A 55,274-nucleotide genomic window follows, 5' to 3' on the forward strand; every position below is an offset into this window, starting at 1 on the left:
AGGCGGCGCTTCATGCCGCCGGAGTAGGTGGAGGCGGGCTTCCCGGCGGCGTCGGCCAGGCCGAAACGCTCCAGCAACTCGGCGGCCACGCGCCGTCCTTCCCGCTTGGGCAGGTGGTGCAGGTCCGCCATCAGGAGCATGTTCTCCTCCCCGGTGATCAGCCCGTCGACCGCCGAGAACTGACCGGTGACTCCGATCGCCGCCCGCACGGCCTGCGGCCGGGCGGCCAGGTCGTGGCCCGCGACCTGTGCCTGTCCGCCGTCGGCGGTGACGAGGGTGGACAGGATCTTCACGGTGGTGGTCTTGCCGGCCCCGTTCGGACCGAGCAACGCGAACACGGACCCGGCCGGGATGCGCAGATCGATGCCGTCGAGGACGGTCTTGTCGCCGTAGGACTTGCGCAGCCCGAGGGCGGAGATGGCCGGTTCGGTCATGAGAGGGACTCCTTCGTTACAGGCTGCGGGCGGTGACGTCGCCGTAGGCGGTGGTCGCGTGGATGGTCAGGCCGGCGTCGGCGCCGGCGCTGTTCTTGAGCGCGTTGCTGATCCGGCCGTAGCCGGTGCCGGCGTCCAGGGAGGCCGAGACGCCCTGGGCCGCGCCGACCGAGATGTCGCCGTGCTCGGTGCGCAGCGTGAGGGTGCCGCGCACCGCCTCGGTGACGCTGATGGCGCCCTTCTGGGTGCTGATCTCGCCGGGGCCGCCCAGGTGGCCGACCGCGATGTCGCCGGCCTGGAGCGTGAGGCGGGCGCTTGCCGCCTCGTCGAGCTTGACCGTGCCCTGGGCGCCCTCGAAGGTGACCTCGCCGAGCCGTCCGACGCCCCGGAGTTCGGCGGCGGCGGCCTTCGCCTCGACGCGGGAGCCGGCGGGCAGCTGGACCGTCACCTCGACGGACCCGGAGGGGCCGAGGATCCGGTTCGTCGCGGCCGGCGCCTCGATCCGCAGGACACCGTCGGCGTACGCCACTTCGATCTCCTCCGCCGCCTTCACGTCGCGGCTCTTGGCGGCGTTCGCGGGGAGGACCTCGACCGCGGTGTCGGCCCGGTCGGCGGCGATGAACCGGATGTGCCCGGCGGGGATGTCGAGGACGGCCGAGACGGGGGCGGGGGTGTCGAACTTCTGCATGGTGTTCTCCTTCATCCGCGGCGCGGACATCGTTCCCGCCCGCTGTTTCCGATGACGTGAACGCTACGTTGCGTTCATAAAATCGGCAACGCATTCGTTGCATAGAAAACCCATAAGCGCAGCTCACACGCACAATTTCATTGCAATGACCCTGAATCAAATGCAACAGCGCTCACCTGCTCCGTTGCAATGGAATGAGTGTGAACGCTACGCTGGGGGCTCACGCACAACGAAGGAGGCCGGGATGCCGGGAGGCAGACTCACCCAGCAGGAACGTCAGCAGATCGCGCTCGGACTGGCCGACGGCCTCGCCTACGCGGAGATCGCCAGACGCCTCGACCGGCCCACCTCGACGATCACACGCGAGGTGATGCGCAACGGCGGCCCCACCGGCTACCGCGCCGACCTCGCCCACCGCGCCACCGAACGCCGCACCCAGCGCCGCAGGCAGGCCGCACCCCGGGGCACGCAGGCGCCCCCGCAGCCCCACGGGCGCGACGCCGGGGCCGTGCGTGCGTACGAGGAGCTGCTCACCTCCGTGTTCACGCAGTCGGGCATGCCCGGGATGATGTCCCGGGTCATGGCCTGTCTGACGATCACCGACGAGGGCAGCCTCACCGCGTCGGAACTCGTCCAGCGCCTCCAGGTCAGCCCGGCCTCCGTGTCGAAGGCGGTCGCGTTCCTCGACGGGCAGGGCCTCATCCGCCGGGAACGCGACGAGCGCCGCCGCGAGCGTTACGTCGTCGACTCCGACGTCTGGTACGAGTCGATGATGGCCAGTGCCCGGGCCATCAGCCAGGTCGTCGAGACCGCACGGCAAGGCACCGGCGTCCTCGGCCCCGGCACCCCCGCCGCCGTCCGCCTGGAGAACATCGCCCGCTTCCTGGACTTCGTCTCGGAGAGCACCGCCCGCGCGGCGGAACAGGCCCGCGACATCCTCCACGCGACGCCGCAGCCGGGCCCGGCGGGCAGCGCGGACCCGGAAGCGAACACCTGACGGAGGTCCCCCGGACGGCGCTACGACGAGGGGGTTCGCCCCTGGCCGTCCGGTTCGGGACACCGAGGCGGGCCCGCGCCGGCGGGTTTGCGGCGCAGTTGGTTCCAGTGCTCGCCCAGTCGCCGGCCTCGGTCGCAGCGGCTGTCGTCGGTCCTGCAGACGCGGCACTTCGTTCCGTGGATCGCCCAGCGACGGAAGGCAAGTTGGTCGGCCGCCGGCGCTGATGCGTGACCGGCCCGCTGTTCAGGGCGGCGTGGTGGCGGCGGAGTTGGTCGACCGACCGGGCCAGCCGCCGGACGTGCGCGATGGCGGCCTGGGGGGCGAGGTGAGAGATCCTCACCGCCATGAGGCGTCGTGCCTCACGGATACCTGCGTGCGCCGCGATCCGCACCGGGGGCGTCCTCGGGGGCGGCCGGGGCCGCGGCCTCCACCTCGCCGAGGAGGAGGGTGAGTTGCCCGCCTAGGTGAACTGCGAGGGCCGTCGGCTCCCGTGAGCCGGGCGGTTCGGCGTCTCTGCTGGACGGTTGGTGCGCGGTGGTGCGCGAGGTCATGGCAGCTCACCCCTGGAGCGGGCGTTGGCGGCCGCGACGGCGGCGCCGAGACCCTCGCTTGTCCTTACCGGCTTGAGGTTCTCGGGCCGCGCGTCCCACTCCACGCCACCCCCTACGGGGCGCAGTTGGACGTACGGCCCCTCGAAGCCCATCACCTTGCCGATCCGCCGGCTGCCGGCGTCCTCGACCAGCTCGTGCAGCTTCGGCCTGTAGGTTGCCCTCGTCACCGTGCCTCCTGGGAACCAGGGGCGAGGGCCGCCCGGCACTGTCGTCTGCGCATCGCCCTGCGCCGGCGCGCCCCGATGAGGATCGCCGCCCACATCTCGGGCGAAGGGCAGCTCGGCGCGTCACTGGCTGCTGCGGGAACTGGCATGCCTTCAATGGTCGTTCCGGAGGCCGATCGAGCGGATAAGCGCCCTCTCGGCTTTGCGAAAGCGCGTGATACACAGAACATGTCGACGCTCCTTGTAAGCGTTGGCCACGCCCCGGGACCGTTGCGAGCGGTCGCCGGGGTTCCTTCGTGGCCGCGGGCGTGCATGACGGCAGTGGCCGACGGCCCGCACGGCACTACAAGGAGACTGGACCGGTGGACCGGTCCAGTCAAGGGAAGTGTCAGATTTCCTACCCCATCGGGTAGTTGTCGACCTGCTCGAACACTTGTGACGCGGTAACGCCCTCTTCGCACACGAGCGCCCGGTGTTCCTGGTCGAACGCCGTGTGCAGCACCACGGCCACCGCTACGGGCCGGTCCACCCGCAGCAATCGCGCCTCATCCTCAGTGGCCAGCCGAACGGTCGTCACGTCGACGCCCTCCACGGGCGAGCGGCCGGTCACGCGCCTGACGTAGTGCGTGGTGCCCTCGGTGATCGGCCCCTTCGCCGCCAGCCGCGGAGCCCCGTCCGCAACCGACGGCGGGAACCAAGCCGTCACCAGGCTGTGCGGCGTTCCGTCATCGAGGAGCACCAGCCGGATACGTCGAAGCGTCTCCTCGCCCGGCTCCAGTCCCAGGGCATCCGCCACACGCGCCGGAGGCACCGTACGGTCCGGTACACCCAAGCGCCGGTACGGAGCGCCGCCCGTGATACGGCTGGAGCCCACGCGGCGTCCGCCCGCCGGTCGGGCGACCGGTGTCTCGGCGACGGTGAATCCGGCTCCTTGCCGGGCGGCCACCAGGCCGTCGTTGCGCAGCACGTCGTAGGCCTTGACGACGGTGGCCCTCGACACGCCCCACTGCTCGGCCAGATCGCGGCCGGACGGCAGCAGGTCGCCGGGTCCGAACTCGCCGTCGGCGATCCGTGTGCGCAGATCGTCGGCGATCTGCTCGTACTTCAGCAGCGGCATGGAGCCCTTCCGATCACTGGACTGGTCCACCGGTGAGCCCTCAGAATTCCCGCATGACGAGTCCTGAGGTGGCGCCGGAGATCGTGAGGTACTACAGCGAGACCATCGACGAAGCGGACCGGCTGACCACAACAGCCGACGGCTGCCTGGAGATGGTACGCACCCGGGAACTGCTCCGAAGGTACCTGCCCCCACCCCCGGCCCGGATCCTCGACGTCGGTGGCGGCCCCGGTGCCCACGCCCGATGGCTCGTCCAGGACGGCTATGCGGTGCACCTCGTCGACCCGATCCCCCGGCACATCGAGCAGGCCGAACCCACCGGCGCCACCGTGGAACTCGGAGACGCGCGCAGCCTCACGGCCGAGGACGCCTCGTACGACGTCGTGCTCCTGCTGGGCCCTCTCTACCACCTGATCGAACGCGCCGACCGGGACCAGGCCCTCGCCGAGGCGCACCGCGTACTCAAGCCGGGCGGCCTGCTGGCGGCGGCCGCGATCAACAGGTATGCGTCGCTGTTCGAGCACACCGCTTTCGCGCACCTGCACAAGGAGCCGATGCGGAGGAGTATCGGCGGCATCCTGGCGGGTCAGATCCACGACGGGAAGAAGGCCTTCACCGCCGCGTACTTCCACAGCGGCGAGCAGCTGCGCGACGAGGTGGCCACGGCGGGATTCGCCCAGGCCGCCGTCTTCGGTGTCGAGGGCCCGGCCTGGTCGCTGCTCGCCGCGACCGAGCGGCACACCGGCGAGTCGTTGATCGGATCGCCCTTGTTCGAGTCGGCGCTGACCGCAGCACGCATGGCCGAGCCCTACGCGGAACTGCTGGCGGCGAGTTCCCATCTGCTGGCGATCGGGCAGCGCCCGGTGTGATCCCCGAGAGCGCCTGCCTGACCGCAAGCCGACCCGTTTCCGCCGACGGGGACACAGCGCTTCGCCAGATCCGCGGTGTCGAGCGCGAGTTCAGCCGGAGGGGGTGACCGGGGACCGGATGCCGAGCCACTGCTCGGCGTCCCAGGCCCGGAAGCGCTCTACTTCGGTGAACCCCAGATTTGCCGCGAGGCGCATCGAGCGGACGTTGGCGGTCTGGGTGGTGAGCACCACCGGCTCGCCGGGAAGGACGCCTTCGAACCAGTCGAGTGCCGCAGCGCACGCCTCGGCGGCATACCCGTGTCCCCACGCCCGCGGCAGGAACAGGTAGCCGAGATCGGCCAACCCCGCGGCAGCCGGGCGACGGTGCTCGGGTGCTCTCCTGAGCAGGATCTGGCCGATCATCGCCCCGTCGAGATCGACGACGAAACTCCCGGGCCACCGCTCGGGCGCCCCCGGCATCTCGCGCTCGAGCTCGTCACGGGGGCGGGGGCCGCCGAGGTAGGTGTGCACCTCTGGTGACGCCAGCAGTTCGATGAACGCCGCACGGTCCCGGGCCTCGGGCTCACGCAGCACGAGCCTCTCGGTCCGGATCGGTGCGGGCGGCCAGGCGACGGGTCCGAGCTCAGTCATGCCGGCCAGCCAATCAGCGGGCCCTCAAGTGATCAAGGCTTCCGGGAGGATCGCCGGTCGCCGGCACAACGGCGACGGCGTCGGGCCCGGCGTCAACGTCCAGCCGCCCCGACCGGCCCCTCCGCTGTCTGGTCGGGGGAGGCCGAGGGAGAGGGCTGGGCCGGGATCGCGGCCCGTTGCTGTGGTCCGTGTTTCGGGTGCCGGGGCTGGGACGGGGCGGCGGGTCGGCCGCCGCGGCTGCGCCACCCCGCCGGCGTCTCCGCCATCACCACCCCCGACGCCAGCCAGAAGAGCATGTCGATGCGGTCCAGGTTGGCCGGGTGGTCCATCATGCCGATCAGGAAGAAGCCGGTCAGTGAGGCCAGACCGACCGTGCCGATGGCTGACTTCGCGCGGGCGGCGCGGGCTGCCGAGGCCCAGGCGACGACGGTGATGCCGGCGACGGCGAGCAGGCCCAGGGGGCCGGTCTCCACCAGCCAGTTCAGCCACATGTTGTGGGCGTGCACGAAGGTGCGCTCACCGGGCGCCGTCGCGGATATGACGGCGCCGGAACGGCCGAGCCCGACGCCGAGCGGATGGTGCACGGCGATGTCGAGCGCCGCGTTCCAGGCCTGCCCGCGCACGCCGAGCGAGTTCCCGGCCCGCGACACGGCCCAGATCACGGCCGCCGCGCAGCCGAGGGCGAGGAGCCCGACGGCCGCGGTGAGCCGGCGCTGGGCGCGGTCGGCTAGGCGGGGCGCGAGCCAGTAGGCGCCGCCGAGGACGAGGAGGCCGGCGGCTCCGGCGACGTACCCGGCGCGGGAGAAGGTGGTCAGCAGGGCGCCGTATCCGGCGACGGCGGCGAGGACGATCACCGTACGGGCGGTGCGCTCGTCCACCGACACGGCGGCGAGCAGCACGAACGGCAGCAGCAGGACGAGGAACGCGGCGAGCAGGTTGGGGTTGGCGAAGGTGCCGGTCGCGCGGATGAGGATTCCGGCGCCCCCGGAGTCGCAGGACACGTCGGTCAGCAGACCGGTGCGGCAGAAGCCGGTCGGGGTCTCGTTGGTGACCTGCGAGAAGGCGGCGGCACCGGCGGCGGTGACGCCGGCCAGGGCGAGCAGGCCGACCGCGCGCCAGGAACCGGGCTGGGTACGGCGCAGGCCCACGACGAGGTAGTAGCAGGCGATGACGGTGACCAGGCCACGCAGGGGCGCGGTCGGGTGCCCGCCCCGGAACGTCGTCACCGTGGCCGCGCCGAGCAGCAGGGCGACGGGCAGGTCGAGCCGTGTGCGGAAGTCCCGCAGCCGTGTCCGGGGCCGCCCCCGCACCGGTACGGCCACGGCGAGCAGCCCCACCAGCAGCGCGAGCCGCGTCGGGGTGACGACGCCCACGAGCGGGTCGTCGGGGAAGAAGTCGGTGGCCGTGTCCAGCAGCACGACGAACAGCGCCGCGAGCGGGACCATCTGCATCAACGCGTACGCCGGTCCGGGGTCCGCCGGCGTGCTCCGGTCGGTTGCCATGGAACGGAGCCTGGCGGCACGGGGCGAAGCGGGGATGGCCGGGGGGATAACGGCCGCGTGCGGCTGGAGGGACGGCGATTCTCCCCCCTCGTGTCCCCGTGCGCCGAGCCGCACGAGCGGCCCTGGGGGAGACGGCCGGGCGGCGGGTCGCCGCCCGGCCGGCGTGATCCCCGGGGCGGAGCGGCACGTGCGCGCGGCGCTCCGCCCCGGGGCGCGGCCGGGGTCAGCCGAAGGCGCGGACGGCCTGGTAGTAGGTCCAGGCGGTGCTGTTGCAGGCGGTCTTGGTGCCGCCGCTGTAGGCGTTGCAGACCCGCTTCAGGTCCTCGTAGAAGGCGCTGTCGAGACGGTCCTTGTGGGCGCTGAAGGAGCCCGCGGCCTTGTAGTTGCGGTAGCCGAAGTCGTGGCGCGCGCAGGACATGGAGAAGGGGAAGCCGAAGGGGTTGTCCGGCGAGGAGGAGCAGTAGTCGGTCGACCAGTCGAAGCCGTACGCCGCCCAGGCACCCTGGTTGGCGCGGGCCGCGGCCCAGGCGTTGTAGCTGGACGCGCTGGTCTGGGTCCAGCTGGACAGGACCTGCGGCTTGTCGGCCGGCGCGGCCCCGGCGGCCGTCGCGGTGGCGACGACGGTGGCCAGGGACAGGGTCGTGGTGGCGAGAGCGGTCGCGAGTCTGCGGTGCATTCCCACACCTCCATGAGGCTGTGCCCGCTTGTCGGGCTACAGGTTCATGACAAGATGATTGACACCGCAACAGTTTCTTCACACCGCGCCGGCCCGAAGGATCTCTGAATTCTCGGCGCGGTCCGGGGATCGGAACGTGAACCTCCGGGGCTGATGTGACGGAACGTCAAATATGCGCCGTGCGGGACCCGCTGGACATGACTCGGCCGCGGCGGCTCCCCTCCGCGCCGCCGCGGCCGTACCCCGTCGGGGTGGCTCAGCTGGCCGGCTCGCTCGTGGCGTGCTGGTCCTGCGTCGTGAGCGTCTCGTCGGTGGCGTGCTGGACCTGCGGGTCGGCCTGACCACCCGTCGCGTGCTGGTCCAGCAACTTGGCCTCACCGCCCGTGGCGTGCTGGTCCTGCGTCGTCAGGTCCCCACCGGTCGCATGCTGGTCCAGCGGCTTGACCACGGGCTCGCTCTGCTTGTCGCTCATGACGGTCAACTCCCAGTTCATTTCTCAGGCCAGAGGTCCGGCGCCCGGCCCGGCGACTCCCCCGCGGGTCGCCGTCCGGGCGTCGATCGGCCGATCAGACTAACCTCACGGCCCCCGTCGTCGGCCCGCATCCCCCGCTTGCGGACCACGACATGAGCGAGCATGCCGGACGGCGATAAACGTTCGCTGAACGTCCCCGGCCCCCCGGGCCCCCCGCCCCCGGGCCCCCCGCCCCCGGTCGCCCCGTCCCCCGTGGCACCCTTCGTCCCGCCCGCCGCTTCCGCGCCCCCGCTATGCCACCGCCGCCGGTGACAGCAACTCCCGTACCTCGTCCGCCTCCGGCGCGTCCAGCTCCTCGTAGATGCCGAGCGCCTCCCGCCAGCAGACCTGGGCGCGGCCCGTCTGGCCGATGCCGTTCAAGGCTCGGCCGAGGACGGTGAGGACCAGGCCGCGGCGCCACTCGCCGCCGATGCCGCGCAACACGGTCAGCGCCATCTCCGCGCCGGACGCGGCCTTGGCCGGACGCCGGGCCGCGAGGTCCACCTCGGCGAGGCGGAAGAGGGTCATGCCCTCCCAGAGGCGCTGGCGGCTGTCCCGGAAGGTCTCCAGGGCCTCCCTCAGGCTCTCCGCCGCAAGCCTCAGTTCGCCGCTGCTCGTGAGGGCCAGCCCGAGCGCGTACCGCCCGTTCGCGCCCCGCAGGGCGTTGCCCATCGCGTCGTAGATGTCGATGCCCTGCTGGGCGAGGGCGATGGCGCTGTCGACCCGTCCGGTGGCCAGATGGATCCGGGACAGGTTGCACAGGGCGCTGGCCTCGCCGGGCCGGTTGCCGTTGCCGCGGAAGTTGTCGATCGCCGCGTTGAGGTGCCGCTCGCCCTCGGCGTGGCGGTTCTGGTAGATCGCGATGATGCCGCGGGTGTTGGGGGCCCAGCAGCTTGCCACCGGGTCGGCCGCGTCGCGTGCCATGCGCAGGGCCTCGACGGCCGCCGCGTCGGCCTGGTCGAAGCGCCCGGCGACCATGTGGACGTCGGTGAGCGTGGTCAGCGCGCGCCCGGCCGCCCACGCGTCCCGCTCGGCGTGGGCGCGCTCCAGCGCCGCGTTGGCGGCGATCTCGTACTCACGGGCGTTGGCCCCGGACTCGGCCAGGTCCTTGGCGGCCCACAGCAGGTCGACCGCCCGGCGCAGCCGTCCGTCGGCCACGGACCGGCGCACGCAGGACAGCAGGGCGTCGGCCTCGGCGTAGAGCCAGTCCTGGGCGGCGTGCCGGTCGGCGAAGGCCAGCCCCGGGTACTTGGTCACTTCCAGGTGGTCCACCAGCCGGTCGCCGGGCCGCTCCATCGCGTAGACCCCGGCGGCGGTGGCGAGGTAGAAGTCGAGCAGCCGCGACATCGCCGCCTCCCGCTCGCTCGGCGGATGCTCGTCCCGCTCGGCGCAGGCACGCGCGTAGAGCCGTACGAGATCGTGGTAGCGGTAGCGGCCGGGTGCCGCCGACTCGAGCAGTGACATGTCGACGAGGGACTCCAGCAGGTCCTCTGCGTCCTCCACCGCCAGATCGAGCACCGCCGCCGCACCGGCCAGCGAGATGTCCGGTCCGTCGGCGAGGCCGAGCAGCCGGAACGCCCGTGCCTGGGCGGGCTCCAGCTGTCCGTACCCCAGCTCGAAGGTCGCCTTCACCGCCAGGTCGCCGGCCTGGAGCTCGTCCAGCCGGCGTCGCTCGTCGGCGAGTTTGGCCGCCAGGACCGACACCGTCCAGGTGCGCCGGGCGGCGAGGCGGGACGCGGCGATGCGGATCGCCAGCGGCAGGAAGCCGCACGCCGCGACCACGTCCAGCGCGGCTTCCCGCTCGGCGGCGACCCTCTCCTCGCCCACGATCTTCGTGAACAGTGACAGCGCCTCGTCGGGGGACATCACGTCCAGGTCGACCAGGTGCGCCCCGGCCAGGTCCACCATCCGCACCCGGGAGGTCACCAGCGCCGCGCACCCGTCCGCCCCGGGCAGCAGCGGCCGTACCTGGGCGGCGTCGCGGGCGTTGTCCAGGAGCACCAGGACCCGGCGGCCGTCCAGCACCGACCGGTACAGCGCCGCGCGCTCCTGAAGCGAGTCCGGGATCGCCGAGTCGGGCGTGCCGAGGGCGCGCAGGAACGAGCCCAGCACCGTCTCCGGCTCCGCGGCCCGGGAACCGGCGCCCTGGAGGTCCACGTACAGCTGCCCGTCCGGGAAGGCCGGCCGCGCCTGGTGCGCCACGTGCACCGCCAGCGTGGTCTTGCCGACGCCGCCGATCCCGGCGAGCGCCGAGACGGCCATCACCCGGCCGTCCGCCGAGGCCAGCACCTCGCTCAGCTCGGACACGAACGACGCGCGTCCCGTGAAGTCGGGCACGGTGGCCGGAAGTTGTGCCGGGCGGACCGGGGCCACGGGCGGCTCGGCGACCGGCGCCGACGGCTCCGCGAGCCCGGGGTCGGCCGTCAGGATCCGCTGTTGCAGCTCCCGCAGCGCCGGCCGGGGGTCGACGCCCAGCTCGTCCGCCAGCAGACGCCGCGTGTCGGCGTACACCGCCAGCGCCTCCGCCTGCCGGCCCGATCTGTACAGCGCCAGCATCAGCAGTTCCCGCGGCCGCTCGCGCAGCGGGTGCGCCGCCGTCAGGGCGGTCAGCTCCGAGACGGCCTCCGCGTGGCGGCCCTGCTCCAGGTCCATGTCCAGCCGGGCTTCGAGGAGTTGCAGCCGCCACTCCTCCAGCCGTACCCGCTGCGCTTCGGCGTACGGCCCCGGCACGCCTGCCAGCGCCTCACCGTCCCACTGGTCCAGCGCCCGGTTCAGCGACTCCCGCGCCCGGCCCAGGTCACCGGCGGCCCGTGCCTGCTCCGCGTCGGCGGCCAGGCCCTGCGCCACCGTCAGGTCCAGCGCGCCCTCACCCACCGACCGGATCGCGTAGCCGCCGGACTCGCTCACCAGCACCTCGGGATCGAGCACCTTGCGCAGCCGGGAGGCGTACGTCCGTACCGCCGCCAGCGCCTGCGACGGCGGCTCCTCGCCCCACAGCGCGTCGATCAGCTGCGCCGCCGTCGCCGTACGGCCCTCACGCAGCAGCAGCGCGGCCAGCAGGGCGCGTTGCTGCGGGGAACCCGTGGTCAGCGGCTCACCACCGCGCCAGGCACGCACCGGTCCGAGCACCCCGAAGCGCAGCGCGGCGGGCTGTGCCGCTCCGCCCGGACGCCCCTGTGCCGGCACCCCGTCCATAGCCGTCCCCCTAGACAACATGAGCAATGCTGTCAGTTTGCCTTGCTCCGGCGGATGAGTCAGCCGCCCGAGACCGCAGTCACAGCTGGGCGCACGGGATCCCACAAGCCCCACACACCCTCTTCGCACACTTCCGCACTGACCTGAGCGCGAAGGGCCGTCCGAGATACACCCCGGTCGACGCGCGAGGAGCTGACGGTCCGTCAGTTCAGCGCTACCGTGCCCCCATGGACACTGGATTCCCGCAGATCATCTCCGTCGACGACCACACCGTCGAACCCCCGGACGTCTGGCAGGACCGCCTTCCGAAGAAGTACGCCGGCACCGGCCCCCGCATAGTCCGCGCCCCGCTGAAGGAGATGAGCTTCCTCGGCGGCCGCTTCAAGCCCGTCATGGGCCGGCCCGGCGACGACGGCCCCATCGGCGACTGGTGGATCTACGAGGACCTGCACCGGCCCCTCACCCGCCTCGACACCGCCGTGGGCTACGACAGGGACGAGATCAAGCTGGAGATCATCACGTACGAGCAGATGCGCCCGGGCTCGTACGACGTCCCCGCCCGCCTCGCCGACATGGACGTCAACCACGTCCAGTCCGCCCTCTGCTTCCCGACCTTCCCGCGCTTCTGCGGCCAGACCTTCATCGAGGCGAAGGACCACGAGCTCGGCCTGCTGTGCGTCAAGGCCTACAACGACTGGATGGTCGAGGAGTGGTGCGGGCCGCAGGCCCGGGGACGGCTCGTCCCGCTCATCATCGTCCCGCTCTGGGACGCCGAACTGGCCGCGGCGGAGGTCCGCCGCAACGCCGCCCGGGGCGTGCGCGCCGTGGCCTTCTCCGAGATACCCCCGCATCTCGGCCTGCCCTCCGTGCACACCGACGACTGGGACCCGTTCCTCGCCGCCTGTGACGAGACCGGCACGGTCGTCGCGATGCACATCGGCTCCAGCAGCCGGATGCCCTCCACCTCCGCCGACGCGCCGCCCGCCGTCGGCTCCACCATCACCTTCGCCAACTGCTGCTTCTCGATGGTCGACTGGCTGATGAGCGGCAAGTTCGAGCGCTTTTCGAACCTGAAGGTGATGTACGCGGAGGGCCAGATCGGCTGGATCCCGTACATCCTGGAGCGCGCCGACGTCGTCTGGGAGGAGAACCGCGGCTGGGGCGGCGTCGCCGACAAGGTCCACCGGCCGCCGTCGGAACTGTTCGCCGAGCATGTCCACGGCTGCTTCTTCGACGACGCCTTCGGGCTGCGCAACCTCGACTCCATCGGCGTCGGCAACGTGCTCTACGAGACGGACTACCCCCACTCCGACTCGACCTGGCCCAAGTCCAGGGAGGTCGGCGAGGCCCAGATGGGCCACCTGGACGCCGCGGTGGTCGAGCGGATCGTGCGCGGCAACGCGATCGAGCTGCTGGGGCTGACGGAGGACGGGCTGTGGCCCGGGGGGAGCCGGTGACCGGCGCCGGCGGGTCCGGCCTGGAGTACGGCATCCAGCTCCCCGTCCAGTCCCAGAGCACCCTCTACGCCGAACCCTGGGAGGCCGGCGCCGGACCGGACGACCTCGTGGCCGTCGCCCGCGCCGCCGACCTGGCCGGGTTCGGCTATGTCGCCTGCTGCGACCACGTCGGCGTCCCACGCCGTCTCGCCTCCGCGATGAGCACCGTCTGGTACGACCCCGTGGCCACCCTCGCCCATCTGGCCGCCGTCACGGAACGCGTGCGGCTGCTGTCCCATGTCGCCGTGGTCGGCCTGCGCCACCCCCTGCTCACCGCCAAGCAGTACGCCACCCTCGACCACCTCAGCGGGGGCCGGCTGATCCTCGGCGTCGGCGCCGGTCACGTACGGGAGGAGTTCGAGGCGCTCGGGGTGGACTTCCGCCAGCGCGGGGCCGTGCTGGACGAGACGGTCGACGCGCTGCGGGCCGCCCTCGGGCCGGAGGAGTTCCCCGCCCACCACGGGAAGCTGTACGACTTCGAGGGGCTCGGTCAGCTGCCCCGGCCGGCCCAGCAGGTGATCCCCCTCTGGGTCGGCGGATCGTCCCCGGCGGCGGTGCGCCGGGCGGCGCTCAAGGGCGACGGCTGGCTGCCCCAGGGCGACCCCCGTGACCGGCTGCCCGGGCAGATCGCCACGTTGCGGCGGCTGCGCGCGGAGGCGGGCATCGCCACGCCGCTCACCGTCGGCGCGATCGCCGAGCCCCTGTACGTCGGCCGGCCCGCCTGGGACGTCGGGCGGCGCACGATCAGCGGCCCGCCCGAGGCCCTCGCCGAGTCGCTGCGGGCGTACCGGGCGATGGGCGTGCACCAGATCCAGGTGCGGTTCCGCAGCCGGAGCCGCACCGAACTCATCGACCAGATGGAGGCGTTCGGCGCGGGTGTCGCTCCGGCGCTGTGAGTGCGGCCGGCCGCCGTCAGGGCAGGCGCGCGTCGCCGGACGGCGGCCTGACGAGGTAGGTCGTGCCGGGATCAAGGTGCGGCGCGTGGAAGAGGGTGGGGAGGTCGTGGTCGGTGAGTCCTTCGAGTTCGATCGCTGCCTTCCCGACGGCGTTGGCCCCTCGGAGCGACTGCCCCTCGCACAGGGCGGCGTAGAAGCCTGCCGCGTAGGTGATGGCGTCCATGTCCTCGATGGAGTCGGACATACCGATGGCGAACGGGACCGTGTCGATCAGCTTCGCTGCCTGCGGCGCGGACGCGCAAGAGTTCAGCACGACCAGTCGGGGTGGCTCGTCGACGGCGGCGAGGGTGCGGGCGAAGGCTTTGGCCGTGACGGCGGCACCGTAGTGCCGTTCGTCGATGTCCCTTTCGAAGAAGAGCAGTTCCTTGCTGCCGTGACCGGAGAAGTGGACCACGTGCGGGCGGAAGCGCATGAGGCCGGTGAGCAGGTGCTCGGTCGTCGCGGCCGGATGCGGGTCGATCTCCACCCAGTCCCGGTGCGTGGCGGCGCGTACGGCCGCGCGGATCCGGGCCTGCTCCCGGCCGACCCGTAGCTCGCCCTCGGGTCCTGCCCCGAGCATGAGCACGCGCAACTTCTCCGTCTTGGCCGTGCCCCCGCTCTTGTCGTCCCCGTGGCGCTCGGCCAGGACGAGCAGAGCCTCGATCACCGCCATCTCTCCGCGCAGTTCGGTGGCTCTGCGGCGCCACAGGTCGGCCTCCCTGGCGGCCGTGACGGCCTGGCTCTCGTGGTGCTCGACGACGATCGAGTCCGTCGGCACGCCCGCGGGTGCCCCACTTGACGCGATCGCGCGGGCTTTGGACGCGTACGCGCGTTCGCGGGCCTCCTGGCGCGCGAATTCGGTGGCCGACAGCTCCGCCTCATGGTGCTCCCTGCGCTTTTGATCCAGCCGTTCACGAAGATGGCCAGCGTTCATCTTCTGCCTCCTTTACGGAATGATCTCCACCGGATCGTTGGGGGCGGTAGTGCAGGCGGTAGTGCCGCATGGTTCGAGTGCCCGTTGGGAATCGACCCTTCACCTGCTCTACGTGGATCGGGGGGTAATGGACGCCGATGACTACTTGCGTCAGATGGTGAGCGAAGCCGACCCGCACGTTGTCGACTTGCTCAACAGGTATGCCGCCGCCCAGGATTCCGGGGAGGCCGACGGAAATGCGGACGGTGACGGCGGCGGGCACGACTTCGGTGACGGGCTGGCGGCTGCCGGAGGTCTCGCGGCGATTCTGTCAACGGGGAATAATGCGGTGAAGTTCCTCCGCAGAACCTGGCGGGGCCGTGCCGACACGCCGAAACGCCTGCCGGAGCGTCGGAGTGAACCCGTGGCCGACCTGCCGGCGGGCCGGGGGGCGTCCGCGCAGCTTTCCCAGGACCACCTGGTGAATCTCGCGAAGCGTCACCTCGTCGGAAAGGAGGGAATTTCCGAAGGTGACCTGAGTCTGCGCTGGGTGAATGAGGACCTGCAGGATTCGTGGTGTCTGGTCTCCTTCGACCTCGCCAAGGGAGGCGTGTGGCATGTGCTCATCAAAATGAAGGACGGCTACGCGGCGGTCGGCAAGGCAAAGTTCCTGAAAGCAGAATGAGGGGGAGCGCAGAATGAGTACAGGCAGGCCCGGACATGTGACGGCACACGATCGGTTCCAGGTCGAGGTCAGGATGGCGACGGGAGGAAGGGCCAGGCTCCTCGTCGAGGACGTCCAATTCCAGTTGACGCCCCACGAGCAGCTGCACAAGCTGCTCCGCAGCCGGAATCCGGTGGTGCGCCACTTCGTGGCACTTCAGGACGGCGGCCCGGTGGACATCACGTACAACCCGGGACTCGCGTCGAATGCGAGGCACGCGGCGGAGGAGGTCGCCCTGAGCCTGTTCCACGGGATAGCGCTCGCCGAGATGCTGAAGAAGACGGGCCGGAAGCACCGGGACAGCCGGACGGAGATCGCCTCCGGGCGGACCGGAGGGTACGCGCCGGGATACTCGTACCACACCCCCGCGAAGGTCATGGACGGCGTGGGGATCGTCTACGGCGTCGAGAGGACGGGAAGGCATGCCGCCGGCGGTTTCAAGAACGCCCAGGCGGTGCTGGACGATCTCGTGAAGTGGGCCATGAGGCTTCCCTCGCAGGGGTACTACGTCGTCGTGGACGGCAAACCCCAGGCGCTGCCCGTGATCGAGCACGAGATCCGGTTCCAGGACCTGGTCCCTGTGGACGGTCGGCGCTGACGGCTCCTCCGCCCCGGAGAGAGGGTGCCCATGCCCACCACCGGCAGTGGCCTGCTTCTGCTGGTCGTGCTGTTGCTGCCCGGACTGACGTTCGTAGCTCTGCGGGAGCGTCGGAGCAGTGAGCGACGGCCCACCGCTTTCCGGGAGAGCGGTGCGGTCGTCTTCTGGAGTGTCACGACCGAGTTCGTGACGCTCGCGCTGTTCGCGGTGGTGAGAAGTCTCCTGCCGGAGCTGACCCCGGATGTCGGCCGGCTCGTCCGGGAGGGCGGCGCGTATGTGCGGGAGCACTACGTGTCGCTCGGCTGGTGGGGCGCGGGCCTGCTGGCGTTCTCGTGCGGTCTGGCCGCGGCCGCGGCGATGCGTGCCGCCGCCGGACGTCACCCGTCCGGCATGTCCGCCTGGTGGATGCTGTTCGACGGGTGGTACCCCGGCGAGAACCCCATGGTCGGGTGCCTTTTGGAGGACGGCTCCTACCTGGAAGGCCGGCAGGCGTCGTTCAACGTGAGCGCCGACGACTCGCCGGACCGGGACCTCGTCCTGGTGCAGCCGCTGAAGTACCGGCCGCCCGGCGGCACCGAGGCGCGGCCGCTGCCCTGGAGCGCGGCGTGCGTATCGGCACGCCGGATCGTCACCGTCTTCGTCAGCTACCCGCTCGCTGAGCGGGCGGTGGGGGCGGGGGAGGAGGGGGCGGCGGGGGCGGGGTCCGGGCCGGCCGCAGGGTAGCTTTCTGGCCGCGTTTCCCTGATGCCATAGGAGACTCTCCTCAAGCGGAGGTGCCGCCCCTCGCGCCGCAGGACGACCTCGGCGGCCCGTCATCACGAGGGTAGCGCCCCGGGTCCACACCGGCATCCTGTCGGGTGCCCTTCTGATGTGACGGCTCGTCAGCTACCGTGCCGGGCGCCGTGTTCTGAAGGAGGAACGATGGGCAAACTCGACGGACGTGTCGTGATCGTCACCGGGGCGGCGCGTGGCCAGGGGGAGCAGGAGGCCCGGCTGTTCCGGGAGGAGGGCGCGGAGGTCGTCGTCACCGATGTCCTCGACGACCAGGGCGAGGCCCTCGCCAAGGAGATCGGGGCGCGTTACGTCCATCTCGACGTGGGCCGTGAGGACCAGTGGCGGGCCGCCGTCACCGCCGCCAAGGAGACGTACGGCCATGTCGACGGGCTGGTCAACAACGCCGGCATCCTGCGCTTCAACGCCCTGGTGGACACGCCGCTGGCCGAGTTCATGCAGGTCGTGCAGGTCAACCAGGTCGGCTGCTTCCTCGGTATCAGGGCCGTCGCCCCGGAGATGGCGGACGGCGGCACGATCGTCAACACCGCGTCGTACACGGGGATGACCGGCATGGCCGCCGTCGGCACGTACGCGGCGACCAAGCACGCCGTCCTCGGTCTCACCCGCGTCGCCGCGCTGGAGCTGGCGCACCGCCGGATCCGCGTGAACGCCGTGTGCCCCGGAGCGGTCGACACGGCGATGTCCAACCCGGCCGCCCTCGACCCGGACGCGGACCCCGAGGAGACGCGCCGGGCCCTCGACGGGCTGTACCGCAGGCTGGTGCCGCTCGGCCGGGTCGGGCGGCCGGAGGAGGTGGCCCGGCTGGCCCTCTTCCTCAGCTGCGACGACTCCTCCTACATCACCGGCCAGCCGTTCGTGATCGACGGCGGGTGGCTGGCCGGGGTCACCATTGTCTGATGGTTCGTCAGCTATTGACGGTCCACATAGGTGGTGCCAGAGTCGGCCGCACAGCTATCTGACGAAGTGTCAGAAACAGAGGACGGTGAACCTCCGTGGAATTCGGGCTCTTTGTACAGGGATACGTGGGCAAGCGCGCCGAGACCGACCCGCTCGCCGAGCACAAGGCGCTGATGGAGGAGACCGAGTACGTCATCGAGGCGGACCGGTCCGGCTTCAAGTACGCCTGGGCGTCCGAGCACCACTTCCTGGAGGAGTACTCGCACCTCTCCGCCAACGACGTGTTCCTCGGCTACCTCGCGCACGCGACCGAGCGCATCCACCTCGGCTCGGGCATCTTCAACCCGCTGGCCCAGGTCAACCACCCGGTGAAGGTCGCCGAGAAGGTCGCGATGCTCGACCACCTCAGCGGCAACCGCTTCGAGTTCGGCAGCGGCCGGGGCGCGGGCTCGCACGAGATCCTCGGCTTCCTCCCCGGCATCACCGACATGAACCACACGAAGGAGATCTGGGAGGAGACGATCGCCGAGTTCCCCAAGATGTGGCTCCAGGACGAGTACGAGGGCTTCCAGGGCAAGCACTGGTCGCTGCCGCCCCGCAAGGTGCTGCCGAAGCCGTACGGGAAGTCCCACCCGGCGATGTGGTACGCGGCCGGGTCTCCGCCGTCGTACGCCATGGCGGCGCGCAAGGGGCTCGGGGTGCTGGGATTCAGCGTGCAGAAGGTGTCCGACATGGAGTGGGTGCTGGAGCAGTACAAGACGGCGGTCGTGGACGCGGAACCGATCGGGGACTTCGTCAACGACAACGTGATGGTGACGACGACCGCGATCTGCGCGCCGACGCACGACGAGGCGATACGCATCGCCGTGAACGGCGGGCTCCACTATCTGCCGTCGCTGGTCTTCCGCTACCACGACACCTTCCCGCGGCCCGAGGGATTCCCCCTGTGGCCGGAGACGCTGCCCGAGTACACGGCGGAGTTCGTGGAGGTGCTCATCGAGGAGGAGCTGCTGATCTGCGGTGATCCGGACGAGGTGCTGCGGCAGTGCAAGCGGTGGGAGCAGGCGGGGGCGGATCAGCTGAGCTTCGGGCTGCCGGTGGGGGTGCCGAAGGAGGAGACGCTGCAGACGATCCGGCTGATCGGGGAGCACGTGATTCCGAAGATCGACACGGATCCGGTGCATCGGACCTCGCGGTTCCGGGCCGCTGTGTGATCGCTGTCGCGGGGTGCGGGTCCGTCGTGAGTGCTCGCGCAGTTCCCCGCGCCCCTGTCTGCATGGTCGCAGCGCCGACCAGGAGGTGAGCTCATGCTCGATCACGTGATCAAGGGCGCGTCCGTCGTGGACGGCACCGGCGCGCCCGCTCGCACGGCGGACGTCGGCATCAAGGACGGCCGGATCGTCGCCGTCGGTCATGTCACCGAAAAGGCCCGCGGCACCGAGGACGCCGCCGGGCTCGTCCTCGCCCCCGGGTTCGTCGATCCGCACACCCACTACGACGCCCAGCTGTTCTGGGACCCGTACGCGACCCCCTCGCTCCATCACGGGGTCACCACCGTCGCCGGGGGCAACTGCGGGTTCACGCTCGCCCCGCTGCACCCCGACCGGCCCGAGGACGCCGACTACACGCGCCGGATGATGTCCAAGGTCGAGGGGATGTCGCTGGTCGCGCTGGAGGAGGGGGCGCCCTGGAACTGGCACGGGTTCGGAGAGTACCTGGATGCCCTGGAGGGGCGGATCGCGGTCAACGCCGGCTTCATGGTGGGCCACTGCGCGCTGCGCCGGTACGTGATGGGACCGGACGCGGTGGGCGGGCAGCCGACCGAGGAGCAGCTCGCCGCCATGGTGCGGCTGCTGCACGAGGCCATGGACGCCGGGGCCTGGGGGCTGTCCACCACGCAGTCGTCCACCCACTCGGACGGCGACGGTCAGCCGGTCGCGTCACGGCACGCCGGGCCCGCCGAACTGCTCGCCCTCTCCCGCGCGGTCGGCGAGCACGAGGGGACGCAGCTCGAGGCGATCGTCGCGGGCTGCCTGGACCGGTTCAGCGACGCCGAGATCGACCTGTTCGTGGAGATGAGCGCGGCGGCCGGACGCCCGCTGAACTGGAACGTCCTGACGATCGACGCGTCGGTCCCGCAGCGCGTGCCCCGGCAGTTGCTGGCGAGTGAACGGGCCCGCAAGGCGGGCGGCCGGGTCGTGGCGCTGACGATGCCGATCCTCACGCCGATGAACATGTCGCTCGGCACCTTCTGCGCGCTCAACCTCATCCCGGGCTGGGGCGAGATCCTGGGCCTGCCCGTACCCGAGCGGATCGGGAAGCTGAAGGACCCTGCCGTGCGGGACGCGATGCTCCAGCGGGCGGCGTCGAGGGAGGCGGGCGTCTTCCGGCGGCTGACGGACTTCGGGCGCTACGTCATCGGCGACACCTACAGCGCCGAGAACGCCGGGGTCTCCGGCCGGGTCGTGCGCGACATCGCCGCCGAACGCGGCCAGGACCCCTTCGCCTGCCTGGTCGACATCTGCGCGGCCGACGACCTGCGGACGGTCCTGTGGCCCATGCCCACCGACAACGACCCGGCGTCCTGGGCGCTGCGCGCCGAGACCTGGCAGCACGAGGACGTGCTGCTCGGCGGCTCCGACGCGGGGGCGCACCTGGACCGCATGTGCGGGGCGCCGTACACCACCCGTTTCCTCGGGGACTGTCTGCGCGGGCGGAAGCTGGTGGGCCTGGAGCAGGCGGTGAGGATGCTCACCGGCGATCCGGCGCGGCTCTTCGGGCTCCGGGAGCGGGGCCGGATCCAGGAGGGTTTCCATGCCGACCTCGTCCTGTTCGACCCGGAACGCGTCGACGCCGCTACGGCCACCCTGGTGCACGACCTGCCGGGCGACAGCCCCCGGCTCGACTCCCGGGCGATCGGCGTGCGGGCGGTCTGGGTGAACGGCGTCGAGGCGATCCGGGACGACGTGGTGAGCGGCGCGGTGCCCGGGCGGGTGCTGCGGTCGGGTCGGGACACCCGCACGGTGAGCACCCGGTGAGCCGGCGGCTGTTCGTCGACGGGGCGTGGGTCGAGCCCGGCGGCGGCTCCTACGAGGTGATCGACCCGGCGACGGAGGAGACCGTCGGCTGGGCTCCGGAGGCCTCGCGGGAGCAGGTGCGCGCGGCCTGCGCCGCCGCCCGCGAGGCCTTCGGGCCGTGGTCGCGCACGGCGCCCGAGGAGCGGGCGGCGATCCTCGCGCGGGCGGCGGAGATCATCGCGGGCCGTCTGGAGCCGTACGCGGAGCTCGCCCGCGCGGAGACCGGGGCGACCACGGTCACGGCGCGGCGCATGCAGGTCGGGGTCGCGGCCGCCCGGTTCCGCCGGTACGCGCGGACCGAGCCGGCCGAGTGGCCGATCGCCCCGCAGATCAACGAGGCCGGGCCGATGGGCAAGGCGGGTGTGATGGGCGCCCTGGCCGTGCGTCAGCCGGTCGGGGTCGTGACCTGCATCACCTCCTACAACAACCCGTGGGCCAACACCGCCGGGAAGGTGGCCCCGGCCCTCGCGATGGGCAACACGGTGGTGGTGAAGCCGGCCCCGCAGGACCCGCTGTCCGTGTACCGGATGGCGGAGGCGCTGGAGACCGCCGGTGTGCCGAGGGGCGTCGTCAACGTCGTGTCCGGCCGGTCGGCCGGGGTCGGCGAGGAGGCCGTGGCGTCCGCCGACGTCGACATGGTGAGCTTCACCGGCTCCACGGCGGTCGGGCAGCGCATCGCCGAGGTGTGCGGGCGTTCCATGAAACGCCAGTTGATGGAGCTGGGCGGCAAGGGCGCGGCGCTGGTGTTCGACGACGCGGACCTCGCCTCGGCGGTGGCCGGCATCGGCACGACGTTCTCCTTCTACAGCGGCCAGATCTGCACGGCACCGACCCGGGTGCTCGCCCAGCGCGGGATCTACGACCGCCTGGTGGAGCGGCTGGCCGGCTATGCGGGCCGTCTGAAGGTCGGCGACCCCCGCGAGCGGGACACGGTCGTCGGGCCGGTGATCTCGGCGGCACACCGGGACCGCGTGGAGTCCTATGTCGAACTCGGCCGCAAGGAGGGCGCGGTGGTCGTCGCGGGAGGCGAACGGCCGCCTCTGGACACCGGCTTCTACGTCGCGCCGACCCTGCTCGCCGACTGCACCAACGACATGCGGGTGGCCCGCGAGGAGATCTTCGGCCCGGTGGTGGTGGTCGTCCCCTTCGACGACGAGGACGAGGGCGTCGCCCTGGCCGACGACAGCGACTACGGCCTCATCGACTACGTCTGGTCCCAGGACGTGGCCCGCGCCTTCCGGGTGGCCCGCCGCCTGCGGGCCGGCGGTGTCGGCGTCAACACCGTCGGCCGCAACATGGAGGCGCCGTTCGGCGGCTTCAAACGCAGCGGCGTGGGCCGCGACGTCGGTTCGTACGCCCTGCACGCCTACAGCGAGGTGCAGGCGATCGTCTGGCCGGGGTGACGTGCCGGGTGGCGGTCAGGTGCCCGGCAGCGTCTCGTTCAGCCAGTCGAAGACGACCTCGCAGTGCTGCTGCGGGGCCATCGGGGAACAGTGCAGCTGCGCGCCGGTGGCGGCGGTGAGCTTGACGTAGTCCTTGGGCGCGGTGAGCTTGTCGAACATCTGGCGGGCCTGGCCGGGGTAGAACTGCTCGTCCTGGTAGTCCAGGACCAGCGTGGGCATCTTGATGCGGCCCACGACGTTCGTGATGTCCAGGGCCTCGATGCGCTTGGCCGGCGTGTAGAAGTCGGTGAACATCTTGCCCTGCCGGGCGTCGAGCATCGCCGGCACGGAGAACGGCTCCATGCGCTTCTTCAGCGTCGCTGCGTCGGCGGCGGGCAGCTCGGGGACGACCTCCTTGTTCCAGATGTTGTTGGTCTCCTCCTTGCTGGGCTGGAGGATCTCCCGGACCTCCGGGGGAAAGCCCAGCCACGGCGTCAGGCAGCCGGGCATGGCCACCACGGCGGCGAGCCGGCTCTCGAAGGCCGCTGCCCGGGGTGCCAGGTCGCCCGCCATGCTCAGCCCGGTCAGGGCGATCGCGTCCGGGTCGACGTCCGACCGGGCGGTCAGCCAGTCGACGAGCGGGCCGACGACCTTCTCCCAGGTGGGTGTGAAGATCACCTGGTTCACGAAGAGCAGCTGTCCCTGGCCGGGCCCGTCGTAGACGAGGGCGTTCCAGCCACGGTCCAGCGCGGCCTGGACGCCGTACGTCCACATGTCGACGTTCTGCCCGTCGCTGCCGTTGGTGAGGATGACGGTGGGGCGGCGCCGCGCAGCCGTGTCGGGCCGGAAGAGCCACACCGGCAGTGGAGTGCTGCCGTACGGGACGTTCGCGGTCACCGGCGCCGGGTCGCACAGGCCGCAGAACTTGTCCCAGGCCCCGCGTCCGGCCTTGTACAGCTGCTCCTCGTCGCCCGGGGTGTCGGAGCCGAGGACGAAGAACAGCGCCTGGCCGTAGTACTGCGCGGCCCGCAGCGCCCGCCACCGGGTGGTCCGGTCGTCGGGTCTGCTGCCCTGGGGCGCCCCCATGAGCTGGTCGCCGAGCTTCTTGAAGGTCTGGACGTAGGTCTGCGAGGACAGCCCCGCCTTGTTGATGGTGTTGACGGCGGTGAGCACTTCACCCGCCTCGCCCGCCCGCTGGCCGGAACCGCCGAGCGCCATCAGCCCGTTGAAGTTGAATCCGGGGTCGTCGAACAGTGTCATCACGCCGGGGGTGGGGCCGCCCCCCGCGGGGGAGGTGGTCGCCGTGGCGCGGGCCCCGGGGGTCGCGCCCGTCGGGGTGCACCCGGCGGCCAGTACGGCCCCGGCCCCGCCGACCAGCCCGGCGAGTGCGGTGCGACGGGTGGGCGGGTACGCGCGGTCTCCGGAAACATCCTTCATACGACGTGAAAATACGACTTCGACGACCGGGCCTCCGCCCGCCACGCGCCGCCCTCCCCCGAACGGCCGTCAGGCGCGGCCCTCACCCTGCTCCAGGTCCACCCGCACCGTCAGCAGGTTCGTGCCGATCGCCCGCACCGCCGAGCTGTTCATCCGCGGCAGTGCGCGCAGCCGGGCCTGCGGGTCGTCGTCCGGCACGAGGTGGGCGGTCCCCTCGTACCACCGTCCCCCGAGCCGCACCCGCACCTTCGGGTCGACGCGGATGTTGCGGACGTACTGGGAGCGGTCGCCGAATTCCGAGACCAGCCAGAAGGAGTCGCCGACGCGACGGCCGCCGACCGGCGTGCGGCGCGGCAGGCCGGAGACACGGCCGGTGGTCTCCAGCAGGGTCTGGAGCGGGACCCGGCGCAGGACGGGGTTGAGGACGTGGCGCTGGAAGGTCGTGGCCACGCGGAATCTGAGGTCGTCGATGCGGCTCATCGGGGTGTCGTCTCCTGTGTCGTGACGGGGTAGTTGTTGCCTCGACGGCTTATGTACGTGGTGCGGCGAGGACGGTGGGCATGCGGGTCGTGACCTGGAACCTGTGGTGGCGGTTCGGGCCCTGGGCGGAGCGGCAGAAGGCCATCCTCGGCACACTGCGCGAGCTGCGCCCCGACGTGGTGGGCCTTCAGGAGGTCTGGCAGGCCGGCGGCGAGAACCTCGCCGCATGGCTGGCGGACGAACTGGGCCTGCACTGGGCATGGGCACCCTCGCACGCCCCGGAGCGCTGGCAGCGCCGCATAGGCGACCCCACCGTGGGCATCGGCAACGCCGTCCTCAGTCGCTGGCCGGTCACCGAACAGGCTGTCCTCCCTCTCCCGGCGCCCGCGGACGTCGACGACGGCCGCCTGGCCCTCTACGCCCGCCTGGCCACACCTTCGTACACCGTGCCCTTCTTCACCACCCACCTCACCTCGCAGCTGCACGCGTCGGCCACCCGCTGCCGTCAGGTCACCGCGCTCGCCGAGTTCGTCGCCGAGCACCGGGGCGGCACCCCGTTCCCGCCGGTCGTCACCGGCGACTTCAACGCCTGGCCCGACTCGGACGAGATCCGTCTCTTCGGCGGCTACCGCACGGCTCCGGCCGTCCCCCGCCAGGTCCTGCTCGACGCCTGGGAGTACGCCGACCCCGCCGCGCCCTGCCACACCTGGGACCCGGCGAACCCGTACGTCGCCACCGGCCGGCTGCCCGCCGCCCGCGTCGACTACATTCACGTCGGACCACCCGGCCCGGACGGCCTCGGCCATGTCCGGTCGGTCCGGCGGGCGGGCGACGGCCCGGTGGCCGGCGTCTGGCCCTCCGACCACCTGGCGGTGGTCGCGGACCTGGCGTTGTAGAGAGGGGACGGTCATGGCGGCACGGGCGGGACACCGGCATCGAGGCGGCCGTCGGTGAAACGCTTCACCCTCACCGAGATCGTGCTGACGCACTGCACGTCCACCAGCACCTGCGACACGGGTGACGGCAGCCCCGCTCCGGCCCCGGCCGACGGCACGACGCCGACCGAGCCGGAGCGGGTTGTCCACCGGGTCACGGTCGGGTGAGTCCCGCGACGCGCCGGCCCGAGGACGAGCCGGCCGTTCCCGGCGTCACTCGTCCTCGCCCGGCACCACTCATCCCCGCCCCAGGAAGATCGGGTTGGTGAACGCCGCCATGGCGCCCGGCAGGGGACCGAGAGACGTCTCGTGGCGCACCTCGGCGCGGACGTAGGCCGCGTACGAGGGCGTGGTGCGCCACTCCACGACGCCCGCACCGCTCACCGGAAGCGGGGCGCTGGTGTGCAGCGCGCCCTGGTCGGTGACGAAGCGGACCACGCACCGGGGGGCCCCGCCCACCTCCAGCCGTACCGTCACCGGCGTCTCCCGGCCGGCCTTCAACCGCTCGCCGATACCGGCGTGTTCGCCCCGGCCGCCGGACGCCGTGAAGGACAGGGACACACGCCGGGACTCCGCGACGTAGCAGCGGCCCGCGCGGATGCCCTCCTGGATCGCCTCGCGGGTGAGGTCGTCGGCGTGGACGACGGTCTGCGGGTGGCCGACGACGTCCGGGTCCCGGTGGGCGTCGCTGCTGCCCATCGCCGGGATCCAGTCCGGCCTGTCACCGCGCGCGGAGGCGACCAGCATGCTGTCCCAGTCGGCCAGCGCCATCTCGTCGTCCGGCGTCCAGGGGCCGTTCCACACCTCGATGGCGTCGGCCTCGCCGAAGCCGAACTTCCAGTTGCAGCCGATGCAGTTGGAGTGCGGGTGGGCCGGGACGACCAGGCCGCCGGCCTCGCGGACCCGGCGGGCGAACCGGCCGTAGCGGTTGTCGCGGGCCCGGTAGCGCCAGTCGACGAACGTGCCGGGGTCGGTGCCGAGGGCGACCACGTGGCCGTTGCGGGTGGTGACCTCCTCGCCCAGCATCACCAGCAGGTCGTCGCCCGCCACGTCCGCCCAGTGGGCGTGCGCGGAGTGGGTGTTGTGCTCCGAGCTGTTGATGAAGTCCAGCCCGGCCGCCCGCGCCAGCGCCCCGATCTCGGCGGGGGTGCGGCGGCCGTCGGAGTACCAGGAGTGCAGGTGGCAGTCGCCCCGGTACCAGTCCCTGCCCCGCCCCTTGGCCCGCTCCGGCGGGTACACCACCTTCGGCGTCTCGCCCGGCTCGCCGTACGTCAGCGTGATCGTGAGCTCGTACGTCAGCCCCTGCGGTGCCACCGTGTACGGGCCCAGCGCGATGTGCCAGGTGCCGCGCCGGACCGGGCCGGGGAGGTAGCCGGGGGTCGCCTCGTCGGCCCGGATGAAGAACTCCGTGCGCGCCCCGCCCGACCAGCCCCGAAAACCCCGGCCGCCCAGCTCGGTGCCGCGCTCGTCGAAGATGCCGATGTCGAGGGCGTTGCCCGCCGTGCCGGGGGGTACGGAGGGGCGGTCGTAGGTGTAGGAGACCTTGAGTTCCCGTACTCCGGAGGGGATGTCCACCGGCACGTACACGAAGTCGGGTGAACCGGGCGGGAGCGTTCCCCGCACGGTCTTCGTCTGCTGCCGGCCGGCGCCCGACGCGAAGCTCACACCCGAGAGCGTAAGCGCGGCTGCGGTACCCGTCACGAACAGCGTGCGTCGTCCGATCCCTGCGTCGTCGTCACACATGCCGACCAGCATGGGTGGGCGGCGTGAACTCCGGAACACCTGGAGGAGACACCTTGGACGGAGTCGATCCCGACTGGTCGGTATGGACAGATGGACGTTCCCCGGGTAGAGATGGGACATGCGCATCGCCGTCACCATCTTCCTCACGGACGAGACCATCACCCCGACCCGGCTCGCCCGGGAGCTGGAGCAGCGGGGCTTCGCCGGGCTGTACCTGCCCGAGCACACCCACATCCCCGTCGAGCGGACCACCCCCTACCCGGCGGGCGGCGACCTGCCCCCGGAGTACTGCCGCACCCTCGACCCCTTCGTCGCCCTCGGCCAGGCCGCCGCCGTCACCGAGCGCCTCGGTCTCGGCACGGGTATCACGCTGGTCGCCCAGCACGACCCGATCGACCTGGCCAAGCAGATCGCGACCCTCGACCACCTCTCCGGCGGCCGCTTCACCCTGGGCCTCGGCTACGGCTGGAACGTCGAGGAGGCCGCCGACCACGGAGTGGAGTGGCGAACCCGGCGCGAACTGGTGCGGGACCGGATGGCGTTGATGCGCGCCCTGTGGTCGCAGGAACCGGCCGCCTACGAAGGCGAGTTCGGCAGCGTGCGCGCCAGCCATGCCCACCCCAAGCCGGTGCAGAAGCCGCGCGGCCCGGTCGTGGGCCCCCGCACGCTCGTCGGCGGCGCCGCGGGCCCGAAGCTGTTCTCGCACATCAGCGAGTACGCCGATGGCTGGCTGCCGATCGGCGGGCGCGGCCTGTCCGAGTCGCTGCCCCGGCTGCGGGACGCCTGGTCCGACGCCGGCCGCGACCCCTCCGCCCTCCAGGTCGTCCCGTACGCCGTCGCACCCACCCCGGGCAAGCTCGCCCACTACGCGGACCTCGGCATCGAGGAGACCGTCGTCCAACTGCCCCCGGCGGGGGAGGCGGAGGTTCTGCGGGTGCTGGACGCGTATGGCGAGTACGTGTAGCGGGCCGGGCGACCAGCCGGCTCAGGGGCGCGAGGAACTGCGCGACCAGCCCGGACGCACCCGCACCCGGCAACGCACCATGCTCCCCACGTCCGACCCCGGCGCCCCTGAACCCGCGGAGCCCGACCGTATGCTCGAAGGATGACGACTTCCGCGACCTCCGGAACCGGCTCCACCGACCGCCCCCGCGGCACCGGCCCCACCGAGAACTCCCTGCGTCGCGCCCTCAAACGCGCCCGTGACGGCGTCGCTCTCGACGCCGGTGAGGCGGCCGTACTGCTCCAGGCCCGCGGTGAGGCCCTCCAGGACCTCGCCGCGTCCGCCGCCCGGGTGCGCGACGCGGGACTGGAGGCGGCCGGCCGGCCCGGCGTCATCACGTACTCGAAGAGCGTCTTCATCCCCCTCACCCGGCTGTGCCGGGACAAGTGCCACTACTGCACGTTCGTCACCGTGCCGGGCAAGCTGCGCCGCGCCGGGCACGGGATGTTCATGTCGCCCGACGAGGTCCTCGACATCGCCCGCAAGGGCGCCGCCCTCGGCTGCAAGGAAGCCCTCATCACCCTCGGCGACAAGCCCGAGGACCGCTGGCCCGAGGCCCGCGAATGGCTCGACGCGCACGGCTACGACGACACCATCGCCTACGTCCGCGCCATCTCCATCCGCATCCTGGAGGAGACGGGCCTGCTGCCCCACCTCAACCCGGGCGTCATGACCTGGACGGACTTCCAGCGCCTGAAGCCCGTCGCGCCGAGCATGGGCATGATGCTGGAGACGACGGCCGAGCGCCTGTGGTCGGAGCCCGGCGGCCCGCACCACGGCTCCCCGGACAAGGAACCGGCCGTCCGGCTGCGGGTGCTTCAGGACGCGGGCAGGTCCTCGGTCCCCTTCACCTCCGGCGTCCTCATCGGCATCGGCGAGACCTACGAGGAGCGCGCCGAGTCCCTCTTCGCGCTGCGCCGCGTCTCCCGGGCGTACCACGGCATCCAGGAACTGATCATCCAGAACTTCCGCGCCAAGCCGGACACCGCGATGCGCGGCATGCCGGACGCCGAACTGGACGAACTGGTCGCGACGGTGGCCGTCGCCCGGCACATCATGGGCCCGTCGGCCTGCCTCCAGGCCCCGCCCAACCTGGTCGACTCCGAGTACGAGCGGCTGATCGGCGCCGGCATCGACGACTGGGGCGGCGTCTCCCCGCTCACCATCGATCACGTCAACCCCGAACGCCCCTGGCCGCAGATCGAGGAGCTGGCGGAGAAGTCGGCCGCGGCCGGTTTCGAACTGCGCGAACGCCTCTGCGTCTACCCGGAGTTCGTGCGTCGCGGCGAGCCCTGGCTGGACCCCCGCCTGCGTCCGCACGTGGCGGCCCTCGCCGACCCGGAGACGGGCCTCGCGAGGTCCGGGGCGCTGCCCGAGGGGCTGCCCTGGCAGGAGCCGGAGGAGGTGTTCCAGGCCTCCGGCCGTACCGACCTGCACGCCACCATCGACACCGAGGGCCGCACCTCGGACCGCCGCGACGACTTCGACGAGGTCTACGGCGACTGGGGCGCCCTGCGCGAGGCAGCCGCCCCCGGCATGGCCCCGGAGCGCATCGACACCGATGTGCGCGGGGCGCTGAGCACGGCGGCGGACGACCCGACCCGGCTCACCGACGACGAGGCGCTCGCTCTCCTCCACGCGGACGGCGCGGCGCTCGACGCCCTCACCCGCGTCGCCGACGACCTGCGCAAGTCGGTGGTCGGCGACGACGTCACCTACATCGTCACCCGCAACATCAACTTCACCAACGTCTGTTACACGGGCTGCCGCTTCTGCGCCTTCGCGCAGCGCCGCACCGACGCCGACGCCTACACGCTGTCCCTGGACCAGGTCGCGGACCGGGCCCAGCAGGCCTGGGACGTCGGCGCGGTCGAGGTCTGCATGCAGGGCGGCATCCACCCCGACCTGCCCGGCACCGCGTACTTCGACATCGCCAGGGCGGTCAAGGAACGCGTCCCCGGCATGCACGTGCACGCCTTCTCGCCGATGGAGGTCGTCAACGGCGCGGCCCGCACGAACATGTCGATCCGTGAGTGGCTGAGCGCCGCCAAGGAGGCGGGCCTGGACTCCATTCCCGGCACGGCGGCGGAGATCCTGGACGACGAGGTGCGCTGGATCCTCACCAAGGGCAAGCTGCCCACGGCGACCTGGATCGAGGTCGTCACGACGGCGCACGAACTGGGCATCCGCTCCTCGTCCACGATGATGTACGGCCATGTCGACCAGCCCCGCCACTGGCTGGGCCACCTGCGCACACTGGCCGGCATCCAGCAGCGGACGGGCGGTTTCACCGAGTTCGTCACGCTCCCGTTCATCCACACCAACGCGCCCGTCTACCTGGCGGGCATCGCCCGCCCCGGTCCGTCGATGCGGGACAACCGCGCGGTGACGGCGATGGCGAGGCTGCTCCTGCACCCCCACATCCCGAACATCCAGACAAGCTGGGTGAAACTGGGCACGGAGGGCGCGGCCGAGATGCTCCGTTCCGGCGCCAACGACCTGGGCGGCACCCTCATGGAGGAGACGATCTCCCGCATGGCCGGCTCGTCCTACGGCTCGTACAAGTCGGTCCGCGACCTCGTGGCGGTGGCCGACGCGGCGGGCCGCCCGTCCCGCCCCCGCACCACTCTCTACGGCGAGGTCCCCCAGGAACGGCAGCAGACGGCGGCGGCTTCCGACGGCCACCTTCCCCAGCTGCTGCCGGTGCTGGACTGAGGGAGGGGCGTTCAGGTACGCACAGTACGATGATCCGACCCTCGGTGTGTCGGGGGTCGGAGACTGAGGAGATGCGTGCCCGTGCCTGCCCGACGGCTTCCCTCCTGGGCCTGGGTGTCCGGCCTGACCGCGGGGGCGATCGCGGCGGTCGTCGTGCTGGCCGTGCAGGCCGGACAGGGGCCGCGCCCCACGGCCGCGGCGAGTCGGCCCAGCCCCTCGGCGTCCGTGAGCGCCAAGCCCGAGCCGAGCAAGCCGGCCCCCCCGGTCGTGCCCGAGGACTCCGGGACCGGGCGGCGGATCGTCTACGCGCTGGGGGACCGGCGGGTGTGGCTGGTCGACGCCAGTGACAGCCCCCGCCGCACCTTCACGGTGTGGCCCGGCACGGTCGATCCCGACCCCGGCACCTACACGGTGGGGACCCGCACCGACGCCACCACCGGCTCGGACGGCGTGGAGATCGAGCACATCGTCTACTTCGCCGCCAAGTCCGGCGTCAGCATCGCCTTCTCCGCCGCGGTGGACGGCTCCTCGCCCCCGCCGGCCGCGTCCGGCACGCAGACCGGCGGTATCCGCATGAAGTCGGCGGACAGCTCGGCGCTGTGGACGTTCGGGACGGCGGGGACGAAGGTCACGGTCGTCAAGTAGTCGGTTCCGCCTGCCCGGTGGGCAGGTGGTTCACCAGCAGGACGACGCCGCTGACCAGGAAGATCCGGGTCGCCGCGTCCAGCCCGTTCCAGTCCTCCGACTGCCACATCGCGAACCACTCACCGCCGATGGCGAGGAACCCGGCGCCGAACAGCAGCATCACCATCAGCAGCCCGTACGTCGACACCCGCCGGGCCAGCGCCCGGGGGCCGCGCGCCCAGAGCCACGTACCGGCGATGAGGACGAGCGCGGCGACCGTCTCCCACACGATGATCGCGACGTACGCCGCGTCCTGCAGGGCGGTGTCCGTGACGGCCCGCCACATCAGGTCCTCGTCCTTGAACGTGGTGTCCATGGCCAGGACATGCCGGACGAAGTCCTGGTTGGTACCGAAGTCCGTGATGTTCCCGAAGGCGACGAGGGTGATGTAGAGGGCCACGATGCCGGTGAGGACCGTGGCGGCCACGGGAAACGTGCGTCTGGTGGTGCTCGAGGTGGTTGTGGACATGCCTATTCTCTACCAGCGTCGGGGCATGCCCACGCCCTCGGAGGGACCAAGGACCCCGACGAAGTCACTCCACGCGCGGTGCCCGAAAGTGAGGGGCGCGCGGTGCAGGTCCTTGCTGTCGCGGACGTGGATGGCGGGGTGGGATATGGCGACCTCGATGCAGTCGGGGCCGTCAGCGCTGCTGTAGCTGCTCTTGAACCACTTCAGCGGGACGGTGGTCATGTCAGTTCTCCCAGCACTTTTTCGATGAAGGAAAGCGACTCCCGAGGGGAGAGAGCCTGCGCCCGGATCATGCCATAGCGCATCTCCAGGACCTGGACTTCCCGGGGGTCACTGATCACCCGGCTGTGCAACTGGACCTCCAAGTGCCCTACGGATTTGCCGTCCTGAAGTTTCAGCAGCCGGAACGGCCCGCTCAAGCCCGAGTGCTCCTCGAGGGCCGTGGGCATCACCTGGATCGACACGTGGCGCAACTTGCCCATGTGCAAGAGATGTTCGAGCTGGCCGCGCAGCACCATTGTGCCCCCGGTCGGTCGACGCAGTGTCACCTCTTCCTGGACAAAGGTCACCAGCGGCCGGGGTGTTCGTTCGAAGACATCCTTCCGTGCCATGCGTGCGGCGAGATGACGCTCGATCTCGTCCTCCGTGTAGGCGGGCCGCCGCAGCTCATACACCGCCTGTGCGTACTCCGGGGTCTGCAGGAGGCCGTGGATGTGCTGGGTCGTGTACGCGCCAAGTTCGACGGCCTCCGCCTCCAGCTTCGTGAGGTCCCGGACGTTCTTCGGATACCGAGCCTTCTCCACATCCTCCTTCATCGCGGAGAGCTTGCCCTCCGCCCCCAGTACCTCATCGGCCCCGTCCAGGAAGTCCGGCTTCGGAATCCTCCGTGCCCGCTCCACGGAGGACACCATCTCCTCGCCGTACCCGATGGCGGCCCCGAACTCCGCCTGCGTCATCCCCGCGGCCTCGCGCCACACCTTGATCTGCCGGCCGACCGCCCTGAGAACGGCCGCGGCCTCCTCGTCCTCCACGCGTCCTTCCCTCCTTCTGTACTGGCCCTACGGCCCAGCTCAGCACCGGCGCGTCCTGCGCGCCGCAATGTGACGCGGTACGGCTCATAAGCGAGCAATCGCGACCACTTCCAGCAGACTCCGCATACCGATCCGCCCCCTGAATCGATCGTTCCCCGTCGCATACAGTGCTGAGCTGTCGTACGTACGGACGGTGCCGTGGGGAGGTCTGGTGGATGGGACAGCGGGTGCCGTCTGGGGCCGCACAGAGCAGCAGGACTTCCGCAGCCGGGTGCGCGGGACGCTGCTCGGCGCCGCCGTCGGGGACGCGCTGGGCGCGCCCGTCGACGGGCTGGACCTGGCCGGCATCCGGGCGGAGCACGGCCCGGACGGCGTCGTGGACCTCGCCCCGGTGTACGGCAGACGCGGCGCCGTCACCCACCTCACCCAGCTCACCCTCTTCACCGTCGACGGGCTGATCCGCGCCCAGGTCCGCCGCGACACCGGAGCCTGGCACCCGCCGACCGACCTGCACCGGGCGTATCTGCGCTGGGCCGCCACCCAGCGCGACTGGGGCCCCGACGAGCGCCGCAAGGACGACGGGTGGCTGGCCCGCGAGGAGTGGCTGTACGCCCGCCGGGACCCGGCCCGCACCCTGCTGCTCGGACTCGGCGACGAGATCATGGGCACGCTGGAAGCGCCGAAGAACCCGGGGGAGGCGGGCCCCGAGGCGGCTGCCCGCTCCGCGCCCTTCGGACTGCTCGTCGGCTGGGAGCCGCAACTCGTCGTCCAGCTCGCTGTGGAGTGTGCCGCCCATACCCACGGCCACCCCATCGGCTACCTCGCGGCGGGAGCGTACGCCGTGATCGTGCAGACGCTGGCGCGCGGCGAGAGCCTCGACGGGGCCGTGCAGCGGGCGCTGGCGCTGGTGGCCGCCCGGCCCGGCCACCAGCCGGTGTCCGACGCCCTGCAGCAGGCACTCGGCGCGGTACGGCAGGGCATCCCCACGCCGGACCGGGTCGCCGACCTGGCCTGCGACGGCACCGCCGACCGGGTCGTCGCCGCCGCCGTCTACTGCGCCCTGGTCGGCGAGGACGTACGGCACGGTCTGCGTCTCGCCGTCAACCACGACGGACCCTCCGCCGCGACCGCCGCCCTCACCGGCGGCCTCCTCGGGGCCCTGCACGGCGAGACCGCCCTGCCCCCGGCGTGGCTGGCCGAGCTGGAGGGCCGGCCGACGATCCTCGAACTGGCCGACGACTTCGCCATGGAGATGACCCAGGGCCCGGCCCTGCACACCCCGGCCGCCGCGTCCCCGGCATGGCTGGCGCGCTATCCCCGCGTCTGAGCCCCACCCAGGGCCACGTAAACGGTGGGAGTGACGGTGGCGCGCGTCGCATGCCCGACCACCGAGCCTCGTTCAGGCCGATGGGCGGCCGCCCCCCGTGGTCGGCCGCCCATCGGTTCCGGGACCGCTACTCCTTGCCCGGCGCCGCCCCCACCACGCCGTCCGCCGCCCCGGCCTGCGCGGGTACGGCCGCCGCCGCCCCGTCGTCGTCGGTGTTGATCCGCTCGATGACCGCCAGCCGCTCCGGTGTGTCCTCCGGCTTCACGTAGCCGATGAGGACGTACAGGACCAGCGACACCGCCAGCGGGATCGACACCTGGTACTGGAGCGGCACACCGCCCTCGACGTTCCAGTTGATCGGGTAGTTGACCAGCCAGAACGCCAGCAGTCCCGCCGCCCAGCTGGTGAGCGCCGCCGTCGGCCCGGACCGGCGGAACGGGCGCAGCAGGCCCAGCATCATCGGGATCGCGATCGGCCCCATCAGTCCGGCCACCCACTTGATGACCACGGTGATGATGTCCTTGAACGTCGGCGAGTGCACCTGCGTCGCCACCGCCATGGACAGGGCGAGGAAGACGACGGTCGTCAGCCGCGCGCTGATCAGCCCGGACCGCTCCGACCAGGACCGCGCCTTCGCCGACAGCACCGGCGCCACGTCCCGGGTGAACACGGCGGCGATCGCGTTCGCGTCCGAGGAGCACATGGCCATGGTGTGCGAGAAGAACCCGACGATCACCAGTCCCAGCAGGCCGTGCGGCAGCAGCTGTTCGGTCATCAGGGCGTACGAGTCGGATCCGTCCGGCTTCTGCGCGTCGACCAGCAGCGGCGACATCCACATGGGGAAGAACAGCACCAGCGGCCAGACCAGCCACAGGACCGCCGACAGCCGCGCCGACCGCTCGGCCTCCTTGGCGTTGGGGGTCGCCATGTAGCGCTGGGCCTGGTTGAGCATGCCGCCGTTGTACTCGAACAGCTTGATGAACAGGAACGCCAGCAGGAACACCGTGCCGTACGGACCGACCAGCGGCTTCTCGTGACCGGCCAGTTCGGGGCGGTCCCAGACGCCGAAGAACCCGCCGTGGTCGCCGAGTTCGACCACGACCGCGACGAACATCGCGATGCCGGCGAGGAGCTGGATCACGAACTGCCCCAGCTCGGTCAGCGCGTCCGCCCACAGACCGCCGATCGTGCAGTAGATGCCGGTGACGACACCGGTGATGAGGATGCCCTGGTTCAGGGAGACGCCGGTGAAGACCGACAACAGGGTCGCGATCGCGGCCCACTTGGCGCCCACGTCCACGATCTTCAGCAGCATCCCGGACCAGGCGAGCGCCTGCTGGGTCTTCAGGTCGTAGCGGTTCTTCAGGTACTCCAGGGGGGAGGCCACATGGAGCCGGGAGCGCAGCCGGTTGATCCGGGGGGCGAACAGCTTCGAGCCGATGGCGATGCCCAGCGCGATGGGGAAGGACCAGGTCACGAACGACGTGACCCCGTAGGTGTAGGCGATCCCCGCGTACCCGGTGAACATCACCGCGCTGTATCCCGACATGTGGTGCGAGATGCCGGACAGCCACCACGGCATCTTGCCGCCGGCGGTGAAGAAGTCGCTGACGTTGTCGACGCGCTTGTGCGACCACACGCCGATCGCGACCATCACACCGAAGTAGCCGATGAGCACGGCCCAGTCGAGACTGTTCATGTGTCAACCTTCCGGGGTCCGCCTGGTGAACGGCCCGCTCATCGTGGGTGCGCCGACGCGAGCACGACAAGCAAGTGGAAGGTCAAGAGCAGGCAAAAAAGTTCTGCACGATGACCTGAGTTCATCTACATGAACAGCCGTGAAGTGCTCAACGCATCAACTCCCCCGCGTTGACCAGCAACGACTGCCCCGTGATGGCCCGCGCCCGGTCCGAGGCCAGAAACACCGTCGCGTCCGCCACGTCCGCGTCCGTGGCCAGCTCCGGGAGCGCCATCCGGGCGGTCAGACGATCCAGCACCTCCCCCTCGGGCACCCCCTCGGTGTGTGCCGTGAACCGCACGTACGCCTGGACCGGCGGCCCCCACATCCAGCCCGGCAGCACGGTGTTGACCCGGATCCGGTACTCGCCCAACTCCCGGGCCAGCGAGTACATCGCACTCGTCAGCGCCCCCTTGGACGCCGCGTACGCCGCCTGCCGCACCTGCGACGGAGCCGCCACCGCCGACTGCGTCCCGATGAACACCACCGACCCGCCGCCGCGCTCCCTGAGGCCCGGCAGGCACGCCCGTGTCATCCGCAGCGAGCCCAGCAGGTTCACGTCGATCACCGACATCCACGTGCCGAAGTCGGCGTCCTGAAGGCCGCCGAAGTGGCTGTCCCACGCGGCGACATGGACCACCGCGTCGATGCCCCCGAACCGCTCCCGCGCCAGCCCGGCCAGCGCCTCGCACTGCCCCTCGTCGGTGATGTCCGTCGCCCGGTACGCCGTGTGCGCCCCGTCCGGATCGATCGCGGCGGCGCTCTTGGCGAGGTTCTCCTCCGTCCGCGCGCCCAGCACCGCGTTCCCGCCGTCCCGTACGACCGCTGCCGCGACCTGGTGGCCGAGCCCGGCCCCGACGCCCGACACGACGACGGTCTTCCCGCAGAGCAGTGACATGGCGGCCTCCCTGAGCCTGGCGCATTATCTGACGAGGCGTCAGAGTATGGGCGACCGGTAGAGGAGGGAAGGTTCCATGTCCGAGGAGACCCACAGCGAGCTCTACGCCGGGCTGGCCGCCGTCGGCCCCTACGGCGTACGTCCCGGCCACGCCCTGATCACCATGGTCGAACCGCACCCGGGCCACGAGTACGCCTACAACCGCTGGTACGAGGACGACCACTACTACGCCGGCGCGATGGCGATGCCCTGGATGTACGCCGGCCGGCGCTGGGTCGCCACCCGTGACCTGCAACTCCTGCGCTACCCGCAGAAGTCGGCGGTCGCCGAGCCGGTCACCGCCGGGTGCTACCTCTCCACGTACTGGATCACCGAGGGCCGGCACGCGGAGCACATGCAGTGGACCGTCGCGATCAACAAGCGCCTCAACCGCGACGCCCGCGTCCATCACGCACGCACCCACGTCTTCACCGCGTTCCAGGACCACGAGGCGACCGTCTACCGTGACGGCGCCGCCGGGCCCCGGGACTTCCACGCCCTCGACCACCCCTATGCGGGCCTCGTCCTGCAGGTCGTCGACGCCGAGTCACCACAGCGGCGCGCCGACCTGCTGGAATGGCTGCGCACCCGCCACCTCCCGAAGCGGCTGAAGGGCTCCCCGGCCGCCCTGGTCACCGTCTTCCGCCCGGTCCCCCTGCCCGGCGACCGCATGACGTACGTCAAGCAGGTCGAGGGCGTCGGCACCCGGCTGACCCTGCTGTGGTTCCTGGAGACGGACCCGAGGGACTGCTGGGAGGAGCACTTCACGGACCTCGAAGCACCCCGTGAACTGGGCCGCACGGAACTGGTCGCCCCCTTCGTCCCCACCGTGCCGGGGACGGACCGGTACGTCGACCGGCTCCGCTGATCACCTGAGCTCCTCCGGACACGGCGTCCCCCGGGGCAGCTCGTAGGGCGACGCCAGCCGGTACGTCCCCGCGCGGGGCGCCAGCAGCACCGTCCACCTGTCGCCCTCGGCGTCCTCCTCGGTCTCCATCAGGCAGCCGTTGAGGTTGTGGTACGTCTTCGGCGTGCCCTCGGACCGGTCCTTGGAGGCCTCCGTCTCCTGCGGCGCCTCGACCCCGTCCCCCTCGGCGTCGACCAGTTTCAGCCACGGCGAGTACGGCACCCGGATCAGCACCCGGCCCGGCTGCTTCACCCGCAGGGTCATCTCCCCCTGCTCGGCGCGCTCGACGGTGGCCGGGGGATCGGCGAGCGGAGCCGGGTCGGTCACCTGGAACAACTGCCAGTTCGCGTCCCCCCACACCTGCGTCAGATAGGGCAGCCCGCGCTGCACCAGTTCCCGCTCCCGCTCTCCGCCGTCCCCGTCCGGCTCGTCCTTGGGCAGCACGACGTAGTGCACCGCCCAGCGCTTGAGCCAGTCGTGGTAGTTGGCCGAGTTGAGGGTGTCGTCGTAGAAGAGCGGGTTGCGCTCCATGTCGGCCTGCCGGTTCCAGCCCCGGGCGAGGTTGACGTAGGGGGCGAGCGCGGAGGCCTCGCGGTGGGAGCGGGCCGGGACCACCTCGACGCGGCCCTTCCCGGCGCCCACCTCCTGCAACTCGTTGACCAGCGGGGCCAGCTCCCGCGCCCAGGAGGCCCGCGGCGTCGTGTTGACGACGTCGTCCACCGACTTGTAGCCGATCCAGGCGACGAACCCGGCGAAGGCGACCACGATCGCGTACCACTTGCGTGAACGCGGCACCGCGAACGGCAGCGCGGCCAGCAGTGCCACGCCCGCGAACAGCATCGACAGCCGGGTGATGTTCGACCCGATCTGCGAGCTGATCAGCCACACCAGCAGCACCGACAGGCCGTACACGGCGGAGGTGATGCGTACCGTCGTCCAGTCCCGCGGGACCAGCAGCAGGACGAGGACCGCGTAGACCACGGGCAGCAGGGCCGACCCGAAGGACATCGGCTGGGTGCCGGAGAACGGGAACGCCCACGCCGACACCGCCACCACCGCCGCCGGCGCAAGACCCAGCGCCCACGCCCCCGGCCGCCGTTTCTGAAGGAACATCGCGACCGCGACCAGACCCACGAACAGCCCGGCGACCGGCGAGGACATCGTGGCGAGCGCGGCGAGCGGCGCCGCGCACAGGGCCTTCGCCCAGCGCTTGTGACGCCAGCGGTACGGCCAGCAGAACACCACGGCGACCGCGCCCAGCGCGAACAGCGTGCCGAGCCCGAACGTCACCCGCCCCGACGCCGCGTTGCACAGCAGCCCGAACACCCCCGCGAGCCCGGCCCACAGCGGCTGCCGCACCACCCGGCTGCGCATCAGGATCAGCGTCAGCAGCCCCGCGGAGAGCGTCCCGGCGATCATCATCGTCGTCCGCACACCGAGCAGCGACATCAGATACGGCGACACCACGCTGTACGAGACCGGGTGCATCCCGCCGTACCAGGCGAGGTTGTACGCCGAGTCCGGGTGCCGGCCCACGAACTCGGCCCAGGCGTCCTGCGCCGCGAGGTCCCCGCCGCTGTTCGCGAAGGTGAAGAACCAGATGACGTGGAGCACCCCCGCCACGGCGGTGGTGAGGAGGGCGGGATGCCGCGCCCACCGCTTCAGCCGCTCACGTACGGTCACACCGCCCGGCTGGTGCGGCGATCCACCCGCCGGCCGGGCGGGCACGCGTATTCGCGGACCGGTCCCCGGCCCCGGACCGGTGTCGTCGGTGCGTGTCGGCTCCGCAGTGGCCACCCGTGGCACTCCCCGTGTCCCGTCTTCTGTTCTCCGCCGCATACCCCGTTTCCCGGCCGTTCCCGGCCCCGTGACGAGGCGTTCCCGCTCCCGTCCCCCCACGCGGGTAACCTGTCCCGTTTCGCGACGCTAGCACGCACCCCGCCGACGGGGCCGGGGAGGGCGCCGTCGGCGGGGTGCGAGGGAGGGTGAAGGGCCGCCCGGGTCAGGAGACGCGGGTCAGCTTGTCCGTGAAGGCCGGTTCGGTGAGGTCCGACTGGAGCGCCACCGGCACCTCGACGGCGCCGCCGCTGCCGTCGCCCACGGTGAGCGTGCCGACCTTGGTCCCGGCCTTCGCGGTGTGCGGTACCTCGCCGGCGGTGAACGACAGCTCCACCTCGTGACCGGCCCAGCCGACCGCCGTGACGTCCTGCGTGACGACGACCGGCGTCCGGCCGCCGAGCCGGTCGTCGACGTAGCCGACGACATCGCCCTTCTTCAGGATCTTCGCCGAGGTCAGGGCGTCCTGGGCGGCGAGCATCGCGGTCTTGCTGACGTCGTTGACGGTCTCGATGATGGGCGCCTTGTGCTGCCCCAGGATGGCGCCGACCACGGTCACCGTCTCACCGCCGGCCTCCTTGCGGGAGGCGAAGAGGAGGTTGCCGCCGGCCGCGCTGGTGGTGCCCGTCTTGATGCCGATGCCGCCGTCGTACGGGACCAGTTTGTTGTAGTTGTACCACTTCTGCCCGGACGGATCGATCCACTCGCCCATCGCCGTGATCTCCATCAGGGCCTGGTCCTGCACCAGTTCGTTGCCGAGCTTCACCTGGTCCTCGGCGGTGGAGACCGTGCTCTCCTTCAGGCCGGAGGCGTCGGTGTAGGTGGTGTTCTTCATCCCGAGTTCCTTGGCGGCGTCGTTCATCTTCTTGATGAACGCCGCCTCGGTGCCGGAGTCCCAACGCGCCAGCAGCCGCGCGATGTTGTTGGCGGACGGGATCATGATGGCGGACAGCGCCTGGCGCAGCGTGATCTGGTCGCCCTCCTTGACGGTGTTGAGCGTGGACTCACCGTCCAGGTTGTAGCCGCCCTCCTTCTCGGCGAGCGCGTCGACCGGGATCTTCGGGCCCTCCTCGCCGGACTTCAGCGGGTGCTTCTTCAGCACGACGTACGCGGTCATCGCCTTGGCGACCGAGCCGATGGCCACCGGCTTCTGCTCGCCGAAGTTCCCCATCGTGCCGATGCCGTTGACGTCCATCCAGCCCTGGCCCTCACCGGGCCACGGCAGGCTGGCGCCGTCGCCCTCGAAGCTGTACGACTCCTTGGCCGTGAGCTCCAGCGTCGGCGTCGGCAGCGGCCGTACCGCCTGCACGATCGCAAACACGACCACCAGCAGCAGGACCAGCGGCGTCCAGATCTTCACCCGCCGCGCCGCCGTCCGCAGCGGAGTCTCCGGCGGCGGCGGGGTGTTGGTCAGCTCGGCCAGCAGATCCAGCGGCGGCTTCGGCGGCAACGGCTGCTGCGTCGTCCGCTCCGGCCCGACCTGCGGGACGACGGCGGTCTGGTCGGCGGGCGCCTTCGGCTTGTCCGAGGGCACCTTGGGCAGCGCGGTCGTCGCGTCCGCGGCCGGCGGGGGCTTGCGCGTCGACGGGTCGTCCAGAGGCTTGAGCGCGACGAACTTGCTGGTGCGCTCGGCATCCGGCTCCGGGGCCGGAGCGGGCTTCCTGGCGTCCCCCAGCTTCAGCATCGTGGTCGGCTGGTCGACCGCGGGCTTCACGGCCCGGAAGACGGCCGTGGGCTGGTCGACGGGGGGCGCGGCGGCCTCGGGGGCGGCGGAGGTGCTCTTGGAGTCGTGCGTGCCGCCCGAGTCCTCCTGCTCGGCGCCGGGCTCCGTGCCGGGCCCGGCGCCGGTCGCGGGTGCGGCCTCGGGCTCGGCCTCGGTGCCGGCGGGGGAGTCGTCCTCGGCGGTGTCCTCGGCGGCGACGGGGGCGTCTTCCGCGGCGGTGTCCTCGGCGGCGACGGGGGCGTCCTCGGCGTCCTCCGGGGCGGCCTGGGCGCCGGGCTCCGCGTCCTCCGGGGCGTCCTGGGAGCCGTCGTTCGGGTCCTCGGCGTCGGCCTCGGCCAGCGATGCCTCCGGCTGCGCGTCGGCGTCGGCCAGCGATGCCTCCGGCTGCGCGTCGGCGTCGGCGTCGTCGGCGTCTTCGGCGTCCTCGCCCCGGGCCTCGGTCTCCTCGGCGGAGCCCTTCTCGGCGGAGTCCTCCTCGGGGGAGCCCTCTTGGGCGGGCCCGGACGTCACCCAGGCCGCGACGGCAGCCCGCAGCCGCTCGTCGCCCGTGGCGTCGGCCCCTTCGCCGTCCTCGGCCCCGTCCCGCTCCTCACGGCGCGCGGGCTCCTCGGAAGCCGTCTCCTCGACAGCCTCCTCCGGCGTCTCCCCGGACGCATCCTCGGCGTCCTCGGACCGCTCCTTGACCGAAAGCACCCGCGTCGCCGTGTCCGGGCGCTCGCTCTCGGACTCCCGTGCCACGGCGAGCCGCGGGTCACGGGCGGAGGCGGCGCTCCGGGCCTCGGGAACCGGACTCGCGCTCCCCGACGTCGGTTCTGCCGACGACTCGCGCTGCTTCGAACTGTCGGGGGACTCGCCCGCCACCGATGCCTCCTCCATGCGCCGCACGCCTCCGTGCGCGTACCGAACCGTGAACCGCTGTCCGGACGACCGCCCCCACAGCACTGCCCGAAGCGCTGTCCGAACCATGTACCAGTGTCCTGTGTGCGGACCTGACCGAAGCTGAAGACGAGAACGACATACCTACTGGTTCCCTCACAAACAGGTCACGCACCCTCGACAGACCAATGTGAGAGGGGTCACCCTGTCATTCATCCACGCGGGGAGGCATGGATGGGCAGGAGCCGCAGAACACTTCCGGAGGAGCTTCTGCTGCTGGCACTGGACCCGGCCACGGGTACCACTGCACAGCCGCAGTCGCTCGACCTGGGTCTGGCCGGAGCACAGCTAGTGGAGCTGGCGCTGGCCGGACGGATAGCCCCGGACGGGGATCGTATCGCCGTGGTGGTGCCACGGCCGACAGGAGATCCGACACTGGATTGCGCGTTGGAGTTGCTGCGCAGACGCGGCGCCCCCGTACGGGCGGTCCACTGGATCGGCGGGCCGCGACTGGGGCTCCGCCAGACCTACCTTTCGCATCTGGAGCGGTGCGGCATGGTGCACGCCGTGGCCGGCCAGATGTGCGGGGTGTTGCCGACGACTCGCTACCAGGCGACGGACAACGCCATCAGCCGGGAGATCAGGGCCCGGCTGGACTCGGCGATCCGCACCGGCGTACCGCCGGACCCGCGGACCGCGGCGCTCGCCGCACTGGCCCACGCGGTCGGCCTCGGCAAGCACCTGTATCCGGGCAACGAGGGACGCTCGTCCCGCTCCCGGCTGCGGGACCTGATCAGGCACGACCCGATGGGCGGCCTCGTGGCGCACGCCGTGATGGACGTCCAGAACGGCGTGGGGGCACAGCCCCGCCGCAGCCCGGCCCCGGCAGGCCGTCAGGCCGCCCCCGGAGCCAGGCCCGCGGAACCGGCCCGGGGCGGCGTCCCGGCGCAGCCGCACCGCGGCACGATGGCACGCGCCGTGGCCCACTGAGCCGCAGTCCCACGGCAGCGCACCATCACGCCGCACCACCAGGCACCACGCACCACGCGCAGTACGCACCACGCGCAGTACGCGCCACACGCGGTACGCGCCATGTGCGCGCACCAGGCACCACCACGCACCACCGAGCATCACCACGCACCGTCAGCGCCGCAGTCCAGTCCCCAGGACCGGGTTCGGGAGCCGCAGCGGTACGCGCGGGGTGGACGGGAGCCGTCGTAGGGACGACGCGCGGTCCCGGCCGCCCCGCGTGCCCGCGTGCCCGGGTGTCCGCATGCCCGCGTGTCCGCGAGGCCGCGCGGCCGGGCGTCCGCGGACTTCGTCCACCCCTCGTGCGAACCGGCGCACTGCCGCGTTCCTGCCGCATATCCGCTGTTTCCCAGCGGTAAGCAGGCCCTTGGTGGCAGTCTGCTCAGCAGCAGATACGCATAGTTGCAAGTTTCGAGGCACGCAGCCGGAGGTGCACGTCCCGTGGCGTCCAATGTCAATCCCACCGTCAGGCGACGCCGGCTCGGCCAGGAGCTGCGCAGGCTCCGCGAACTCAAGGGCATGACGGCGGAGGAGGTCGCGGAGCGGCTGCTGGTGTCCCAGTCGAAGATCAGCCGCCTGGAGAACGGCCGGCGCAGCATCAGCCAGCGCGACGTGCGCGACCTGTGCGGCGTCTACGAGGTGGAGGACCACCGGATCGTCGACTCGCTGATGCAGATGGCCAAGGACTCACGCCAGCAGGGCTGGTGGCACTCCTTCGGCGACATCCCGTACAGCGTCTACATCGGCCTGGAGACGGACGCGGCGAGCCTGCGGGTGTACGACCCCCAGGTCGTGCCCGGCCTGCTCCAGACCCGCCAGTACGCCGAGGCGCTGATCCAGGGCGCCCTGCCGGAGGCGACGCCGACCGACATCGACAAACGCGTGCAGGTGCGGCTGCGCCGGCAGGAACGTATTGCCGCCGCGGAGAACCCGCTGCGGCTGTGGGCGGTGCTCGACGAGGCCGCCGTACGCCGCGAGGTGGGGAACAAACAGGTGATGATCGACCAGCTGGAGCATCTGCTGGAGATGTCCCAGCTGCCGCACGTCACCGTGCAGTTGATCCCGTTCCAGATGGGCGCGCACCCCGGCGTGAGCGGGCAGTACGCGATCCTGGAGTTCCCGGACGCCGCGGACTCCAGCGTGGTCTACATCGAGGGCGTCACGAGCGACCTCTACCTGGAGAAGCCGCAGGACGTGCAGAAGTACAGCGTGATGTACGAGCACTTGCGGGCACAGGCCCTCAATGTGGACCAATCACGCGAATTCCTCTCGGACGTGGCCAAGAGCTACGCCCGCTGAGCCCCCGGCCCGCGCGGCGCGGAAAGATACACCGTCGCTGGGCTTGTGCGGAAGACCCGGCTGGAATATGCCAGCCGGTCGAGTGAATAGTCGCTCCGTGCGCCGATGTTGGCGAGTAGCGTCGATCACGCCATCGAGCAAGAACGTTGGCGCAATCACAGCAACTCAGCAACTGCTTACCGGAGCGAAAATGGCAATCAAGCAGGGTGCGACGGACATGTGGGTCAAGTCCTCCTACTCCCAGGGCAACGGCGCGTGCGTCGAGATCAAGTCCCCTGTCCTGTCCGCAATCTCCGTCCGGGACTCCAAGGTGACCGAGGGCCCCGTCCTCGCGTTCCCCGCGACCGCGTGGAGCGTCTTCGTGGCCTCGGTCAAGGCGTAAGGAGAGGACCTCCCTGACGTCGCGACACCTACACAGCAGGACCCCAAGAGCCCTCTCGACCAGTTCGCCGTCCTAGCCGAGAGGGCTCGGTGCTGCCCCGGGCCGCTCCCCGTCACCGCACGCCCGACGCCTCCACGACGGGGAACGCCACGTCACACACCGGGTCCTCGGCCCCGGCCGCCGCCCAGTCCGCGAAGTACACCTCCCGGCAGGGCCCGTCGTACGACAGGCCCTGTGCCGTCACCCACTCCTCCACGGCCTCGAAAGCGGCCAGGATCTGCGGATGCGTCACCTGCGCCTTGGTGATCCGGGTGTACGCCAGCCGCCGCGCCGGCTCCACCCGCACCCGCGCCTGACCGGCCCGTCCGGCCGCCTCGGCCCACGCCCGCGCCGCTGCCTCGTCGGCGACCGGCACACACGCCTCCACCGGCCCGTCGCTCTCCATCGACACCTCGGAGTGATAGACGACGAAGGGCGCCGCGACCACGCCGCCGCACTCCCCGGCCGCCTCCTCCAACCGCCCCAGCGACGCCCCGATCCAGGCCGGCAGCTCATGCGCCAGCGTGTGCCGGGACTCGGTGATCACCACCTGCCGCGGCACGTCGACCGTCTCGACCACGAATTTTCCGTACATCTCGGAGCTCCTCCCCGACAACCGTCCACGGAGGTACGCGGCGAGCGTCCGCTGCCCCGCCACCCGCGCCTCGACGTCCGCCCAGTACGCGGCGAGCCGGTCGGCGGCCTCGGCCCCGTCCGCGTCGACCACCTCGGCGATCCGCGCGAGCGGCATGTCCAGTTGCCGCAGCAGCGCCACCAGCCGGGCCCGTTCCACCTGGTCCGCGCGGTAGTGGCGGTAGCCGCTGGCCTCGTCGACGTACGCCGGGGCCAGCAGCCCCAGGCGGTCGTACAGCCGCAGGGCCTTGGCCGACAGCCGGGCTCGCGCCGCGAACGCGCCGATGGTGAGCAGTTCCTCGTCCTGGGAGTCGGTCACCACGTCATCCTCCGTCACCGGGCGCCTGCCGCCCGGTGACAGGAGACTGCTGTCTGCCCCAGGGTCAGGGTCAACCGGCCAGCTGGGCCTCGACGGCCGCGACCACCTCGGGCGCCTCCGGCTCGGTCTGCGGCGAGAACCGGGCCACGACCGTGCCGTCCCGCCCGACCAGGAACTTCTCGAAGTTCCAGCGGATGTCGCCGCTGTGGCCCTCGCCGTCCGCGAAGCCGGTCAGCCGCTCGTACAGCGGGTGCCGGCCCGCCCCGTTCACCTCGACCTTCTCGGTCATCGGGAAGGTCACACCGTACGTCGCCGAGCAGAACTCGGCGATCTCCGCGGAGCTGCCGGGCTCCTGCCCCATGAACTGGTTGCACGGCACGCCGAGCACGGTGAACCCACGGTCGGCGTACCGCTCGTGCAGCCGCTCCAGCCCTGCGTACTGCGGCGTCAGCCCGCACTTGGAGGCCACGTTCACGATGAGCACAACCTGCCCGGCGTACTGCTCGAGGTCGGCGGCCCCGCCCTGGAGCGCGTCGATGCCGACGTCGAGAACTGATACCTGCGCGTCATTGGTCGTCATGGTGCGGATGCTACGTGCTGCCCCGCGGACCTGATGAGTACCTCCCCCGCCGCCGTCCTGGAGTACAGCACCGAGCGCCCCGCCCGGCGCCGCTCCACCAGTCCCGCGTCCAGCAGCACCCGCAGATGCCGTCCGGCCGACCCGAGCGCCTGCCCCGTCACGGCGACGACATGGGTCGTACTCATCGGTGTCTCCAGCAGCACCAGCACCTCCGCCCGCGCCCGCCCCAGCAGCGCGCCGAGGGCGGCGGGCACGGACGGCCGGCCGGGCGCGCCGGCGAGCACGCCCACGCACGGATAGACGACGGCGTACCGCTCCCGCCGCGGCTCCTCCCACGACACCCACCCGGTGTGCGGCGTGACCGGCACGAGGAGCAGCTCCGCACCCGAGAGCTCCCGCGGCGGATACTCGTGCTGGTTCACCTGCAACCGGCTCTCCCCGAGCCACCGCGTCCGCCCCGGCCGCAGCGCGTCGAGGACCGCGGCCCACCCACCCCGGGTGACCTGCGCGGTCCGCGCGACCACATCGGCCTCCAGCAACCGCCGGCGGCGCCCCCAGTACGGCCGTACGCCCTCCTCCCAGACGTGCTCGACAAGCCGCGCGGCCCGCTCGGCGAGATCGTCCCGCTCCAGCCCCGCCGGGAGCGGGCCACCGAGGGACATCCGCAGATGCGCGCGTACCGCCCCGGGCGGGGCCGACCGCACCCGCGCGACCGCCTCCGCGAAGCTCTCCCCGTCCCACGGCGTCGGCGTCAGGAAGTCGGCGATCCAGTCCCGGCCGAGCCCGGCACGCACGAGCAGCGCGGTGACGGGGTCGGCCGCGAGCCGCGCCCGGTACGCCGGCAGGTGTGCGCGCAGCCACGCCTGCTCACCGGGGTGCGCACCGGCACCGGCGTGCAGCAGCTTCAGGCTCGCGAAGGTCTCGGCGTAGGGCGAGAGGACGAAACGGCTGCGGGCGAGCGTGTCGGCACTGACCTGCCACCACCCCATGCCCTCCCCGCCCCTTCCTTTCGCGTGTGCGCGAAACAATAACCACCGGCCGGCGGACGCTCGCAGACTCCGCCCATGCGCAGCTACCGCCACCTCTTCCGCACACCGGAGTTCACCCCGCTCTTCCTCGCCTCCTCCGCCCACATCGCCGCCCAGGCCCTCGGCGGCCTCGCCCTCGGCACGCTGGTGTACGAGGCGACGCGCTCGCCCCTGCTGGCGGCGGTGAGCATGTTCGGCCCGTCACTGGCGCAGGTGCTGGGCGCGACGCTGTTCCTGTCCTGGGCGGACGGCCTGCCCCCGAGGCGGGCCCTCACGGCTGTCCCGCTGGCCTTCGCGACGGGCACGGCACTCCTCGCGCTCCCCGGGCTGCCGATCTGGTCGGCCCTCCTCGTCGTCCTGGCGCAGGGCCTGATCGCGTCGCTGGGCGGGGGAGTGCGGTGGGGCCTGCTGACCGAGATCCTCACCAAGGACGGCTACCTCCTGGGACGTTCGGTGTTCAACATGATGAGCGGTGTCACGCAGATCGCCGGCTACGCGACCGGCGGCGCCCTCCTGGCACTCCTCGGCTCGGCCCGCGCGACGCTGCTCCTGGCGGCGCTGCTGTTCCTGTCGTCGGCGGCCATGACCCACCTGGGCCTCACGCCCCGCCCCCCACGCACGGCGAACCGCCCCTCGATCACGGCGACGCGGCGCACCAACGCCCTCCTGTGGTCCTCCGCCCCCCGCCGCCGCCTCTACCTCGCCCTGTGGATCCCCAACGGCCTCATCGTGGGCTGCGAGTCCCTGTACGTGTCGTACACCCCGCGGTCCGCGGGGCTCCTGTTCGCGTGCGCCGCGCTGGGCATGCTGGCGGGCGACGTCCTGGTCGGCCGGCTCCTGGCCCCCGCGCGCAGGCGGCACCTCGGCATCCCCCTCCTGCTGCTCCTGGCCGCGCCGTACGCCTTCTTCCTCCTCGGCCCGGGACCCGCCCTGTCGGGCGTCCTGGTGACGGTGGCATCGGTGGGCTACGGCGCGAGCCTGGTCCAGCAGGAACAGCTGATCGCCCTGACCCCCGCCGAACTGAGCGGCCACGCCCTGGGGTTGCACTCCGCCGGAATGCTCACGATGCAGGGGGTGAGCGCGGCGGCGGCGGGGGTGGTCGCTCAGGTGACGTCGCCGGGGGTGGGGATGTCGGTGATGGCGGGAGGGTCGGCGTCGGTCACGGTGTGGTTGGGGTGGGGGATGCGAAGGGAGCGGGCGGACCGGGACGGCCGCAGGCTCAGGACGGCGGCTGGAGAACCGAGTCGATGACGTAGATGGTGGCGTTCGCGGCCTTGATGTTGCCGCAGACGATGCCCGCCTCGCCGTTGACCTTGAAGTCGGTGCCCGAGCCCGACGTGGTCAGCTTGCCGCCCTCCGCCGTCGTGAACGAGCCGTCGGAGAGTTCGTTCGGAGTGATCTGCTGGTCCACGACGTGGTACGTCAGCACCTTCTTCAGCTCCCCTGGATTGCCGAGGAGCGAGGCGAGCTGCGACGCGGTCACCTTCTGGAAGGCCTCGTCGTTGGGCGCGAAGATCGTGATGTCGGGCTTCGCGTCGAGCGTGCCGTTCAGTCCCGCTCGGACCGTCGCCGAGACCAGCTGGCTGAGCTCGGGGTATGCGGCGGCGGCCTCCACGACCTTGTCCCTGGCGGTGTCGGCCTTCTGGGAGAGCGCCGCACAGTCGGGTCCGAACGTCCCCGTCGGGCTCGGCGAAGCATCTTCTGCGTAACCCTGCGACGCCGCCGGTCCTACGACCGCGAGCGGGATGGCGACCAGAGCGGCCGCGGCGGCCTTTGCTGTGCGCGTGCGGATGAACCTCATCGCAACCTTCCTCCCATGGAGGCGCTGAACAACGCAGAGGTGAGGTGGGGACCGCGGAAGACGTCGGTTCCGCGGGGCGGGATGGGGCGCCAGCTGCGCCACGGCCCTGGGGGCATCGTCACCCGGCCACTCAGCGAGCGTATCCAGCGGGTGGCGGTGACCGCATCTCGAGGCCGGGCCGCGGCGCCGGATGCGGGATGCGGCCACCGGCGGGGCGAGGGAGGATGGTGACTGGAAGTTGTCGCCGCAAGCCCGCCTTCGGCACGGTCGGCACGCTCGGCACCGACACGGCGCCGCGAACGCCTACCATGCGCTGCGCACCCGCGCCGGTGTCGGCGGCCCTGCCGTGCGGATACGACCGTCAGGTCGCGGAGGGCGGGCAGGGCGGGGGCGGTCGTGCTGACGGACTGTGTGACTGATACGCCGGGGGCGTTCACCTCCGTTCACAGCTGACTGCTTGAGCCCTGGACTGCCACATATCCGTTTCCACCCGACGCTTGACGGATGCGACACTCCGTCGCGTGTCTCGACCTGGATTCTCTGAGCTGGACTACTTGCGGGAGATCGAGCGGCTTGCCAGGGCGGTGACCGCCGCGGCGTCCGCCGAGGGCAACCTGTCCTATGCACCGGACCCGGACGATGCCACGCCGTTGCACCGAGCAGTGAACGCACTCGCCCGCGAGATCCGGCACTACCACTTTCCCGGCGACGGCTGTCTGCCCGAGGAGGACCGACCCGCGGTGCGGATGGCGGGCGTGGTGGTGCTCCGGCCGGGTTCTGTGCCTTCTGGCTTCGAGGAGACCTACGAGGAGGCGTGCGCCCGCCTCGGAGTCGAACCCCGCGCCGAGGGCTGGGCACTGTGGAACACCTGGGGCAAGGGCGGGGCGAGGGTGACGATGACGGTGTCGTCCGTCGATACGACGCTGGGGCTGCTCGCGAACTGGGCCCGAGGCAGAGACGTGTACCCGGTGAGCCCGGTGCCGTCCCAGATAGCGCAGGTCCATCAGGGATGGGCGGGCCCCATGACGTTCTCACCCTGGGGCGCGGAACGCTTGGGCCTCGCGGGTCGGTGACCGTCGGGGCCAGGTCACCATGCACACGTGGTCCACGGAAATCACCGGCGCCGGCCCAGAGCTCGTCCGCGGCGACGATCTGGCCGCAGGTATCCCCGCCGCGACACAGCGCTGCACGGCACGCCCCAACTCGCTCACCGTCGTGAGCGAGACCGCTCCCTCGCCGACGACTGCATCGTCGGCCCCTGCACGCGGCACGCCTTGATCGTCAACGTCCGTTCCGGTGACCGAGGTCCTGCTGTGATGGCCGCCCAGTGTCATCTCACCGCGCAGGGTTGATGTTTCAAGCCTCCTCCCGCAAGAAGAACCCCCTTTCCCGCCGCGGCGTGATCGGCGCCGCCGGAGCCGTGGCCGCCGCGGCCGCGGTGACGCCAAGCCTTTCGCCGGACGTGACCAATGAGTCTCTCGACGACGTGTGAAACCGGTTGGCGATCAGCAAATCGACGGGGCCCAAGGTAGCGGCGGGGCAACACGCTGCCTGCTGGGCAGGCAACGAAATCTGAGACCGGCCCTCAGGCCGCTCCGGCAGGTACCGACGTGATCCTGCACGGTGACCCCGATCCCATCGCCGCCGCCCACGCCTCAGATCTACGAACCCACGTTCGGCGGAGCATCCTCATCCTCCGGCGCGAGTTCCCAAACCGCCACGCTCATCGTGTCCGTCAGCTCTTCGATGTCCGGGGCAGCCCGGATGACCTGCGCGGTGTCATCGGTGGCGGTCCACAGCACCACGTCAGCTCCGACCTCCTCAACGCGCCAGGCATAGCGGAGCGCCGCGAGCACTTCAGGGGTGTCGTCCTGCCGCAGATAGCGGAAAGCCCGCAACCCTTCGCCGAGCAGTTCCGTCTGAAAGGACTCGACGACTGGCGGCTCGACGGCGTCCGAGTCGTCCGCTCCGACGAGGAAGCGCAGCGTCTCCTCCCGGTCTCCTTCTGCGGGCTTGACCATGGCGCAGACCTGGAGCGGCATACTGGTCGGTTCCCACATGCGCAGCAGCACTCGCGTGTCGAAGGGCTCTGGCGCGAAGGCTTCCGCGAACTGCCGCAGCCTGCCTGCGAGGAAGGAGATCCCTGTCGTTCCCGGATCCTGCCCGTACGACCGCCAGAACAGCTCGGCACATGAATGCGCCCAGGCGCCGATGTCCTGCCACTCCTCGGTGTCCCAGCGCGGTGGAAGCTCCAGCCACCGGCTCGGGTTGTAATCGATGTCGAGGCTGAACTCGTGCTCCAGCTCGATCTGAGGCTCGGTCATGCCCAGCTCCATCGGAAGGTCGTCATCAGCGCGTCGAACCACTCGACCATGGCGTCAGCCAGTTCGTCCCGGGGAGATCCAGCGCCGATCGTGGAGAAGGCGGCCACGAGCCACCGGCTGGGATCAGCGGGTACGGCCAGGAGGTACTCCACCCTGCGGCTGGCGAGCTCGACACCACGCTTCGAGTCCGCCGGTGCGACGCGCTCCCGGCGAACCGCGATAGCTCCGTCGACCTCACCAGTGCTGAGGTCCACCTCCGAGCTGCTTGTAGCGCTGTCGCCTGCGAGCAGCTGCACGGCGACCTCTGCCGGGTCGGACGTCTTGCTGGAGCTGCCGCCGGACCCGGAGCGCGCTGGAAGGCGTGCTTGCGAAACGCTGAACGATGCGGCGAGATTCACCTCGCCCCCCGATTTGACTGGCAGGTAGATCTCCAGTGCGTCGGCCCGACGGGCCTCGGCAACGGCTGCCATCAGCCTGCGCTCCAGCTCCAGTCGGAGTGGCGTCAACTTGTCACGAGGCACGTCGGCCGGCACGCGTGCAAAGGCGGATGTGACAAGCGAACGTACGGCGGCCTCTGCGTCTCCCTTTCCCAGCGGCACCTGGACCCAGTCCTCAGGCAGGAGGAGGTGATAGCCGGTTGGCGGAGATGTCGGCCCGGTCATGGGATCAACCACGCCCCCCGGCCCGCCTGTTCGAGTACCAGATACCTACATGCACCGCGACGCTTATCGCGACAGCAGGCCAGAGTTGCCTGTACCCACCGCCGGCAACCCCGAAGACGGCCATGAGGAAGTAGAGACCGCTGAAGACCCTGAGGTCGAATTCCAGGATGCCGCTGCGCGCCCTGGTCTCCGGGTTCCAGAACCGGATCAGCACCAGCAGGGGACTGAGCGCAGCGACATCCAAGGCCCATGTCGGCATCGGCAGTTCCGGGACCCCTGGCTTGCTGTTCTGCAACGCGACCATGAACCAGAGAAGCATGACGAGCGCGATGGCGAGCAGTACATAGCGAACGTGTGTCGCTCGCCTGCGAAGCCTCTCGTCTCCCGGGTCGAGCGCATCTGTTCCGGAGCCGACGCCCTCGGCACGCGGATTGCCTCCCCCTTCAACGGGAGGGAGTACAGGACTCAGAGAGTCCTGACCTGCAGCAGCATGAACACGGTCCTGAGCTTGACGTGCTTGCCGGGTGCGGGCGCTCGCGGTGAGACCGGTTCTCCGCTTCCCCGGTTTGGGCGTCACCATTGGGATCCGATCCCTGCTCCCGGCGCCGTCATGTCTCCCTTTGCATTCGTGTAAGTGCTGGACCAAGCCTCTCCGGCCCTGCCGCCGAGGTCAAGTGCCGTACTCGTCCCCCAGTAGGACTGCGCGATGCCCTTCTGGCGTGCTGCCTCCGCGGCGATGTCGCTCAGCCGCTGACTGTCCGGGTACCGGCCGCTCATGCGCCCGATGTCCTTCACCTGTTCCGCCATGCGCTTGTCTCCGAGGGCCTTGTATTTCTCCGCCTGCGTCACCTCCGGCATGGCCTCGTCTCGGGTTCTTGCACCCGCCGCTCGCCCCTGCTGGTTGTCAGCAGTCCGGCGCAGCCTGCCAAGCCGTCCGCTCCCGCCGCGTCCGCTTGCGGCACGGTCCATCCTCGCCAGCCGCTTCGCTTTTTGCTCGGCGAGGTCCTTGGCGATACCGCGCCCTTCCTTTTGGAGCCCCTTGACCGCCTTGGCGGCCTTGATGCCGTTTCTGGCCATCTTGAACGCCGCGATGTCGGTAATCACGACCAGGACCCGTTGCCCGTCGCGGCCATGAGGAGGTGGATGCCGAAGACAAGGCCGGTGAGGATTCCGGCCACCACTCCAAGGGCGGGGAAGAAGATCGCGGCGAATGTCAACAGCGTGGTGGCATTACTCAACCACTTAGCCGCTGTGTCCAACCAGTCGGCGTCGCCCACCCAGGCCTTCACATCATTCCACCAGCTGTCCTCCATGTCGTCGTCGATCGACGACCGGATCTTGCCGGCGTAGTGGTCCGCGCGCTCACCGTAGAAGGTGACAGCGGAGTTCAGCTTGCGGCGGGCAGCCTCAAGGTCTTCATGGGCACGCTTGACGGCGGGATCGTCGGCTGGCTGATCGTCCTTGCCGGAGTTGTTCTTCGAGCCCTTGCCTGCTGGGGCGGGCGTGGGGTTGTCAATGATGCGCTGAGCATCCTTCGCATCGGCGAGGGCTCGGTCCGCTCTTTTCTGGGCGTCCTCCATGTCGTCCGCCCAGCCATTCAGGTGGCCCTTCACCTTGCGGTAACGGTCCTCAGCGAGGTCCAGTCTGCGACCGAGGCCACGCGCTTTATCGCCCAATTTTTCTTTGTACTTACCCTTCAGGCCGTCGCACCCGGCGATCGCCCGCATGGCCTTGGCCTGCGTGCGCAGCTTCTCGGCGACCTTTCTCATATGCTCGGCCTCGCGCCGAATTCCTTCCGGGTCACCCGGAACGGGATCGCCCTCCGCGAGCGGCGCCCAGTCAGCCGGTCGAGCCATGGAAGTTCCTCCTGTGGGGAGCCACCGGGCGGTCTGCACCCAAGGCGCTATTTCTTCCCTTTGTTGGCCGTCGCCAGTTTCTCGTCGAGTCCCTTGAAGGCGTCGCTGGTCGTCTTGACCATCTTCCCGACCGCCTCGATTTCCTCGACCAGTCGCTTGCGGTTCTTGTCCCAGTTGTCCACGAAGTCACCCATGGCGTGTTGGACGCGACTGTCGCCGAGCAGCGCCTTGATGTCCTGCTTCCACTCCTCCAGCCCCTGGAACTCGCGGCGGAGTTGTGCGAGTTGCTTGGCACTCCAGGACAGCATGTCGTGGTCGACCTGGAGATCCGATCCCTTCGACACTCTCGCTACCTACGCTTCCCCGTCAGCGGTTGACCGCTTGGATCTCCTGGACCACGACGTCCTGATCAGTGCCGAACGTGCCGTTCGGGAGGTCGCCGCCCTGCCCAGTCGTGCTCGTCCAGCTGATCTTCCAGGTGATGGTTGCCTGCAACTTGTACGAGCCGTCGCCCGAGGAGCGCAGATACTTCACCCCGCACGGCGGGGTCTCGTCGGCCTTGCCCAGGGCATAGGGCTCGCCGATCTGCCCGTCGCTGATCTCGCACTCGCCGGAGGCGGGGTACGTGACCGCGTCGTCCGTGCCCGGCTCGATCATCAGCGAGACCGGCTCGGCGGTGGTCGTCGCGCTGAGGCCGAGTACCGGCACAGACGCGGTGACGGAGACCGGTTTGAACTCCGCGGTGTCCAGCCACGCCCATGTCGGCAGATTCACCTTCGTGGTGCCCTCCGGGGCGAGGTCGACCTTCGTCGGGGGGACGCGGATCTCGGCGTAGGCGAGCTGGGCGAGCATCTCGGGGGAGATGGCCTGAGGTGCGTCAGCCGGTGGCGCGTCACCTTCATCGACCCAGAAGGGCATCTCGTCGCAGTCCTGGGCGCCCGGGTCCGCCTCACGCCCCTCGGTGACGTACGCGTCCCACCAGTAGCCCTTGCCCTCCTTGTCCTTGTTGAAGTCCTTGTGGGGCTTGCCGTTGAGGAAGTAGCTCTGGGTCTTCAGGGCCCACTCGTGACTTGGCGCGCTACTCGCCCATACCTGTTTCATCTGCGCCTCAAGTTCCTTGGGCGTGTGTTTCGGCGCGTAATAGCAGGCGGGAGGCGTCCAGGAAGTGGTCGACACGACGGCGCCGGCAGATTCACCGCTGCCGTTCTTCGAATGGTCGAAGACGACCACACCTGCAGCAGACGCCGAGAGGGTGTCGCCGTCGGCCTTG

The 55,274-nt window shown here is 71.1% G+C and carries 55 protein-coding genes (1 of these 55 running past the window's edge); 24 read left to right on the forward strand and 31 right to left on the reverse strand.

The window, feature by feature from the left end:
- Both ACIHCM_RS35535 and ACIHCM_RS35540 read right to left on the reverse strand, forming a co-directional pair.
- On the reverse strand, positions 1–434 hold a 434-nt coding region (locus ACIHCM_RS35535), incomplete at its 3' end, for an ABC transporter ATP-binding protein (RefSeq protein WP_399905535.1).
- A gap of 16 nt (positions 435–450) precedes the next feature.
- Entirely contained in the window at positions 451–1,122 is a 672-nt protein-coding gene (locus tag ACIHCM_RS35540; protein ID WP_399905538.1) for a DUF4097 family beta strand repeat-containing protein, read from the reverse strand.
- A gap of 244 nt (positions 1,123–1,366) precedes the next feature.
- Here ACIHCM_RS35540 and ACIHCM_RS35545 point away from each other — a divergent pair, with 244 nt between their 5' ends.
- Complete coding sequence (locus ACIHCM_RS35545; RefSeq protein WP_399905541.1) at positions 1,367–2,119, forward strand: helix-turn-helix domain-containing protein; 753 nt, start codon at positions 1,367–1,369, stop codon at positions 2,117–2,119.
- Positions 2,120–2,666: 547 nt separating this feature from the next.
- On the opposite strand, the gene ACIHCM_RS35550 is transcribed toward ACIHCM_RS35545, so the two are convergent.
- Positions 2,667–2,897 (reverse strand): hypothetical protein, encoded by a 231-nt coding sequence (locus tag ACIHCM_RS35550; protein WP_399905544.1) that lies wholly within the window; start codon positions 2,895–2,897, stop codon positions 2,667–2,669.
- 394 nt (positions 2,898–3,291) lie between these two features.
- Positions 3,292–4,011 carry a GntR family transcriptional regulator gene (locus ACIHCM_RS35555; protein WP_399905547.1) on the reverse strand — a complete coding sequence of 240 codons (720 nt, stop codon included), beginning with the start codon at positions 4,009–4,011 and terminating at the stop codon, positions 3,292–3,294.
- 53 nt (positions 4,012–4,064) lie between these two features.
- Here ACIHCM_RS35555 and ACIHCM_RS35560 point away from each other — a divergent pair, with 53 nt between their 5' ends.
- A complete protein-coding gene (locus ACIHCM_RS35560; protein ID WP_399905550.1) occupies positions 4,065–4,880 on the forward strand; it encodes a class I SAM-dependent methyltransferase in 816 nt (271 codons plus the stop codon).
- Between the two features lie 90 nt (positions 4,881–4,970).
- Here ACIHCM_RS35560 and ACIHCM_RS35565 read toward each other — a convergent pair whose 3' ends face one another.
- The 5 genes from ACIHCM_RS35565 to ACIHCM_RS35585 all read right to left on the reverse strand — a co-directional run bounded on the left by ACIHCM_RS35565 (position 4,971) and on the right by ACIHCM_RS35585 (position 11,394).
- Positions 4,971–5,510: a GNAT family N-acetyltransferase gene (locus ACIHCM_RS35565; RefSeq protein ID WP_399905553.1), complete on the reverse strand. Its 540-nt coding sequence runs from the start codon at positions 5,508–5,510 to the stop codon at positions 4,971–4,973.
- Positions 5,511–5,602: 92 nt separating this feature from the next.
- On the reverse strand, positions 5,603–7,012 hold the full coding sequence (locus ACIHCM_RS35570) for an O-antigen ligase family protein (protein ID WP_399905556.1): 1,410 nt from the start codon (positions 7,010–7,012) through the stop codon (positions 5,603–5,605).
- A 223-nt stretch (positions 7,013–7,235) separates the two neighbouring features.
- A complete protein-coding gene (locus ACIHCM_RS35575; RefSeq protein ID WP_399905559.1) occupies positions 7,236–7,688 on the reverse strand; it encodes a phospholipase in 453 nt (150 codons plus the stop codon).
- 256 nt (positions 7,689–7,944) lie between these two features.
- Positions 7,945–8,160 carry a hypothetical protein gene (locus ACIHCM_RS35580; RefSeq protein WP_399905562.1) on the reverse strand — a complete coding sequence of 72 codons (216 nt, stop codon included), beginning with the start codon at positions 8,158–8,160 and terminating at the stop codon, positions 7,945–7,947.
- 291 nt (positions 8,161–8,451) lie between these two features.
- Entirely contained in the window at positions 8,452–11,394 is a 2,943-nt protein-coding gene (locus ACIHCM_RS35585; protein WP_399905565.1) for a BTAD domain-containing putative transcriptional regulator, read from the reverse strand.
- A gap of 227 nt (positions 11,395–11,621) precedes the next feature.
- Here ACIHCM_RS35585 and ACIHCM_RS35590 point away from each other — a divergent pair, with 227 nt between their 5' ends.
- Positions 11,622–12,851: an amidohydrolase family protein gene (locus ACIHCM_RS35590; RefSeq protein WP_399905568.1), complete on the forward strand. Its 1,230-nt coding sequence runs from the start codon at positions 11,622–11,624 to the stop codon at positions 12,849–12,851.
- Complete coding sequence (locus tag ACIHCM_RS35595; protein WP_399905571.1) at positions 12,830–13,786, forward strand: LLM class F420-dependent oxidoreductase; 957 nt, start codon at positions 12,830–12,832, stop codon at positions 13,784–13,786. The genes ACIHCM_RS35590 and ACIHCM_RS35595 overlap by 22 nt, the downstream gene beginning before the upstream one ends.
- A gap of 16 nt (positions 13,787–13,802) precedes the next feature.
- Here ACIHCM_RS35595 and ACIHCM_RS35600 read toward each other — a convergent pair whose 3' ends face one another.
- Complete coding sequence (locus ACIHCM_RS35600) at positions 13,803–14,759, reverse strand: CHAT domain-containing protein (protein WP_399905574.1); 957 nt, start codon at positions 14,757–14,759, stop codon at positions 13,803–13,805.
- 127 nt (positions 14,760–14,886) lie between these two features.
- Here ACIHCM_RS35600 and ACIHCM_RS35605 point away from each other — a divergent pair, with 127 nt between their 5' ends.
- From ACIHCM_RS35605 to ACIHCM_RS35635, 7 genes are all read left to right on the forward strand, one after another.
- Positions 14,887–15,423 carry a hypothetical protein gene (locus tag ACIHCM_RS35605; RefSeq protein ID WP_399905577.1) on the forward strand — a complete coding sequence of 179 codons (537 nt, stop codon included), beginning with the start codon at positions 14,887–14,889 and terminating at the stop codon, positions 15,421–15,423.
- A gap of 13 nt (positions 15,424–15,436) precedes the next feature.
- On the forward strand, positions 15,437–16,060 hold the full coding sequence (locus tag ACIHCM_RS35610; protein WP_399905580.1) for a hypothetical protein: 624 nt from the start codon (positions 15,437–15,439) through the stop codon (positions 16,058–16,060).
- 30 nt (positions 16,061–16,090) lie between these two features.
- Positions 16,091–16,783, forward strand: a complete 693-nt coding sequence (locus ACIHCM_RS35615) for a DUF6338 family protein (RefSeq protein ID WP_399905583.1) — start codon at positions 16,091–16,093, stop codon at positions 16,781–16,783.
- A 198-nt stretch (positions 16,784–16,981) separates the two neighbouring features.
- Positions 16,982–17,752, forward strand: a complete 771-nt coding sequence (locus tag ACIHCM_RS35620) for an SDR family NAD(P)-dependent oxidoreductase (protein ID WP_399905586.1) — start codon at positions 16,982–16,984, stop codon at positions 17,750–17,752.
- 95 nt (positions 17,753–17,847) lie between these two features.
- Positions 17,848–18,966, forward strand: a complete 1,119-nt coding sequence (locus ACIHCM_RS35625; protein WP_399905591.1) for an LLM class flavin-dependent oxidoreductase — start codon at positions 17,848–17,850, stop codon at positions 18,964–18,966.
- A 93-nt stretch (positions 18,967–19,059) separates the two neighbouring features.
- Entirely contained in the window at positions 19,060–20,790 is a 1,731-nt protein-coding gene (locus tag ACIHCM_RS35630) for an amidohydrolase family protein (RefSeq protein ID WP_399905594.1), read from the forward strand.
- Positions 20,787–22,232 carry an aldehyde dehydrogenase family protein gene (locus ACIHCM_RS35635; RefSeq protein ID WP_399905598.1) on the forward strand — a complete coding sequence of 482 codons (1,446 nt, stop codon included), beginning with the start codon at positions 20,787–20,789 and terminating at the stop codon, positions 22,230–22,232. Before ACIHCM_RS35630 ends, ACIHCM_RS35635 begins: the two co-directional genes overlap by 4 nt.
- A gap of 15 nt (positions 22,233–22,247) precedes the next feature.
- On the opposite strand, the gene ACIHCM_RS35640 is transcribed toward ACIHCM_RS35635, so the two are convergent.
- The gene (locus ACIHCM_RS35640) at positions 22,248–23,648 is read right to left on the reverse strand and encodes an alpha/beta hydrolase family protein (protein ID WP_399905601.1); all 1,401 of its coding nucleotides are present in this window, start codon (positions 23,646–23,648) and stop codon (positions 22,248–22,250) included.
- Positions 23,649–23,717: 69 nt separating this feature from the next.
- Complete coding sequence (locus tag ACIHCM_RS35645) at positions 23,718–24,128, reverse strand: nitroreductase/quinone reductase family protein (protein WP_399905604.1); 411 nt, start codon at positions 24,126–24,128, stop codon at positions 23,718–23,720.
- A gap of 80 nt (positions 24,129–24,208) precedes the next feature.
- Here ACIHCM_RS35645 and ACIHCM_RS35650 point away from each other — a divergent pair, with 80 nt between their 5' ends.
- Together ACIHCM_RS35650 and ACIHCM_RS35655 are read left to right on the forward strand one after the other, a co-directional pair.
- Positions 24,209–25,024, forward strand: coding sequence for an endonuclease/exonuclease/phosphatase family protein (locus ACIHCM_RS35650; protein ID WP_399905607.1), 816 nt, complete (start codon positions 24,209–24,211; stop codon positions 25,022–25,024).
- A gap of 54 nt (positions 25,025–25,078) precedes the next feature.
- On the forward strand, positions 25,079–25,231 hold the full coding sequence (locus ACIHCM_RS35655; RefSeq protein ID WP_399905610.1) for a hypothetical protein: 153 nt from the start codon (positions 25,079–25,081) through the stop codon (positions 25,229–25,231).
- 69 nt (positions 25,232–25,300) lie between these two features.
- Here the strand turns inward: ACIHCM_RS35655 and ACIHCM_RS35660 are convergent, their stop codons facing one another.
- A complete protein-coding gene (locus ACIHCM_RS35660; protein ID WP_399905613.1) occupies positions 25,301–26,806 on the reverse strand; it encodes a CehA/McbA family metallohydrolase in 1,506 nt (501 codons plus the stop codon).
- A gap of 118 nt (positions 26,807–26,924) precedes the next feature.
- Here ACIHCM_RS35660 and ACIHCM_RS35665 point away from each other — a divergent pair, with 118 nt between their 5' ends.
- The 3 genes from ACIHCM_RS35665 to ACIHCM_RS35675 all read left to right on the forward strand — a co-directional run bounded on the left by ACIHCM_RS35665 (position 26,925) and on the right by ACIHCM_RS35675 (position 31,169).
- Positions 26,925–27,770 (forward strand): LLM class F420-dependent oxidoreductase, encoded by an 846-nt coding sequence (locus ACIHCM_RS35665; RefSeq protein WP_399905616.1) that lies wholly within the window; start codon positions 26,925–26,927, stop codon positions 27,768–27,770.
- Positions 27,771–27,911: 141 nt separating this feature from the next.
- Positions 27,912–30,524, forward strand: a complete 2,613-nt coding sequence (locus tag ACIHCM_RS35670) for a bifunctional FO biosynthesis protein CofGH (protein ID WP_399905619.1) — start codon at positions 27,912–27,914, stop codon at positions 30,522–30,524.
- Positions 30,525–30,599: 75 nt separating this feature from the next.
- Positions 30,600–31,169, forward strand: a complete 570-nt coding sequence (locus ACIHCM_RS35675) for a hypothetical protein (RefSeq protein WP_399905622.1) — start codon at positions 30,600–30,602, stop codon at positions 31,167–31,169.
- Here the strand turns inward: ACIHCM_RS35675 and ACIHCM_RS35680 are convergent.
- The 3 genes from ACIHCM_RS35680 to ACIHCM_RS35690 are packed head-to-tail and all read right to left on the reverse strand — an operon-like array spanning position 31,162 to position 32,708.
- Positions 31,162–31,677 (reverse strand): DUF2165 domain-containing protein, encoded by a 516-nt coding sequence (locus tag ACIHCM_RS35680; protein ID WP_399905625.1) that lies wholly within the window; start codon positions 31,675–31,677, stop codon positions 31,162–31,164. The genes ACIHCM_RS35675 and ACIHCM_RS35680 overlap by 8 nt on opposite strands.
- Positions 31,678–31,686: 9 nt before the next feature.
- Complete coding sequence (locus tag ACIHCM_RS35685; protein ID WP_399905628.1) at positions 31,687–31,899, reverse strand: DUF397 domain-containing protein; 213 nt, start codon at positions 31,897–31,899, stop codon at positions 31,687–31,689.
- A complete protein-coding gene (locus ACIHCM_RS35690; protein WP_399905631.1) occupies positions 31,896–32,708 on the reverse strand; it encodes a helix-turn-helix transcriptional regulator in 813 nt (270 codons plus the stop codon). Before ACIHCM_RS35690 ends, ACIHCM_RS35685 begins: the two co-directional genes overlap by 4 nt.
- Positions 32,709–32,919: 211 nt before the next feature.
- On the opposite strand from ACIHCM_RS35690, the gene ACIHCM_RS35695 reads away from it, so the two are divergent.
- A complete protein-coding gene (locus ACIHCM_RS35695; RefSeq protein ID WP_399905634.1) occupies positions 32,920–34,035 on the forward strand; it encodes an ADP-ribosylglycohydrolase family protein in 1,116 nt (371 codons plus the stop codon).
- Between the two features lie 127 nt (positions 34,036–34,162).
- Here ACIHCM_RS35695 and ACIHCM_RS35700 read toward each other — a convergent pair whose 3' ends face one another.
- Positions 34,163–35,734, reverse strand: a complete 1,572-nt coding sequence (locus tag ACIHCM_RS35700) for a sodium:solute symporter family protein (RefSeq protein WP_399905637.1) — start codon at positions 35,732–35,734, stop codon at positions 34,163–34,165.
- 148 nt (positions 35,735–35,882) lie between these two features.
- The gene (locus ACIHCM_RS35705) at positions 35,883–36,671 is read right to left on the reverse strand and encodes an SDR family oxidoreductase (protein ID WP_399905640.1); all 789 of its coding nucleotides are present in this window, start codon (positions 36,669–36,671) and stop codon (positions 35,883–35,885) included.
- Positions 36,672–36,747: 76 nt separating this feature from the next.
- On the opposite strand from ACIHCM_RS35705, the gene ACIHCM_RS35710 reads away from it, so the two are divergent.
- Positions 36,748–37,578 (forward strand): hypothetical protein, encoded by an 831-nt coding sequence (locus ACIHCM_RS35710; RefSeq protein ID WP_399905642.1) that lies wholly within the window; start codon positions 36,748–36,750, stop codon positions 37,576–37,578.
- Here the strand turns inward: ACIHCM_RS35710 and ACIHCM_RS35715 are convergent, their stop codons facing one another.
- The gene (locus ACIHCM_RS35715) at positions 37,579–39,414 is read right to left on the reverse strand and encodes an MFS transporter (protein ID WP_399905645.1); all 1,836 of its coding nucleotides are present in this window, start codon (positions 39,412–39,414) and stop codon (positions 37,579–37,581) included.
- A 205-nt stretch (positions 39,415–39,619) separates the two neighbouring features.
- Complete coding sequence (locus tag ACIHCM_RS35720; protein ID WP_399905648.1) at positions 39,620–42,052, reverse strand: D-alanyl-D-alanine carboxypeptidase; 2,433 nt, start codon at positions 42,050–42,052, stop codon at positions 39,620–39,622.
- Between the two features lie 234 nt (positions 42,053–42,286).
- On the opposite strand from ACIHCM_RS35720, the gene ACIHCM_RS35725 reads away from it, so the two are divergent.
- The 3 genes from ACIHCM_RS35725 to ACIHCM_RS35735 all read left to right on the forward strand — a co-directional run bounded on the left by ACIHCM_RS35725 (position 42,287) and on the right by ACIHCM_RS35735 (position 44,762).
- Positions 42,287–43,042, forward strand: a complete 756-nt coding sequence (locus ACIHCM_RS35725; protein ID WP_393108847.1) for a GPP34 family phosphoprotein — start codon at positions 42,287–42,289, stop codon at positions 43,040–43,042.
- A gap of 480 nt (positions 43,043–43,522) precedes the next feature.
- On the forward strand, positions 43,523–44,380 hold the full coding sequence (locus tag ACIHCM_RS35730) for a helix-turn-helix domain-containing protein (protein ID WP_393108849.1): 858 nt from the start codon (positions 43,523–43,525) through the stop codon (positions 44,378–44,380).
- Positions 44,381–44,570: 190 nt separating this feature from the next.
- On the forward strand, positions 44,571–44,762 hold the full coding sequence (locus tag ACIHCM_RS35735) for a DUF397 domain-containing protein (protein ID WP_399905653.1): 192 nt from the start codon (positions 44,571–44,573) through the stop codon (positions 44,760–44,762).
- Between the two features lie 112 nt (positions 44,763–44,874).
- Here the strand turns inward: ACIHCM_RS35735 and ACIHCM_RS35740 are convergent, their stop codons facing one another.
- Genes ACIHCM_RS35740 through ACIHCM_RS35750 form a run of 3 tightly spaced genes read right to left on the reverse strand, consistent with a single transcriptional unit; the run spans position 44,875 to position 47,322 of the window.
- Positions 44,875–45,771 carry a MerR family transcriptional regulator gene (locus tag ACIHCM_RS35740; protein WP_399905656.1) on the reverse strand — a complete coding sequence of 299 codons (897 nt, stop codon included), beginning with the start codon at positions 45,769–45,771 and terminating at the stop codon, positions 44,875–44,877.
- Positions 45,772–45,823: 52 nt separating this feature from the next.
- Complete coding sequence (locus tag ACIHCM_RS35745; RefSeq protein ID WP_399905660.1) at positions 45,824–46,333, reverse strand: glutathione peroxidase; 510 nt, start codon at positions 46,331–46,333, stop codon at positions 45,824–45,826.
- On the reverse strand, positions 46,330–47,322 hold the full coding sequence (locus ACIHCM_RS35750; protein WP_399905663.1) for an ArsR/SmtB family transcription factor: 993 nt from the start codon (positions 47,320–47,322) through the stop codon (positions 46,330–46,332). The genes ACIHCM_RS35745 and ACIHCM_RS35750 overlap by 4 nt, the downstream gene beginning before the upstream one ends.
- A gap of 75 nt (positions 47,323–47,397) precedes the next feature.
- Here ACIHCM_RS35750 and ACIHCM_RS35755 point away from each other — a divergent pair, with 75 nt between their 5' ends.
- The gene (locus ACIHCM_RS35755; protein WP_399905666.1) at positions 47,398–48,612 is read left to right on the forward strand and encodes an MFS transporter; all 1,215 of its coding nucleotides are present in this window, start codon (positions 47,398–47,400) and stop codon (positions 48,610–48,612) included.
- On the opposite strand, the gene ACIHCM_RS35760 is transcribed toward ACIHCM_RS35755, so the two are convergent.
- A complete protein-coding gene (locus ACIHCM_RS35760; protein WP_399905669.1) occupies positions 48,581–49,162 on the reverse strand; it encodes a fasciclin domain-containing protein in 582 nt (193 codons plus the stop codon). The two genes, ACIHCM_RS35755 and ACIHCM_RS35760, sit on opposite strands and share 32 nt — an antisense overlap.
- 521 nt (positions 49,163–49,683) lie before the next feature.
- On the opposite strand from ACIHCM_RS35760, the gene ACIHCM_RS35765 reads away from it, so the two are divergent.
- The gene (locus ACIHCM_RS35765; RefSeq protein WP_399905672.1) at positions 49,684–50,235 is read left to right on the forward strand and encodes a hypothetical protein; all 552 of its coding nucleotides are present in this window, start codon (positions 49,684–49,686) and stop codon (positions 50,233–50,235) included.
- A gap of 278 nt (positions 50,236–50,513) precedes the next feature.
- Positions 50,514–50,654: a twin-arginine translocation signal domain-containing protein gene (locus ACIHCM_RS35770; RefSeq protein ID WP_399905675.1), complete on the forward strand. Its 141-nt coding sequence runs from the start codon at positions 50,514–50,516 to the stop codon at positions 50,652–50,654.
- 169 nt (positions 50,655–50,823) lie between these two features.
- Here the strand turns inward: ACIHCM_RS35770 and ACIHCM_RS35775 are convergent, their stop codons facing one another.
- The 7 genes from ACIHCM_RS35775 to ACIHCM_RS35805 all read right to left on the reverse strand — a co-directional run.
- A complete protein-coding gene (locus ACIHCM_RS35775) occupies positions 50,824–51,486 on the reverse strand; it encodes a hypothetical protein (RefSeq protein WP_399905678.1) in 663 nt (220 codons plus the stop codon).
- Positions 51,483–51,956 (reverse strand): hypothetical protein, encoded by a 474-nt coding sequence (locus ACIHCM_RS35780; protein ID WP_399905681.1) that lies wholly within the window; start codon positions 51,954–51,956, stop codon positions 51,483–51,485. The genes ACIHCM_RS35775 and ACIHCM_RS35780 overlap by 4 nt, the downstream gene beginning before the upstream one ends.
- A 196-nt stretch (positions 51,957–52,152) precedes the next feature.
- Complete coding sequence (locus tag ACIHCM_RS35785) at positions 52,153–52,467, reverse strand: hypothetical protein (protein ID WP_399905683.1); 315 nt, start codon at positions 52,465–52,467, stop codon at positions 52,153–52,155.
- Positions 52,468–52,721: 254 nt separating this feature from the next.
- Positions 52,722–53,252, reverse strand: coding sequence for a hypothetical protein (locus tag ACIHCM_RS35790; RefSeq protein ID WP_399905686.1), 531 nt, complete (start codon positions 53,250–53,252; stop codon positions 52,722–52,724).
- On the reverse strand, positions 53,249–54,004 hold the full coding sequence (locus ACIHCM_RS35795; protein ID WP_399905688.1) for a putative T7SS-secreted protein: 756 nt from the start codon (positions 54,002–54,004) through the stop codon (positions 53,249–53,251). The genes ACIHCM_RS35790 and ACIHCM_RS35795 overlap by 4 nt, the downstream gene beginning before the upstream one ends.
- A 47-nt stretch (positions 54,005–54,051) precedes the next feature.
- Entirely contained in the window at positions 54,052–54,348 is a 297-nt protein-coding gene (locus ACIHCM_RS35800; RefSeq protein ID WP_399905691.1) for a hypothetical protein, read from the reverse strand.
- 22 nt (positions 54,349–54,370) lie between these two features.
- On the reverse strand, positions 54,371–55,274 hold the 3' portion of the coding sequence (locus ACIHCM_RS35805) for a hypothetical protein (RefSeq protein ID WP_399905699.1). Its footprint extends 110 nt past the window's final position; only the last 904 of its 1,014 coding nucleotides appear in the window; the start codon falls outside the window, past its right edge — the gene reads right to left on this strand; the stop codon is at positions 54,371–54,373.

The sequence above is a fragment of the Streptomyces sp. NPDC052023 genome, from assembly GCF_044548465.1.
Lineage (GTDB): Bacteria > Actinomycetota > Actinomycetes > Streptomycetales > Streptomycetaceae > Streptomyces.

Excerpts from the sequence above, each read along its gene's own strand:
- ACIHCM_RS35585 (WP_399905565.1), bottom strand. The coding sequence starts at position 11,394 with ATGGACGGGGTGCCGGCACAGGGGCGTCCGGGCGGAGCGGCACAGCCC.
- ACIHCM_RS35640 (WP_399905601.1), bottom strand. The coding sequence starts at position 23,648 with ATGAAGGATGTTTCCGGAGACCGCGCGTACCCGCCCACCCGTCGCACC.
- ACIHCM_RS35685 (WP_399905628.1), bottom strand. The coding sequence starts at position 31,899 with ATGACCACCGTCCCGCTGAAGTGGTTCAAGAGCAGCTACAGCAGCGCT.
- ACIHCM_RS35745 (WP_399905660.1), bottom strand. The coding sequence starts at position 46,333 with ATGACGACCAATGACGCGCAGGTATCAGTTCTCGACGTCGGCATCGAC.
- ACIHCM_RS35710 (WP_399905642.1), top strand. The coding sequence starts at position 36,748 with ATGTCCGAGGAGACCCACAGCGAGCTCTACGCCGGGCTGGCCGCCGTC.
- ACIHCM_RS35725 (WP_393108847.1), top strand. The coding sequence starts at position 42,287 with ATGGGCAGGAGCCGCAGAACACTTCCGGAGGAGCTTCTGCTGCTGGCA.
- ACIHCM_RS35570 (WP_399905556.1), bottom strand. The coding sequence starts at position 7,012 with ATGGCAACCGACCGGAGCACGCCGGCGGACCCCGGACCGGCGTACGCG.
- ACIHCM_RS35650 (WP_399905607.1), top strand. The coding sequence starts at position 24,209 with ATGCGGGTCGTGACCTGGAACCTGTGGTGGCGGTTCGGGCCCTGGGCG.
- ACIHCM_RS35785 (WP_399905683.1), bottom strand. The coding sequence starts at position 52,467 with ATGCTTCTCTGGTTCATGGTCGCGTTGCAGAACAGCAAGCCAGGGGTC.
- ACIHCM_RS35600 (WP_399905574.1), bottom strand. The coding sequence starts at position 14,759 with ATGAACGCTGGCCATCTTCGTGAACGGCTGGATCAAAAGCGCAGGGAG.
- ACIHCM_RS35630 (WP_399905594.1), top strand. The coding sequence starts at position 19,060 with ATGCTCGATCACGTGATCAAGGGCGCGTCCGTCGTGGACGGCACCGGC.
- ACIHCM_RS35620 (WP_399905586.1), top strand. The coding sequence starts at position 16,982 with ATGGGCAAACTCGACGGACGTGTCGTGATCGTCACCGGGGCGGCGCGT.
- ACIHCM_RS35670 (WP_399905619.1), top strand. The coding sequence starts at position 27,912 with ATGACGACTTCCGCGACCTCCGGAACCGGCTCCACCGACCGCCCCCGC.
- ACIHCM_RS35660 (WP_399905613.1), bottom strand. The coding sequence starts at position 26,806 with ATGTGTGACGACGACGCAGGGATCGGACGACGCACGCTGTTCGTGACG.
- ACIHCM_RS35555 (WP_399905547.1), bottom strand. The coding sequence starts at position 4,011 with ATGCCGCTGCTGAAGTACGAGCAGATCGCCGACGATCTGCGCACACGG.
- ACIHCM_RS35540 (WP_399905538.1), bottom strand. The coding sequence starts at position 1,122 with ATGCAGAAGTTCGACACCCCCGCCCCCGTCTCGGCCGTCCTCGACATC.
- ACIHCM_RS35780 (WP_399905681.1), bottom strand. The coding sequence starts at position 51,956 with ATGGCAGCCGTTGCCGAGGCCCGTCGGGCCGACGCACTGGAGATCTAC.
- ACIHCM_RS35580 (WP_399905562.1), bottom strand. The coding sequence starts at position 8,160 with ATGAGCGACAAGCAGAGCGAGCCCGTGGTCAAGCCGCTGGACCAGCAT.
- ACIHCM_RS35605 (WP_399905577.1), top strand. The coding sequence starts at position 14,887 with ATGGACGCCGATGACTACTTGCGTCAGATGGTGAGCGAAGCCGACCCG.
- ACIHCM_RS35760 (WP_399905669.1), bottom strand. The coding sequence starts at position 49,162 with ATGAGGTTCATCCGCACGCGCACAGCAAAGGCCGCCGCGGCCGCTCTG.
- ACIHCM_RS35750 (WP_399905663.1), bottom strand. The coding sequence starts at position 47,322 with ATGGGGTGGTGGCAGGTCAGTGCCGACACGCTCGCCCGCAGCCGTTTC.
- ACIHCM_RS35700 (WP_399905637.1), bottom strand. The coding sequence starts at position 35,734 with ATGAACAGTCTCGACTGGGCCGTGCTCATCGGCTACTTCGGTGTGATG.
- ACIHCM_RS35610 (WP_399905580.1), top strand. The coding sequence starts at position 15,437 with ATGAGTACAGGCAGGCCCGGACATGTGACGGCACACGATCGGTTCCAG.
- ACIHCM_RS35665 (WP_399905616.1), top strand. The coding sequence starts at position 26,925 with ATGCGCATCGCCGTCACCATCTTCCTCACGGACGAGACCATCACCCCG.
- ACIHCM_RS35645 (WP_399905604.1), bottom strand. The coding sequence starts at position 24,128 with ATGAGCCGCATCGACGACCTCAGATTCCGCGTGGCCACGACCTTCCAG.
- ACIHCM_RS35795 (WP_399905688.1), bottom strand. The coding sequence starts at position 54,004 with ATGGCTCGACCGGCTGACTGGGCGCCGCTCGCGGAGGGCGATCCCGTT.
- ACIHCM_RS35615 (WP_399905583.1), top strand. The coding sequence starts at position 16,091 with ATGCCCACCACCGGCAGTGGCCTGCTTCTGCTGGTCGTGCTGTTGCTG.
- ACIHCM_RS35575 (WP_399905559.1), bottom strand. The coding sequence starts at position 7,688 with ATGCACCGCAGACTCGCGACCGCTCTCGCCACCACGACCCTGTCCCTG.
- ACIHCM_RS35775 (WP_399905678.1), bottom strand. The coding sequence starts at position 51,486 with ATGACCGAGCCTCAGATCGAGCTGGAGCACGAGTTCAGCCTCGACATC.
- ACIHCM_RS35565 (WP_399905553.1), bottom strand. The coding sequence starts at position 5,510 with ATGACTGAGCTCGGACCCGTCGCCTGGCCGCCCGCACCGATCCGGACC.
- ACIHCM_RS35560 (WP_399905550.1), top strand. The coding sequence starts at position 4,065 with ATGACGAGTCCTGAGGTGGCGCCGGAGATCGTGAGGTACTACAGCGAG.
- ACIHCM_RS35680 (WP_399905625.1), bottom strand. The coding sequence starts at position 31,677 with ATGTCCACAACCACCTCGAGCACCACCAGACGCACGTTTCCCGTGGCC.
- ACIHCM_RS35770 (WP_399905675.1), top strand. The coding sequence starts at position 50,514 with ATGTTTCAAGCCTCCTCCCGCAAGAAGAACCCCCTTTCCCGCCGCGGC.
- ACIHCM_RS35545 (WP_399905541.1), top strand. The coding sequence starts at position 1,367 with ATGCCGGGAGGCAGACTCACCCAGCAGGAACGTCAGCAGATCGCGCTC.
- ACIHCM_RS35590 (WP_399905568.1), top strand. The coding sequence starts at position 11,622 with ATGGACACTGGATTCCCGCAGATCATCTCCGTCGACGACCACACCGTC.
- ACIHCM_RS35755 (WP_399905666.1), top strand. The coding sequence starts at position 47,398 with ATGCGCAGCTACCGCCACCTCTTCCGCACACCGGAGTTCACCCCGCTC.
- ACIHCM_RS35720 (WP_399905648.1), bottom strand. The coding sequence starts at position 42,052 with ATGGAGGAGGCATCGGTGGCGGGCGAGTCCCCCGACAGTTCGAAGCAG.
- ACIHCM_RS35705 (WP_399905640.1), bottom strand. The coding sequence starts at position 36,671 with ATGTCACTGCTCTGCGGGAAGACCGTCGTCGTGTCGGGCGTCGGGGCC.
- ACIHCM_RS35735 (WP_399905653.1), top strand. The coding sequence starts at position 44,571 with ATGGCAATCAAGCAGGGTGCGACGGACATGTGGGTCAAGTCCTCCTAC.